At 72.9% G+C, this 49,142-nt stretch carries 46 protein-coding genes and 1 pseudogene; 9 read left to right on the top strand and 38 right to left on the bottom strand.

The features are described 5' to 3' along the window. From G4G93_RS36295 to G4G93_RS31855, 21 genes are all read right to left on the bottom strand, one after another. Positions 1-1,203, bottom strand: a 1,203-nt coding sequence (locus tag G4G93_RS36295) for a DUF2793 domain-containing protein (protein ID WP_246737152.1), incomplete at its 3' end; no start/stop codon positions are given. After that, complete coding sequence (locus G4G93_RS31950; protein ID WP_165091220.1) at positions 1,196-5,137, bottom strand: glycoside hydrolase/phage tail family protein; 3,942 nt, start codon at positions 5,135-5,137, stop codon at positions 1,196-1,198. The genes G4G93_RS31950 and G4G93_RS36295, both read right to left, overlap by 8 nt. Next, a complete protein-coding gene (locus G4G93_RS31945; protein WP_165091217.1) occupies positions 5,134-5,610 on the bottom strand; it encodes a DUF6950 family protein in 477 nt (158 codons plus the stop codon). The genes G4G93_RS31950 and G4G93_RS31945 overlap by 4 nt, the downstream gene beginning before the upstream one ends. Next, the gene (locus G4G93_RS31940; protein ID WP_165091214.1) at positions 5,588-6,475 is read right to left on the bottom strand and encodes a DUF2163 domain-containing protein; all 888 of its coding nucleotides are present in this window, start codon (positions 6,473-6,475) and stop codon (positions 5,588-5,590) included. Before G4G93_RS31940 ends, G4G93_RS31945 begins: the two co-directional genes overlap by 23 nt. A 4-nt stretch (positions 6,476-6,479) precedes the next feature. Beyond that, complete coding sequence (locus tag G4G93_RS31935; protein WP_165091212.1) at positions 6,480-7,115, bottom strand: DUF2460 domain-containing protein; 636 nt, start codon at positions 7,113-7,115, stop codon at positions 6,480-6,482. A gap of 48 nt (positions 7,116-7,163) precedes the next feature. Further along, positions 7,164-8,516, bottom strand: a complete 1,353-nt coding sequence (locus tag G4G93_RS31930) for a hypothetical protein (RefSeq protein WP_246737151.1) — start codon at positions 8,514-8,516, stop codon at positions 7,164-7,166. Then, entirely contained in the window at positions 8,513-9,088 is a 576-nt protein-coding gene (locus G4G93_RS31925) for a gene transfer agent family protein (RefSeq protein WP_165091209.1), read from the bottom strand. Before G4G93_RS31925 ends, G4G93_RS31930 begins: the two co-directional genes overlap by 4 nt. Positions 9,089-9,095: 7 nt before the next feature. Further along, complete coding sequence (locus G4G93_RS31920; protein WP_165091207.1) at positions 9,096-9,542, bottom strand: phage tail tube protein; 447 nt, start codon at positions 9,540-9,542, stop codon at positions 9,096-9,098. Positions 9,543-9,566: 24 nt separating this feature from the next. Next, positions 9,567-9,986, bottom strand: coding sequence for a DUF3168 domain-containing protein (locus G4G93_RS31915; protein WP_165091204.1), 420 nt, complete (start codon positions 9,984-9,986; stop codon positions 9,567-9,569). Then, positions 9,986-10,270, bottom strand: a complete 285-nt coding sequence (locus G4G93_RS31910; RefSeq protein WP_165091202.1) for a hypothetical protein — start codon at positions 10,268-10,270, stop codon at positions 9,986-9,988. The genes G4G93_RS31915 and G4G93_RS31910 overlap by 1 nt, the downstream gene beginning before the upstream one ends. Beyond that, a complete protein-coding gene (locus tag G4G93_RS31905) occupies positions 10,267-10,581 on the bottom strand; it encodes a hypothetical protein (protein ID WP_165091199.1) in 315 nt (104 codons plus the stop codon). Before G4G93_RS31905 ends, G4G93_RS31910 begins: the two co-directional genes overlap by 4 nt. Continuing rightward, a complete protein-coding gene (locus G4G93_RS31900; RefSeq protein WP_165091196.1) occupies positions 10,581-10,952 on the bottom strand; it encodes a DUF4054 domain-containing protein in 372 nt (123 codons plus the stop codon). Before G4G93_RS31900 ends, G4G93_RS31905 begins: the two co-directional genes overlap by 1 nt. Position 10,953: 1 nt before the next feature. After that, positions 10,954-11,214 (bottom strand): hypothetical protein, encoded by a 261-nt coding sequence (locus G4G93_RS31895; protein ID WP_165091126.1) that lies wholly within the window; start codon positions 11,212-11,214, stop codon positions 10,954-10,956. A gap of 15 nt (positions 11,215-11,229) precedes the next feature. Next, complete coding sequence (locus tag G4G93_RS31890) at positions 11,230-12,177, bottom strand: DUF2184 domain-containing protein (protein WP_165091194.1); 948 nt, start codon at positions 12,175-12,177, stop codon at positions 11,230-11,232. Positions 12,178-12,202: 25 nt separating this feature from the next. Then, positions 12,203-12,646 (bottom strand): capsid cement protein, encoded by a 444-nt coding sequence (locus G4G93_RS31885; protein WP_165091191.1) that lies wholly within the window; start codon positions 12,644-12,646, stop codon positions 12,203-12,205. Next, positions 12,646-13,647 carry a DUF2213 domain-containing protein gene (locus tag G4G93_RS31880; protein ID WP_165091189.1) on the bottom strand — a complete coding sequence of 334 codons (1,002 nt, stop codon included), beginning with the start codon at positions 13,645-13,647 and terminating at the stop codon, positions 12,646-12,648. Before G4G93_RS31880 ends, G4G93_RS31885 begins: the two co-directional genes overlap by 1 nt. Positions 13,648-13,821: 174 nt before the next feature. Then, complete coding sequence (locus tag G4G93_RS31875) at positions 13,822-15,087, bottom strand: DUF1073 domain-containing protein (RefSeq protein ID WP_165091186.1); 1,266 nt, start codon at positions 15,085-15,087, stop codon at positions 13,822-13,824. Further along, complete coding sequence (terL, locus tag G4G93_RS31870; RefSeq protein WP_165091183.1) at positions 15,087-16,454, bottom strand: phage terminase large subunit; 1,368 nt, start codon at positions 16,452-16,454, stop codon at positions 15,087-15,089. The genes G4G93_RS31875 and terL overlap by 1 nt, the downstream gene beginning before the upstream one ends. 22 nt (positions 16,455-16,476) lie before the next feature. Continuing rightward, the gene (locus tag G4G93_RS36290; protein WP_165091181.1) at positions 16,477-17,049 is read right to left on the bottom strand and encodes a hypothetical protein; all 573 of its coding nucleotides are present in this window, start codon (positions 17,047-17,049) and stop codon (positions 16,477-16,479) included. Positions 17,050-17,310: 261 nt separating this feature from the next. Further along, positions 17,311-17,982 carry a transcription termination/antitermination protein NusG gene (locus G4G93_RS31860; protein WP_165091178.1) on the bottom strand — a complete coding sequence of 224 codons (672 nt, stop codon included), beginning with the start codon at positions 17,980-17,982 and terminating at the stop codon, positions 17,311-17,313. A gap of 46 nt (positions 17,983-18,028) precedes the next feature. Then, positions 18,029-18,313, bottom strand: coding sequence for a hypothetical protein (locus G4G93_RS31855; protein WP_165091123.1), 285 nt, complete (start codon positions 18,311-18,313; stop codon positions 18,029-18,031). 259 nt (positions 18,314-18,572) lie between these two features. Between G4G93_RS31855 and G4G93_RS31850 the strand changes: the two genes are divergently transcribed. Next, positions 18,573-19,289, top strand: coding sequence for an XRE family transcriptional regulator (locus G4G93_RS31850; protein WP_312892311.1), 717 nt, complete (start codon positions 18,573-18,575; stop codon positions 19,287-19,289). A gap of 39 nt (positions 19,290-19,328) precedes the next feature. Here the strand turns inward: G4G93_RS31850 and G4G93_RS31845 are convergent, their stop codons facing one another. From G4G93_RS31845 to G4G93_RS31835, 3 genes are all read right to left on the bottom strand, one after another. Beyond that, positions 19,329-19,721, bottom strand: coding sequence for a hypothetical protein (locus G4G93_RS31845; RefSeq protein ID WP_165091175.1), 393 nt, complete (start codon positions 19,719-19,721; stop codon positions 19,329-19,331). Positions 19,722-19,965: 244 nt separating this feature from the next. Beyond that, the gene (locus G4G93_RS31840) at positions 19,966-20,910 is read right to left on the bottom strand and encodes an aldo/keto reductase (protein WP_246737150.1); all 945 of its coding nucleotides are present in this window, start codon (positions 20,908-20,910) and stop codon (positions 19,966-19,968) included. An 11-nt stretch (positions 20,911-20,921) separates the two neighbouring features. Next, entirely contained in the window at positions 20,922-21,821 is a 900-nt protein-coding gene (locus G4G93_RS31835; RefSeq protein ID WP_165091173.1) for a helix-turn-helix domain-containing protein, read from the bottom strand. 147 nt (positions 21,822-21,968) lie between these two features. Between G4G93_RS31835 and pobA the strand changes: the two genes are divergently transcribed. After that, entirely contained in the window at positions 21,969-23,180 is a 1,212-nt protein-coding gene (gene pobA, locus G4G93_RS31830) for a 4-hydroxybenzoate 3-monooxygenase (protein WP_165091171.1), read from the top strand. A 9-nt stretch (positions 23,181-23,189) separates the two neighbouring features. Here the strand turns inward: pobA and G4G93_RS31825 are convergent, their stop codons facing one another. After that, positions 23,190-23,633 carry a PACE efflux transporter gene (locus G4G93_RS31825; RefSeq protein ID WP_165091168.1) on the bottom strand — a complete coding sequence of 148 codons (444 nt, stop codon included), beginning with the start codon at positions 23,631-23,633 and terminating at the stop codon, positions 23,190-23,192. 100 nt (positions 23,634-23,733) lie between these two features. Here G4G93_RS31825 and G4G93_RS31820 point away from each other — a divergent pair, with 100 nt between their 5' ends. Then, entirely contained in the window at positions 23,734-24,642 is a 909-nt protein-coding gene (locus G4G93_RS31820; protein ID WP_165091166.1) for a LysR family transcriptional regulator, read from the top strand. A gap of 238 nt (positions 24,643-24,880) precedes the next feature. Here the strand turns inward: G4G93_RS31820 and G4G93_RS31815 are convergent, their stop codons facing one another. The 7 genes from G4G93_RS31815 to G4G93_RS31785 all read right to left on the bottom strand — a co-directional run bounded on the left by G4G93_RS31815 (position 24,881) and on the right by G4G93_RS31785 (position 32,224). Further along, a complete protein-coding gene (locus tag G4G93_RS31815; protein ID WP_165091163.1) occupies positions 24,881-25,936 on the bottom strand; it encodes a YcjF family protein in 1,056 nt (351 codons plus the stop codon). Positions 25,937-25,944: 8 nt separating this feature from the next. Then, a complete protein-coding gene (locus G4G93_RS31810; protein ID WP_165091161.1) occupies positions 25,945-27,408 on the bottom strand; it encodes a YcjX family protein in 1,464 nt (487 codons plus the stop codon). Between the two features lie 95 nt (positions 27,409-27,503). Beyond that, positions 27,504-28,709 (bottom strand): hypothetical protein, encoded by a 1,206-nt coding sequence (locus tag G4G93_RS31805; RefSeq protein WP_165091159.1) that lies wholly within the window; start codon positions 28,707-28,709, stop codon positions 27,504-27,506. A gap of 192 nt (positions 28,710-28,901) precedes the next feature. After that, complete coding sequence (locus G4G93_RS31800; RefSeq protein ID WP_165091156.1) at positions 28,902-29,420, bottom strand: SixA phosphatase family protein; 519 nt, start codon at positions 29,418-29,420, stop codon at positions 28,902-28,904. A gap of 4 nt (positions 29,421-29,424) precedes the next feature. Then, positions 29,425-30,270 carry a MoxR family ATPase gene (locus G4G93_RS31795; RefSeq protein ID WP_165091154.1) on the bottom strand — a complete coding sequence of 282 codons (846 nt, stop codon included), beginning with the start codon at positions 30,268-30,270 and terminating at the stop codon, positions 29,425-29,427. Between the two features lie 77 nt (positions 30,271-30,347). Then, positions 30,348-31,001 (bottom strand): hypothetical protein, encoded by a 654-nt coding sequence (locus G4G93_RS31790; RefSeq protein ID WP_165091151.1) that lies wholly within the window; start codon positions 30,999-31,001, stop codon positions 30,348-30,350. Continuing rightward, positions 30,998-32,224: an ATPase gene (locus G4G93_RS31785; protein ID WP_206290140.1), complete on the bottom strand. Its 1,227-nt coding sequence runs from the start codon at positions 32,222-32,224 to the stop codon at positions 30,998-31,000. Before G4G93_RS31785 ends, G4G93_RS31790 begins: the two co-directional genes overlap by 4 nt. A 256-nt stretch (positions 32,225-32,480) precedes the next feature. On the opposite strand from G4G93_RS31785, the gene G4G93_RS31780 reads away from it, so the two are divergent. The 3 genes from G4G93_RS31780 to G4G93_RS31770 all read left to right on the top strand — a co-directional run bounded on the left by G4G93_RS31780 (position 32,481) and on the right by G4G93_RS31770 (position 36,878). Then, complete coding sequence (locus G4G93_RS31780; RefSeq protein ID WP_165091147.1) at positions 32,481-33,815, top strand: cystathionine gamma-synthase family protein; 1,335 nt, start codon at positions 32,481-32,483, stop codon at positions 33,813-33,815. A 155-nt stretch (positions 33,816-33,970) separates the two neighbouring features. Next, complete coding sequence (locus G4G93_RS31775) at positions 33,971-35,761, top strand: cation:proton antiporter (protein WP_165091144.1); 1,791 nt, start codon at positions 33,971-33,973, stop codon at positions 35,759-35,761. A 13-nt stretch (positions 35,762-35,774) separates the two neighbouring features. Further along, the gene (locus G4G93_RS31770) at positions 35,775-36,878 is read left to right on the top strand and encodes an ATP-dependent RecD-like DNA helicase (RefSeq protein ID WP_165091142.1); all 1,104 of its coding nucleotides are present in this window, start codon (positions 35,775-35,777) and stop codon (positions 36,876-36,878) included. On the opposite strand, the pseudogene G4G93_RS31765 reads toward G4G93_RS31770, so the two are convergent. Then, positions 36,879-37,055, bottom strand: a pseudogene (locus tag G4G93_RS31765) (AAA family ATPase); the annotation flags it as partial. Positions 37,056-37,313: 258 nt separating this feature from the next. Next, on the bottom strand, positions 37,314-37,547 hold the full coding sequence (locus G4G93_RS31760; protein WP_165091139.1) for a hypothetical protein: 234 nt from the start codon (positions 37,545-37,547) through the stop codon (positions 37,314-37,316). 232 nt (positions 37,548-37,779) lie between these two features. Here G4G93_RS31760 and hslV point away from each other — a divergent pair, with 232 nt between their 5' ends. Both hslV and hslU read left to right on the top strand, forming a co-directional pair. Continuing rightward, on the top strand, positions 37,780-38,310 hold the full coding sequence (hslV, locus tag G4G93_RS31755; RefSeq protein WP_048431164.1) for an ATP-dependent protease subunit HslV: 531 nt from the start codon (positions 37,780-37,782) through the stop codon (positions 38,308-38,310). A 61-nt stretch (positions 38,311-38,371) separates the two neighbouring features. Next, positions 38,372-39,685 (top strand): ATP-dependent protease ATPase subunit HslU, encoded by a 1,314-nt coding sequence (gene hslU, locus G4G93_RS31750; protein ID WP_165091137.1) that lies wholly within the window; start codon positions 38,372-38,374, stop codon positions 39,683-39,685. A gap of 201 nt (positions 39,686-39,886) precedes the next feature. Here the strand turns inward: hslU and G4G93_RS31745 are convergent, their stop codons facing one another. The 4 genes from G4G93_RS31745 to G4G93_RS31725 all read right to left on the bottom strand — a co-directional run bounded on the left by G4G93_RS31745 (position 39,887) and on the right by G4G93_RS31725 (position 44,642). Next, a complete protein-coding gene (locus tag G4G93_RS31745; RefSeq protein ID WP_165091134.1) occupies positions 39,887-40,948 on the bottom strand; it encodes an MBL fold metallo-hydrolase in 1,062 nt (353 codons plus the stop codon). A gap of 358 nt (positions 40,949-41,306) precedes the next feature. Then, a complete protein-coding gene (locus G4G93_RS31740; RefSeq protein ID WP_165091223.1) occupies positions 41,307-41,684 on the bottom strand; it encodes a PilZ domain-containing protein in 378 nt (125 codons plus the stop codon). A 123-nt stretch (positions 41,685-41,807) separates the two neighbouring features. Continuing rightward, positions 41,808-42,035 carry a hypothetical protein gene (locus G4G93_RS31735; protein ID WP_165091131.1) on the bottom strand — a complete coding sequence of 76 codons (228 nt, stop codon included), beginning with the start codon at positions 42,033-42,035 and terminating at the stop codon, positions 41,808-41,810. Positions 42,036-42,599: 564 nt separating this feature from the next. Continuing rightward, positions 42,600-44,642 carry an NAD(+) synthase gene (locus G4G93_RS31725; RefSeq protein WP_165091129.1) on the bottom strand — a complete coding sequence of 681 codons (2,043 nt, stop codon included), beginning with the start codon at positions 44,640-44,642 and terminating at the stop codon, positions 42,600-42,602. A gap of 261 nt (positions 44,643-44,903) precedes the next feature. On the opposite strand from G4G93_RS31725, the gene G4G93_RS36845 reads away from it, so the two are divergent. Next, positions 44,904-49,142, top strand: a 4,239-nt coding sequence (locus tag G4G93_RS36845) for a DNA translocase FtsK (protein ID WP_409513833.1), incomplete at its 3' end; no start/stop codon positions are given.

The raw sequence follows: 49,142 nt of genomic DNA, 5'->3' as shown, positions 1-49,142 counted from the left end.
GACAAATCCCGTACCGGTGATCTTGCCCGCGGCACTCAGGTTGCCGTTGCCGTCCAGTTGCATCCGCTGGGTCGAACCCGCGTACCAGCGATAGAACGTGCCGGAATGCGGAATGCTGTGCCACATCGCACCGATTTCGATGCCGACGGCGAAGTCGGCTTCGGTCGCGCTGACATTCGGGTACAGGACGAGCTTGGTTCCGGCGGAGCGGCTGCCCGTGCTCGGCGCCGCCACCCCGGCGCTGGCAAACTGAAGGGTGTTGCCGGTGCCGTTGTTCAGCGTCAGGCCGCCGCCGACGTTCAGGCCGTTCGACACCGTCACCTGTCCGGAGGTCGCTACGGCGAGCGCGGACCGGCCGAGCGCGGTGCTGTAGAGGCTGAAATCCCTGCCGCCGGTGGCAAGGCTGTCCTGGTTGATCTGCCAGCCCGACCCCAGGGCGATGGTGGCTCGCCGCGACCCGCTCGCATGGGCGCTTTCCCGGACGACGAGACCCGCGCCGGTTTGCAGACCCGGGTTGCCGCACGTAACCGCCTGGGCGACCGACACCGCGCCGGTCGCGGCCTCGACCCGCAGCGCCTCGCGCCAGGTGCCGCCGTCGGCCGAGACCTTGAGGCGCAGGTCGTCGTCGCCGGTCAAGCCGATCTCGGCCCGGCCGGAGAAGCCGGACTGCAACAGCAGCGACAGGGTGTTGCCGGCGTCCTGCTTGTTCAGGGTGTAGCGCAGATCCCCGGTCCCGCCCTCGCCGGTGGTCAGCGCCGTCCAGAGCGCCTTGTTCAGCTTGGCCGCGAAGGGGTTCGCGGCGTCGGCGGTGGTGCCGATGCCGAGCCGGGCGAGGTTCTGGAGCGCCGTCAGGGTGGAGCGGTACGAGGCCCAGGCCGCACCTGTATAGGTGTAGAGGTCCGCCTCGTCCGCCACGACGGCGAGCCAGCCGGGGCGCGGCACGAAGGAGCGCCACGCCCCGTCCTGGTAGCGCACCACCCGGCCGGCCCAGCCCGCCCACGCCCCGGTGGGGGCGGCGGCAGCGATCAGGTAGCGGTCGCCCTCGGCCGGGCTGGCGGGGGGCGCCGTCAGGTCCTTGTCGAGGACGGCGAGTTGCACCAGCGTGTCGAGGCCCATGAGGGCTTCGTTGTGGGTGACGTGCTTTTGCGCCTGTGCCGCCTGGAGCAGCGGCAGGGCAAGGTGGGCGGTGGTGGCGTCAGGCATGCAGGGTCGCCCTCAGGGCCGCGCCGCGGCCGTAGGTTGCCGAGACTTGGTGGATGGCGACGGACAGGCGCGTGACCGGCCCGCCGAAATCGGCCGCCTGGTGGGCGGCTGTGTAGGTGACGGCCGGCGCCGACAGGTCGAACGTGCGCAGGACGGTGGAGCCGGCAGCGGACCCGGAGAGCAGGTCGAGGGCGTAGGCTTCGGCTTCTTCCCCTAAGGGCACCTCGACCTGTTCCCACGGGTCGCCGTCGATCCGGGTGCGCCGGACCCACGACAGCACCAGGTCGCCGGACGCCGCCCGCACCATCCGGGCCTGCGCCGGCGCGTAGGGCCGCAGGCCCACGCCCCGGAACGCCAGGGTGGCGCCGGCGAAGCTCGGATCATCCTGCGGCCGGCCGAGCGGTCCCCAGCGCCAGGCGAGCGGCAGGGTGCGCAGGGACAGCGGCATCCCGGACTGCACCAGGGCCTCCGTCAGCACCACGAACGGGGCGCCGGCCGGTGTCGGCGCACCCAAGGCGAAGTCGGTCCCGAGCTGGCCGCGCAGCAGGAGGCTGAGGCGGTAGCGCCCGGGCGCGAGCAAGGTGGCTTGCGCCCATTGCAGCACCTCCCACTCGCCCGACAGCGTCAGCAGGGCCGCCACGTTGGCCCCGTTGAGCACGTCGATCTCGGGGGCCGAGACCAGCTCGACCCCGCGCGGCACCTCCACGTAGACGCTGTTCACCCGGTCCCACCGCCCGCACGGGCCCGGGTAGAGGTCGGCCGTCAGCCGCCCGATGATCGACCGGGCGCCCACCGTGGCGTCGTCCGCGAACGCCCCGCCGGCGGTCGAGCGCAGGACCGCCACCGGCGACCACGGCGCCGTGTAGGCGGCGAGGTAGGGCGCATGGGGCACCGCGTCCGGGCGCAGGAGCGGCAGGTCGAGGAACTGGAACAGCGCAACACCCACCGTCGCCGGCGGCTCGGCCGGGCGCGGCGTCGCGGTGCCGTCCCGGTAGGCGAACACGGAAGGATCGGTGCGGATGCCGCTCGCCGGCCGGCCCCCTTCCAGGCCGAGGCGGGTCAGCCGGTAGTCGGTGCCGCTCCCGGCGAGGGAGAGGGTGACGACATCGCCGGCATCGAGCGCCAGGCAGGACGGCGGCAGGGTGGCGCCGACCTGCTCGCGCTCGACCACGCCCTGATAGAGCAAGGCCTGCGCGATCCCCCGCGCCGCCCCCTCGTCGAGGCAGAGCGGGACCGCCACCCGCTGCACCGCGTTGGCCCGGCCGTTGGTGCGGCGCGCCTCGACCGAAGCCGACTGGTAGCCGCGCTGCGGATCGATGTAGGTCAGCGCCACCACCCCCGGCAGCGCCGTCTCCTCGCCCCGGGTGCGCCGGTAATCGCCGCCGCTGCCGCCCCGCGCCACCAGGTCGTCGGCGGTGAGGGACGCCGCCGGGGCTCGCGCCAGCGGCGCGAAGACCAGGCGCCCGGCCGACTCCGCCGCGTCGAAGAAGAAGCACGTGCGCAGCGGTTCGAGGCTGGCGCGCGGCGTCTGGACTTCGGTGACGGCGTAGCCCTCCACCAGGCCATGGAGCTGGCCGACATCGATCGGCACGCCGAGGCCGCCGCACAGCTCGGCCACCACGTCGGCGATCGGCGCCAGGCCGAGGCGCCCGTTGATCCAGTGGCCGAGCCGGTAGTTCGGCCCGTCGCTCCACACCGCCGCCTGGCGCGGGAAGTCCGGATAGGGCCGGGCATCCCACGTCCAGACGAACAGCCGCTCGGGATCGACCATCCGGCCGCCATAGACCGACGAGACCGGGTTGCCGGTGTCCCCCTGCCAGTAGGCCAAGGTGGCTTCGAGGTAGGCCCGCTGCGCCGCAGGATCGCGCCGGCCGTTGGAGTAGAACGGCAGGACGCTTTCCGAGGACTTCGGGTCCACGAAGACGTTGGGTTGGTTCATGCCCTTGTCGATCGCGGCGCAGCCGAGTTCGATGAAGCGGACCGGTTTGCTCTGCGGCACCCACCCCGTGGCGGTCGCCTGGCGCACCCCGCCCGGCCGGTCGCGATGCGGGTTCGACCACCAGGCGCGCAGGTCCTTGAGGCGGAACACCCAGTGCTCGCCATAGGCCGTATCGGCGATCGGCACCCGGTTCTGGGCGTCGCGATCGGCAGGCGTCGGATAGTACCAGTCGAACAGCTCGCCGGCCGCGACGTTGCCGGCGAGATACCCCGGGTCATAGGGAGAGGGTGCGCCCGATGTGAACGTGCCGGCCTTGGCGTCGAGATGGTCGAACCCGTCGCGCCAATCGGCGAGCGGCATGTAATTGTCGATCCCGACGAAATCGATAGTCGGGCTCGACCACAGCGGATCCAGGTGGAAATACACGTCGTTCGAGCCGTCGGCCGGACGATGGTTGGCGTATTCCGTCCAGTCGGCCGAGTAGCCGAGCTTCGTGCCGCTCCCCAGGATCGCGCGCGCGTCGGCCGCCAGGCTGATGAGCTGCGCCACCGCTGGATACGTCGAGGCGCTAGAGCGCACGGTGGTGAGCCCGATCATCTCGGAGCCGATCAGGAAGGTATCGACCCCGCCCGCCGCCGCGGCCAGGCGCGCGCAATGCAGGATGAAGCGGCGGAAGGAGAACTCCGCCTTGGCACACGTCACCGTCCGGCCGTTCCACGCCAGGTCCGCCGGCGCCACGGTGCCGAAGAACGCCGCGACCTGATCCGCCGCGGCGGAAGTCTTGTCGGGGCTGCTCGGCCGGCCGGGGGCCGGGTGGCAGGTCACGCGCCCGCGCCAGGGGAACGCCGCCTGCTCCGCCGCCCCGTAGGGATCGGGCAGGCCGTTGCCGGCCGGGATGTCCATCATCACGAACGGGTAGAGCGTGACGCTGTAGCCCCGCTCCTTGAGCGCCCCGATGAGCTGCACCACCGACAGGTCGGACGGCGCGCCGCCGAGGAGCGGCGCCCCGGAGACGCCGCCGCTGACGATGGCAGCCGCCGCCCGGTCGACCCCGCCGGCGAGCCATTCCGGCTTGGTGGTCTTGGCTGCCGTCTCGGCCTTCGGGACGATGCGGCAGGCCGACAGCCGCAGGTCGGTGCCGTGCCAGGCGACCACCAGCGAGACGTGCCGGCAGGACGGCGCCTCGACCGCGAGCTGATCCAGGGCTTTCAGCGCATCGACCCCGCCCGACACCGTGTTCTGTCCGGCGATCCCGCCGAAGGTCGAGGCGTTGACCGGCACCGTGGCATAGGTGAACTCGCCCATGCTCGGGATCATCGTGACCGCCGTCACCAGCTCCTCGAGGCGCGGCCGGCCGGAGGCGTTGGGCGGGCGCCGGATCACCTCGGCCGTGATGACCGGGACCCGGTTGCCGAAGCCGGCCAGCGGCAGATCCTCGAACACGATGTAGGCGAGGCCGCGATAGGCCGGGGCGCTGTCGGCGCCCTCGACCGCGGCAATCTTCGGGTCGGGCCCCTGCGCTTCGTCGCCGAGATAGACCCGGGCACCGTAGGCCGCGAGGTTGATCGGCTTGCCGTCCGCGTAGACCTGCCCCACGGCGACGATCGGACCTTCGCACAGGGCAATCGCCACGCTGACGCTGTAGGCATAGGTGACGTTGAAGGCCTTCTGTCCGCCGCCGCCCTTGCCGCCGGAGGACTTTACCTTCTCGACCGTCTGCACCTCCTTGAGCTTGGTCGCCCAGATGATCTGTCCGCCGATGCGGACGCGACCGAACACGCGCGCGATGGCGGCGCCTTCGGTCGAGGCGGTGACGTGGAGGTCCGACAGGCGCGGGCCGAGATTGACCTGTGTCTTCGGCTTGGACCCGAACATGGCGCGGTCGAGGGCGCTGCCGCTCGCGGCGCCGACGATCTGGCCGATCGCACCGCCGATCGGGCCGCCGAGGGCCGTGCCGACCGCCTGGCCGACATAGGACAGGACGAGCGTGCTCATCGCGGGGACTCCGGCAGGGGCTCGGGCAAGGGTTCGGGAAAGCGGAAGGCGTAGGCGATGCGCCGGGCCCAGCCCGGCGGGATCCAGGTTTCGACCACCGCGTGACCGTCATAGGCGTGGATCATCACGGACGGGGCGACCAGGATCCCGCAATGCTTGGCCGGGAGACGGTCGCGCCAGCGGAACAGCAGCACGTCGCCGGGCTCGGCTGCGGCCGGAGCGAGCGGCACCAGGTGGCGGGCGGCGGCATCCCGCAGCGTCTCGGCGCCCCGGTCCTCGGCCCAGCTCGGCGTGTAGGGCGGCGGCGCCTCCGGCTCGGCGCCGTACAGCGCGGCGTAGACGCCCCGCAGCAGGCCGAGGCAATCGGCGCCGGCGCCCCGCACGCTGGCCTGGTGGTGGTAGGGCGTGCCGAGCCAGGTCCGCGCCAGCGCGACGACGCGCGCGCGGGTGTCAGCCGAGGCGGCCTCCGTCATTGTCTGCCCCCTGTACGGCATAGGCCACGGCGTAATCGTTGCCCGGCAGGTCCGGGAAGCCGCGGAAGTTGACGACGTTGGCGAACTTGTCCCGGCAGCTCGCCAAGGACTTGTCGCAGCCTGCGACGACCTGGAATGCGTCGCCGGCGGCGATCGGCGCCGGCATCGGCTCCCACAGGTCGAGGGAGGCGAGCTGGCCGAGGCGGGTATGCGCCCGCACCTCGACCACGGCGCCGGCATTCGCTCCGGAGGTCCAGACCAGCCGGCCGGCCTCGAACCACCGGGAGACGTACCCGGCGAGGCCGGAGGCGGTGAGCTTACGGGCGCTCCCCGCCGTCGCGACCGCGCCGGCGCCGCGGATCGCGGCGGCGGTGGCGTCGATCCGGCAACGGCCGTCCCCGAGGAGGGCATCGCAGGTGCGTTGGTAGACCCGGCCGCGGGGTTGGTTGAGCCGATCGGCGAGGCCTCGCACCTCCGCCGTAAAGGCGGTGGGCCCGCGCGAGACTTCACCCACGGTCCCGGAGAGGACGAGGACCCGGTCGGCCGGGCTCGACCAATCGACGCGCCAGACCGCGACCGTGGCGCCGTCGAACAGGCCGCGCGCCAGCTCGGCTTCCGCCAGGCGCCCGCTGGTCAGCGCCCCGACGATCTCGAGGGAGTCGGCGGTGAGGCCGGTGCCCTGTTCGAGCGCCGTGCCGGTGGCGCCGCTCTCGGCCGAGCAGGTCACGCCGTCGACGGTCAGGTCCTCGTCGTGATCGGTGAAGCCGAGGCGCAGCCCGTCGGCGCGGGTGACGATCCAGCACTGGCACAGGGTGGTGACCCCGCTCGCGAGGCTCGCGGCGAGGGAGGGCGGGAGCGTCTTCATGGGATCAGCGGCGGATCTCGAGGATCGGGATGTCGGCCACCACGCCGGCGCGCAGGGCCTGATGGTCGATCTCGATGCGGTCGGTGGCGAAGCGCACCGGCACGTCGAACAGGAAGCCGGCGGTGACCACCGCCCCGGAGGCGGGGGCGGCCTTGAGGGTGACGAGGCCGGTGGTGGCATCGAGCACGAAGGCGGAAGGAGCGAGGGCCACGCCGCCGACCGCGACGGCGACCGAGCCGGCGACCGGCTTGGTGATCGGGCGGGCGTAGGGGGCGAAGGCGGCGCCGTAGGTCTTGGTGAGCGGGAACACCCGGGTGGTGCCGTCGCCGGTGCCGAGGCGCTGGTCGGTGGGGGCGATCGTCTGGCCGGCGGCGGCGGAGCTGTGATCGAAGGTGTCGCGCCAGCGAAAACCGTAGAGCGGCCCGCGCCGCTCCTCGAAGAAGGCGATGAGCAAGGCGACGTCCTCGGCCGAGCGCAGGGCGGGTCCGGCATCGTAGCGGCGGCGGGAGTGGCGCCAGAGGCTGTTGCGCTCCTCGTCGCCGGAGCCGAGGGTAACGATCTCGGTGCGCCGCTCGGGCCCGCCGCGGGAGCCGTAGGACAGGGCGAGGGGGAAGCGCACCTCGTGGAAGGGGCTCGGCATGGCTCACGGGCTCCGGTTGCACTGGCCCGGGTCTCCCGAGCCCCGTTCTCACAGGCCTCTCAGGCCGCGCTGCACCGCCCGGGCGAGGGCGGCGCTGACCTGCGCCTCCGAGCGGTGGAAGCTCGGTGCGTCCGCGGTGGCGATCGACACCGAGACCCGGACGGTCGGTGCGGCGGGTTGCGGCGCAACGCCGTGCGCCGCCGGCAGGATGCGGCCGGGCTGGAGCGGCACGAAGGTCTCGCGCCCGCTCTCGCCGACCGTGTAGGCGACGCCCGGGGTGACGGGGCCGCCGGCGGCGCGGCCGGTCGGGTTCTGGCTCAGGCCGAGCGACCCGAGGGCGTCGCCGATCAGGTCGCTCCCGGGACTGCCGCGGCCGAACAGGCCGTCGAAGGCCCGGTCGAGGCCCCGGCTCGCGAGCGTGGTGGCGAGTCGGGCCACGACCGTGGTCAGGCGCTCGCCGTGCAGGATCGCGCCCTTGAAGCTGTCGGCGAGCGCCGCGCCGAGTTCCCGCGAGGCGGATTGCGCGGCGCGCTGCGCGGCCTCCGCCCGCTCCACCTGCGCGGTCGCCGCGCCGTAGGCCTCCGCCACCCGGTCGACCTCCTCGCGAAGGGCCGGCGTCACCGCGAGGTCGGCCTTCTTGGCCGCCTCCAGCAGGCAGAACGCCGCCTCGGCCTTCGCGGCGGCGCCCTCATCCCGGCCGACCGCGTCGGCCTCGATCGTCAGGAGCCCGGTACGCCGGGCGAGCCGGGCGACCTCGTCGCGGAACGCGTCGTCCTCCGGCTCGGCGGCTCTGGAGGACGCGGCCGCCACCCGGGCGCGCGGGCGCGCGGGCTCGGCGGCGGGGGCTGTCGGTGCGAGGCTGCCGCGGGGCGCGGCGTCGCTGATCGCGAAGGCGTCGGCGATGCGGGCGCGGATCGCCGCGCCTCCTCGTGCGCTCTCCTGGGAGGCCGCCCTCACCCGCCGGCCGAGATCGGCGACGAGGTCGGCGGCGGCTGGGATCCTGTCCGCGATCCCCCCGACCGCGCTCGCCACCGCCTCGAACCCCGCCACCGCCTCGCGCGAGGCGGAGCCGGCTTCGCCGAGCCGGGTGGTCAGGCTCCCGACCGCGTCGTCGACCCGCCGCAAGGCGCCGCCGTCGCCGGCCGGGATCGCGCTCGCCTGCTCCATCGCGCGCTGGAGCCGCCCGAGGGCCTCCGGCGCCGCCATGCGGGCAAGCTCGTCGCGCACCTCGGCGCCGGCCCGCGCCATCGCGGCGGCGATCCGCCCGCCCCCGGCCTCGACCGCGCGCTCGGCCTCGGCCATCGCCCGCTCGGCGAGCGGCCCGGCCCGGGCGAGCTCGCGCGCATAGGCGTCGACATTGGCCTCCAGGGAGACCACCAGGCGCTCGATCTCGGTCGTCATGCGGCGGATCCGTCATCCGGGAGGCCCGGGAGGCCTTGCAGCCAGGCCCAGAGCGCGTCCTCCTCCTGCGGCGTCGGGGCATCGGCGGCTTGCGCGTCGCGGGCGCGGTTGAAGCCGTCGATGTAGGCGGCGAGCTGCCACAGGCTCATCGCCCGCAGGTCGGCGGCGGGCAGGCCCATGGCGGCGGCAGCGCCGTAGAAGGCCGCGAAGGCGATCCGCCCGCCGGGTCCGGCGGCGCCGGCCGGGCGGCCGACCCGCTCGTCCTCCGTGCCTTCGAGCCCGGCCGCCAGCACCAGGGCGGCCTTGGCGATCAGCGGGATGCAGGGCAGCCCGTCGAGGCTCCGGGCGATGGCGTGGGCCTGCGGCACCGGGGTGCCGCCGCCGATCAGGCCGAGGCGCAGCACGTCGCGCACGTCGCGGAAGCGGTAGCGCCGGCCGGCATGGAACCCGTGGAGGAGGTCGGCGGGCCCCGCCCCCGTCGCCTCCTGCAGCGCCTCGAGGTCGCCGATGGCGAGGCGGAAGCGGTGGGTCGCCCCGTCCAGGTCGAGGTCGATATGGCCGTCGCGGCTCATCGGGACCTCACGAGGCCGCCGTGAAGGCCACGGCTCCGGTCGATTGCAGCGCCACCGAGACGGTGCAGCGCTCGCCACGGACGGCCCCGACCTCGAAGCTCGTGAGGTGGAACAGCCCCTCCCAGGCGCCGCCGCCGTCGCTGCCTGCGCCGCTCACCTCGACCCGGGCGCGCACCGGCGCGTCGGATTCGAAGGCGGCGCGCCAGCGGGCGATGCTCTGGCGCGCCATCACGCCCTTGCCGGAGACCGCGACCGATTTCGACACCGCGAACCGGTCGACGAAGGGCGCGGCGTCCTCGTTGGCGCAGTCCGGTACGACCGAGCTGTTGGTCTCCTTGGTGAATTGCGCCGCGCGCTCGGTGAGGCCGCATGGCGCCTCGAAGGTCCCGGCCTTTGACAGGCTCTCGAGCTTCACGGCGATGGCCGAGAACGGCAGGGTGGTGGGCTGGGCCATGGCATGCGTTCCTGAGGACGGAGATCAGATCGTTTCGGCAGCCACCGCCCCGAAGCGGGCGACGCCGTGCCATGAGCCGGGCCCGAGGGGCTCCGGCAGCACCAGGCTGCGCTCGTGCGACAGCCACAAAAGCTCGCCCCGGGGCAGCGCCAGGTCGGCCTCGTCGAGGGCGGCGGAGACCGCGGCGAGGAGGTCCTGCACCGGCCTCAGGTCCCGGGCTCCGCGCAGGAAGGCGTGAACGGTGAGGCGGCAGGTACAGCCGCGCCAGCCTTGCGCCTCGTAGGGGCCGACCTCCGGCGGATCGACCCGCAGGAACGGCCATTCCTCGCGGGCGCTCGCCGCCTCGCGCACCCGGTCGCCGACGAGCGGGCGCAGGGCCGGATCGGCGAGGAGGCGGGTGCGCACGGCCTGGAGGAGGTGGGGCGACAGGTCGATGCCGGCCATCACCCCCTCCCCGTGAGGAGCGCGACGGCCGGCCCGATCACCGGCCGGGCGGCCCGCGCCGCCGTGCCGAATTCCCGGGCGGCCAGGCCCGGCGCCTCGATCGTGACGGCGGCGCCATCGGGGGTCTCCGCCGCCTCGACGCGCCCGTCGGGCAGGTCGTTCGCGATCTCGGCGGCGAGGAGGGCCGCCGCCTCCCGCGCCCGGCCCCGCGCGGCGTCGCCGCCGGTCCGGGCGAGGTGCGCGAGCCGGGCCTGGAGCGGGCCGGTCTCGGTTCTGCGCGTCACAAGGGCCTCCCCTGGATGAGGGCGTGGCTGCCGGCGGGATCGGTCTCCACCGCGACGATGCGGTGGCGGGTCCCCGCCAGGGTGATCTCGTCGTCGGGGGTCGGGGGGAGGCCCGGCGTCAGCACGGTCATCCGCACCAGGCGGCCCGGCAGGCCGGGCTCCTCGGTCGATTCCCGGGCGCCGTCGCGCCGGGCCCGGACGGGCATGTCCGACGCGACGCCGTCCGGCCCGATCCGGTGCAGGACCGCTTCGTCGAACAGGGGGGCGAGGACGCCCCCGAGATGGCGGCCGAGGCCGTCGAGGAGGCCCATCACACCACCGCTACGCCGACGCTGTTGCGGCGCATCACCTCGTGGAAGCGCCGCCCGTAGGAGGTGAGCCCCAGGGTGCCGGGCAGCGCCTCCGCGGGCGGATCCCGACGCTCGAGGTGGAGCGTGCCGCTGCGAAAGCCCTTGAGGTCGAGGGCGCCCGCCCGGGCGAGCTCCGCCTCGGGGCCGCCCTGCCCGTCGAGCGTGAGGCTGTGGGCGGCGTGGAGCATCCGCCCGAGGGTCGCGTCCGCCTCGGGCCAGGAGGCGCCGATCCGGGGGGCGGCCTCCGCGAGCGCCCCCGCGATCGCGGCGTCGGGGACGGAGGCGAAGGCCGGGAAGCGGGCCCGGAAGGCGGCGGGCGTGGGGTCGGCCATCTCACGCCTCCCAGCCGAAGGGCGACCGCTCCCGGCCGCGCCGGCGCTCGGGCCGGGGATCCTGCCGGGGCGGCGGATCCGCAGCGGGCTCCGCCGCCGCGATCCGCACGTCGCCCGCCGCCTCCCAGGCGGCGAGGCAGGGGTCGGGCCGGTCGGGCAGCGCGAGCACCGCGCTCTCGCCGGGTACGAGGAGCCGGGGTGCCCGCGCCCCCTTCGGCCAGACCAGCCGGGGGCCGGCGGCGTGGTTCGTCACCCGCATCATGCCTGAGCCTCCCCTCTAGATGCCGTCGAGGTAGCGGCAGGCGGCGGGGCGGCGGATGTCGAGGCCGCCGAGCCGGAAGGCGCCCGGCACCTCGAAGCGCCACGGGCCGGTCTGCCAGGCCGGGAAGAACCGGAACGGCATCGGCAGCCACAGCTTCAGCACCGAGGGGTCGCGGCGATAGGCGACCATCCGGGCGGTGCCGCCGGTGCCGGCAGTTTCGAGCGCCCGCACGCCGTAGACCGTGAGGTCCTGGCCGGTCTCCAGGGTGTAGACGTTGTGGCGCCGGATCCAGTCGAGCAGGGTGAGCGGGCTGATCCCGTCGAGGCGGCGCAGGCCGATGCCGAGCATCTGCTCGTAGGGCAGCAGCAGTGTGTCGGCCATCTCGACGGTGTTCGAGCCGGTGAAGATGCCGATCAGCTGGCCGTTGACGTCGGCGAGGATCTGTTCGGGCGTCTTCTGCGCCCAGGCGGTGCTGCCGTTCGTGCCCGTCGCGGCGGCGCTGCCGACCGTGACGCCCGGATGGTTGAGGAGGCCGGAGAACCCCTTGGCGGGATCGCCGAACAGCGCGACCTGGTCGATGAACTCCTCCGAGGCGAGCCGCGCCGCATCGGCCTTGTCGGCGTCGAGGGTCATGCCGAGGAGCTGGGCCTTGCCGAGTTCCTCCAGGTCGTAGCCGTAGCCGATGCCCGCCATGGCGACGGCGGTCTCGTGCTGGCGGCGCAGCATCTCGACCTTCGGCACGTCGGCGGCGGCGCCGTGGACCCAGGTCGCCTGCCCGACCCGGTCGACCGAGAAATAGGTCACGGTCGGCACCCATTCGGGCGCCGCGGTGTCGACCGGCACGAGGCGCGGATAGCGGATCGCCGGGTACTGGGCGCGATAGACGGTAGGCTCGATGAAGGCCTGCTGGCTGACCAGGAAGGCGAGCGCCCGGGGGGCATCGGTGAGGAGGGTGCGGGTCATGCGAAGGCTCTCTTCCGGGTTCTCGTCAGTTCAGGCGCAGGCGGACGAGGCCGCCGGCGGGGGCCGAGGTGTCGAACAGGGCTCCGGGGATGGGGGTGTTGCCGGAGGCGGTCGACGTGACGGCGCCGGCGGCGGTGACGTAAGCCGGGCTGCCGGCGCCCGCGGCCGAGGCCGTGACGACCCAGACCGCGCCGGACGTCATCACCGGGACGGTCTCGCCCTTGGCGAAGAGGTCGGTGCCGCCCGCATTCGGCCGGGCGTTGCGGTCGGCCAGCACGATGCCGCGGAACACCGCGCCCGCGGCGGCGATGCCGTCGTCGCGGGTGCCCTGGAAGGCGGCGCGGCCGAAGCCGATCCCCTCCGTGGTCTCGACGGTGCGGCTGAGGATCGTGGCCGGGTTCTGGTCGGCGGCCATGCCCTCGTAGGCGGCGGCCGGGCGGCCGGGATAGCTGGTCTGGACGGGGGGCATCAGCGGGCTCCTGCGGGTTTCCAGGCGTTGCGGAGGGTCTCGACCATGGCGGCATGGGCCGCCTCGGGCGTCGGGGCGTCGGCCCGGTGGCGCAGGGCGTCGCGCAGCGGGTCCGGGGTGGTCCGTGGGGCGGCCGCACACGGGCCGGCGGCGACGACCCGGAAGGCGCCTTCGATCGCGGCCGGGCTCAGGGCGGCGGCCTCCGCCTCGCCGAGCGCCCGCGCCACGGCGGCGCGCCGGATCGCCTCGGGGGTGAGACCGCCGGGATCGAACGCATCGCCGAGGATGCGGCGGGCCTCCGTCACCAGCGCGCCGCGCTCGGCCGCCAGCGCGTCGAGGGCCGCTTCGTCCGGCACCCGGGCGCGGAGCGCCGCGACTTCGCCGTCGCGCCGCGCCAGCGCCGTCTCGGCGGCCTCCGCCCTCGCTTCGGCTTCCGCGAGGCGACGCGTCAGGTCGGCGTCGCCGATCCGGCAATCCGGTCCCGCGCGCCCCTGCGCCACGATGGCGACGTGGTCGACGACGATCCTGGTCTGGCGGGCGTCGTAGGGACTGCCGTCCGGGGCGGTGCCGGGGGTCCAGTCGAGGTCGCACGTGTACCCGACCGAGACCTCGCGCCGCCCGCCCTGCACCGCCGCGATGGCCGAGGAATCGGCGAGCAGCATCGGGATGCGGACGAACTCGCCGTCCCGCACCACCTCGTCGCCGACATGGCCCCGCGCCACCCCGCGCCAGGTCCGCGGCGTCACCGCCTCGGCGGGATGATCGAGGGTGACGGGCTTGTGGCCGAAGCTGCGCAGGGATTCGGGCCGGAAGATCTCGTCCGGGTCGCGGTAGATCCGAACCTGCGCGAGGTCCGGCCGGGCGACCTCGTCGCCGCGATAGACCTGCACGTTGCCGGCCCGCGCCGCACGGGCCTGCACCACCAGGGCGCCGTTGCCGAGCGGGCGCGCGCCCGCGATCTCGGCCGCGGGGCCGAGGCTGAACCGGTCGAAGATGTGCATGGGGGATGGTCTCGCGTGGGAGGTGGGAATCCTCGCTCCCGCTCGGGCCGGTCAGGTAACGGGCCGGGACGTGCACATCTCTCCTCGCCCCGCCCGCGGGGAGAGAAGAATGACCCGCGCCTCGTTCGACGACGTGACCGTGTCGGCCCGCTCGGGAGTGGGGTGGAACTCGGTTCAGTCCCCCGCCCGGCCGAAGGCCGCGGCGATGCCGGGGAAGAGGTCGGCACTGGAGAGCCAGCCCTCGACGCCGCGGGACAGAGCATCCGCCGGCACGACGCCCTCGCGGGCGAGCGCCGCCGCGGTCTCGGCCTTGAGCCGGCCGATCTCCGCCTTCTCGCGCTCGCTCGCTTGCGCCAGGGGCCGCCAGGCGTAGCGCAGGGCGGGGTCGGACCGGCCGAGCGCGTCGCGGACCAGGAGCCGGTCGAGGCGGGCGATGGCCGGGGTGAGCTCGACGGTCTGACGGGCCGCGACGTGGTCGTGGTAGTTGCGGATGTCGGATTCGCCGGTGGCGTTGAGGCCGGCGGGCGACTGGCCGAGAAGGCGCGTCACCGGGATGTCGGCCGCGCCCGCCGCCACCTGGAGGAAGAGCCGCGCCACCTCCGGCAGGCCGGAGAAGTCGAGCTGCTTCTGCTGGTAGCGCTCGCCTTCCGGCGATCGGCCGTCGCCTTCGAGGAGCAGCATCCCGAACAGGCCCTTCATCCGGGCCGCGTAGGCGAAGCGCTCGGTGAGCTGGCGGGTGCCGTCCTCGGTCGAGAGGTGCTGCGACAGGCCCGGCACCGAGATCACGTCCTGCTTGGCCTCGGGCAGCATCGCGGCGATGTGGGCGGACGCCGCCGTCGCCTGGTCGATCGCCTCGAGCAGCGCCTGGAGCACGCTGTCGCCCCAGCCGTCACCGACCGCGTCGTCCGGCAGGGCCGCGCCGAGGAGGCGCACCACCCGCGAGGGATGGATCGCCTGCCCGCCGGTGATGGTGTAGACCTTGGGCTCGCCGAACCAGGGCGACAGCGGGTCGGGATCGATCGGGCCGGCCTGGATCCGGCCGCGGGGCAGGACGTGGAGGTAGCGCAATCCCCCCTGCCCGAGCGTCTCGGGATCGAGCGGCAGGCTCGGGTCCGGGGCGCCGTCGCCGATCAGCAGCGCCGCGCCGCCATGCAGGCGCGCGAGCCGCAAGGCGCGCAGCAGGCGGTCGCGCAAGGACAGGCGCTCCTCGCTGGCCGCGAGCGCCGCCGCGACCTCCGGCGGCGCCTGCCAGGCGCGCCACTCGCGCAGCATGTCGAAGGGCACGATGTCGACGACCTTGCGGGCGAGCCAGTTGTCCCGGTAGGCGGCGTCGAGTTCGGCGCGGGCGCGGGGCACGTGGACGTGCAGGTTGCCGGTGCTCTTGTCCCGCGGGCCGCCGAGGCCGGAGACGAGGTTGGCGAGGCGGTCGGCGAGCCACATCACAGGACTCCGAGCAGGCCGTATCCCGGCCGGGCGAGCGCCGCGAAGGCGCGCGAGAGGGCGTCGACCTGGTCGAGGAAGGCGCCGTTGGGGAAGGCGCAGAGCTCGTCGAGGAAGGCCCCGTTCCAGGGGCCGGCGACGAGGTGCAGGTTGCCGGCCTCGGCCTGGGCCGAGACCGGGGCGGCGCGGGTCGCCTTGTCGCCGCTCTCGGGGCTGGCCCGCGCGTCGTAGCCGGCGAGGCGCGAGACGAGGTACTGCGCCTGCGCCTTGCCGGCCTGGCCCGGATCCTGCGGCAGCGAGATCCGGCAGGACGGCCCGTCCTCGGCGGCCGTCGCCAGGATCAGGCGCTCGACGCCGCCGGCCGAGAGCCGGTCGCGGCGCACGTCGACGACGTAGAGATGCCCGTCGGGGGCGCGGGCGAGCTTGACGCCGACGGTGTAGTCGGGCTGGCGCCCGGCCCTGGGCACGCTCGCGGCGAGGTCCCAGGCCCGGACATGGACGCAGCCGGCCGGTACCGCCCGCACGAGGGTGAACCAGCCCCGCTTGAACAGCCCGCCGTCCCGGGGGGCCGGCCGCTGCTGGTACTGGCCGGCCGCCGCGTACTCGCCCATCGCGGCCTTGTCGCGCTCGACCGCTGCCTTCGGGAAGCGGGCTGGAAACAGCAGCTCGCCCGGCTCGCGGCGCGGATCGGTGAAGCCGATCCGGGTGGCGCAGGCGCGCTCCGGCTCGAACTCCATCGGCAGCATCAGGTGCTCGTAGCCGAGGTTCTTGGCCAGGATCACCCCCGACAGGTCGCGCTCGTGCAGCCTCTGCATGACCACCACGATCGCCGAGCGGACGGGGTCGTTGAGGCGGGTCGGTACCGCCTCCAGGAACCACTGCGCGATCCCCTCGCGCACCCGCTCGGAATTGGCGCCCTCGACCGAGATCGGGTCGTCGAGGATCACCCGGTCGCCGCGCGAGCCGGTGATCGAGCCGGCCGAGACCGCCTCGCGCAAGCCGGTCGCCGTGGTCTCGAAACGGCCCTTGCGGTTCTGGTCGCGGGTGAGGCGCACCCGTTCGCCCCACAGGGCCCGGTACCAGGGGGAGGTGATCAGGCGCCGGGTGCGCAGGTTGTCGCGAAGGGCCAGCCGCTCGGTGTGCGAGACCGCGACGGTGCGCAAGGACGGGCGGTTCTTCGGCCCCCATTCCCAGGCCGGCCAGAACACCCCGGCGAGCAGGCTCTTCATCGTGCCGGGCGGCACGTTGATGAGCAGGCGGGTGATCTCGCCGGCGGTGACGGCCTCGAGGTGGGCGCTGACCGCGTCGATGTGCCAGCCATGCACGTAGGGGGCGCCCGGCTCGATGACCGGCCAGGCCCGGCGCACGAAGCCCGCCAGGCTCTCCTCGCTATCGAGCCGGTCGAGGGCCCGCAGCAGGGCCGGCGGGTCGGTCAGCCAGACGCTCGGCGATCGAGCGGAGCTGGGCCCGCTGGGCCTCGTCGAGGAGGCGGAAGGCGGCCTCGGGATCCGGGAAGGCGGTCTCGTCACGCTGCTGGCCCTGTCCCTTGTCCTGTCCCTTGCCGTCGAGGTCCCAGGCCTGGCGCTCGAGCGCGATCCACAACCGTGCCGCGGCGGCGAGGTCGCGCAACGCCGCGATGCGCTTCTGCAGGATGGCCGCGCGGGCGAGCCCGCCCTCCTCGGTGCCGTCGTCGGGCCGCGGATCCCCGGCGGACGCCGTCTGGAGGTCGTCGAGGAGCTGCAGTGTGAGCGCCGCGCCCTGCGCCACCACGATGCGGTGGCCGTCGAGGACGTCGCCGGCGGGAGGGCCGTCGGGAGCATCGCGCGCCCATCTTTCCGCCCGCGCCCGGCGCCGGAGCGTCGCCGGGCTGATGCCGAACCGGCGCGCGATGGCGGGCCCGGCCCCCGGCTCCGCCCGATAGGCCGCCGCGATGCCAGCCCAGTCGATGACTCGCCGTGTCATGTCGCCTTGTCGGGAAGGAGCGAGCCGGCTCGTGTCCGCGGGCCGCCAACCGACGGCTGGAGGCCCGCGGACACGAGCCGCCTTTCGCCTCGGTGATGCCGTGGGCCGGGTCCGGGGACACATCCCCGCATGGCGGGGCAGTCGAGCAGCCACCTCCCTCATGGGGCAGGCCGCAGACCCGGAGAACCTGGAAACCCTTGTACCCGCCCCGCCGATGTTCGTCAAATGTTCTCTTCGGCGGGGCGCGATTTTTCGGCTCGGTCAGTCCCGCTCGATCTGGTCCTCGTCGAGCGTCACCGGGGTCTCGCGGCCGAACAGCGAGAGGGCGACCCGGTAGCGCCGGCGGGCCGGATCGACCCCCTCGACCGTCCCGGACAGGGTCGCGAGCGGGCCGCCGGTCACCCGTACGCCGTCGCCGAGGGCGAACAGGACCGCCCTCACCGCCTCCGCGTCGTGGCTCTCGCGACCGCCATGCCCGGTGATCGCGTCGGCGAAGCCCTGGAGCACGCCGGCCGCGATGACGACGGCGCGGCCGTCGCGGAACAGGATCCGGTCGATGCCGGGATGTGCCTCGACCCGGGCGAGGTCGGCGTCGTCGCGTAGGCCCACGAAGATCGTGCGGTGCAGGAGCGACACCCGGGCGGTACGGCGCCGGCCGGCCGGGGAGGTCAGCTCGACCTCCTCCCGCGGGTCGAAGGCCGCGATGCCGGCGGCCTCCAGGTCGCGGGCGGCGCGGGCGGCCCAGCGCGCCTTGGTCTCGGCGACCATCCAGACCCGGTCGGCCGCCAGCACGACCCGCACTGGCCGGACCCGCCGGCGGCGCCGGCGGCGGATCTCGGCGGCCCGGTCGGCCGGCGGACGATCATGCGCCAGGGCGCGATGGGCCAGGGCCTCGCGGCGACGGCGGGCGATGCGGCGCTTGCCGTTGCTCACGCCGCCCTCCCCGCCGGACGGCGGGCCCGGGTCGGCCCTTGCCGGCTCAGCCCTCGCCGGGACGATCCGGCAGGGTCTCCTCCGGGCGCGGCGCGCCGGCCCGCTCGCGTGCGGCCTCCCGCGCCAGCGATTCGGTCGTCCGGATGATCCGGGAGCGCACCATCAGGAACAGGCCGACCCCCGCCGCGAGGGTCCAAAGCACGATCAGGGCTACCTTCATCCGCCCCTCCTGCACCGGCGCGGCGCGGCGCGCGACGGCTTCCCCATCCTGCCCCGCCCCGTTGCGGCGATTCGCCGCCCGGCCGGCGCGGGTGCCGCAGCCCCGGATCACCCGGTTCCGCTCCGGCGTTGCGCAACCGGGGACCTCCCGCGTCGGGTGGGCCGCGCCGGGCTGCGAGGAAACGGTGGACCATGGGGGACTCCCGCAACGAGGGATACGGCGCAAGGCTGCCCTTCGAGGCTGCCCCTGCGGTAGGATGCAGGATGGGCATGCGCGAACAGCGAGTGTTCGCCACGGTCCTTGCGACCGCAGTAGCTACATGATGTAATGACTTTGCTCAATACCTCAAGTGTCAAGGACGTTCGCTGAGGTGATCCAGTCGGGAGAGAACCGGGTTCGGGCCGCGCAGGGCGAGCGGCTGCGGCAGGCGCGCCTCGCCGCCGGCTACCGCTCGGCGCGGGACGCCGCGCTGCAGAACGCTTGGCCGGAGAGCACCTACCGGGCGCACGAGGCCGGCAGCCGGACCATCGGCCAGGACGATGCCGAGCGCTACGCGGAGCGCTTCCGCCGCGACGGCGTCGAAGTCACCGCCAAGGGGCTGCTGTTCGGCGACGACGACGCGCCGGAGCCGCCCGCGGAGGGCGGTTCGCTCGCCGGTGCGGTCGTGGGCGTGAAGGGGTTGATCAGCGCCGGCGGCTTGATCGAGACCGGGGACGAGCAGATCGGTGCGGGCGGCGACCTCTTCCGCATCACCGTGCCGTTCGGGGTGCCGCCCGGCACCATCGCGTTCCGGGTCGCCGGCCTGTCGATGTATCCGAAATACGAGCCCGACGACGTGGTGCTCTGCGCCGAGGCCGGGGAGGGCCCGGACCGCCTGCTCGACCTCTACGCCGCGGTCACGACGGTGGAGGGGCACCGCTTCCTGAAGAAGATCCTGCGCGGCTCGCAGCGGGGCACCTACCACCTCGAGAGCCACAACGCCCCGCTGATGCCCGACCGGCGCCTCGTCTGGGCCTCGGGCATCATCAGCACCGTGCATGCCCAGCACTGGAGCCGGTTCTGCGCCGGCGCGACGGCCGGACGGTAGCAGCGGGATCGCTGCGCGATGCAGCGATCCGGATCGGAATCAGTCGGCCTGCGCGACCCGGGTCGAGCGGCGCTGGGCGGTCCAGCGGCCGGAGCACAGCGACGACACGTTCCAGGTGCCGGAGCCCGAATTGGCCTGGAGCCGGCCGGAGGCGGCGCCGCTCGCCGAGCCGTGGCGGACGGTGAGGCCGACATTGCCGTCCTGCCCGATGCGCCCGCTCACCGTCGCGCCGCCCTCGGCCGTGGAGGCCACCCGCACGTCGCCGCCGTTGATCGCCAGCGAGACGTTGTAGCGGCTGTCGCACAGGCCCGAATCGGTGACGAGCTGCACCGACCAAGTGCCGTTGAAGCCCCGACCCTCCGCCGCCGCCGGCTGCAGGCTGGCCGGCAGGGCGGCGCACAGGACGAGAGCGGCGACGGACGACTTGAGCATGAGACCCCCGGGACATTCCGATCTTGGCAAATCGCTGGATGCGATCCGCAACCCTTCGCGGCGCGACCGGTCGCGGTCGTGCGCTGGATGGGAACGGTATGGATGAGGGATCATTAACGCAGGCAGAACGGCAGCAATATGGCGGTGAGACCCATCTCTCAGCCGGATCGACCGCAAGATCTGCCAAGTTTCGCTCTTGCCGTACTGCCGAGCTACTTGAGTGGATGCTGCGTTCAGCTCAAGTTCATGCGGGAAGCGTCGCCGCCATGCGCCGTCGGAGCGCCTCGTCGGGCAGTGCACCGGTGCCGGCGCGCAGGTTGGCCGCCATGTGGCCGGGATCGGCGGTCCCGGGGATCGCGCAGGTCACGGCCGGGTGGCCGACCACGAACTTCAGCAGGATCTCGGCCCAGGAGCCGCAGCCGAGGTCGGCCGCGTAGTCGGGCAGCGGCTTGCCGGCGAGACGGCGCAGCAGGCCGCCGCCGCCGAAGGGCCGGTTGACCAGCACCGCCACCCCCTTCTCGGCGGCGAGCGGCAGGAGGCGATCCTCCGCCGCCCGGTCGTCGAGGGCGTAGTTGATCTGGAGGACGTCCAGCCGCTCGGCCCGCAACACCGCCTCGACGGCGTCGTAGGCGCTCTCGGTGTAGTGCGAGATGCCGATGTAGCGGATGCGCCCCTCCTCCTTCCAGGCCCGCAGGGTCGGCAGGTGGGTGCGCCAGTCGAGCAGGTTGTGGATCTGCATCAGGTCGAGGCGCTCGGTGCGCAGGAGCCGGAGCGAGCGCCGCATCTGGGCGATCCCCGCCTCGCGCCCGCTGGTCCAGACCTTGGTGGCGAGGAAGGTCGTCTCGCGCGCGCCGGCCTCCGCCACGAGGTCGCCGGTGACGCCCTCGGCCCGCCCGTACATCGGCGAGGAATCGATCACCCGGCCGCCCCGGGCGAGCAGGGTCGCCACCACCTCGCGCAACGGCGCCCGCTCGGCGGGAGACGCGCCGACGTCGAAGCCGCGCCAGGTGCCGAGCCCGATCGCCGGCAGGGTCTCGCCGCTCGCCGGGATCGGCCGCCGGTGCAGGCCCGCATCTGCCGGCGTCCCGTGCCGCTGCGCTCCTTGCGCCGCCGCTCCGCCGCCCAGGGAGGCCGCCAGCGCGCCGCCGAGGAAGCCCATCCGGGTCAGCCCGTCCCGTTCCGTTCTCATCGCATCTCCCCTCATGGCGTCACTCCCCGGTCCGCGCCGCGCCTGTCGCGGAACGCCCGAGGGCATTCCCCGGTGCCCTTGGCGAAGAAGCGCGAGAAATAGGCCGGATCGGAGAAGCCGAGGCCGTAGGCGATCTCGGCGATGCCGAGGTCGGAATAGAGCAGGCTGCGCTTGGCCTCGAGCAGGCGGCGCTCGCGGATGATCCGGCCCGGGCTCATGCCCGCCACCGCCCGGCAGGCGGCCCGCAGCCGCGCCTCGGTCACCCCGAGATCGTCGGCATAGGCCGAGAGCGGGCGCTCGCGGCGGTGATGCGCCTCGACGAGGTCGCGGAAGCGCGCCGCGAGCAGGGCCTGCGGGCCCGGCGGGGCCGGGGGCGCCCTCAGGGCCGCGAGCCGCCTGAGGCCGGCGACGAGGAGCAGCATCAGGTGGGCCTCGACGGCGCCGCGCCGCCCCGGCGCCGCCCAGGCGAGCTCCCGGGCGAGCTCGGCCACCGCTTCCTCGACCGCGCCCGGCTCCGGCAGCGCGAGCGCCGCCGGGCCGGCGAACAGGCCGTCCAAGTCCGGCTCGCGCCCGCACAGGTCGCGCAGGTAGCGCGCCGAGAGGGTCAGCACCGACCCGACCGTGCCGTCGGCGAAGCGGAAGCCGTGGGCGGTGCCGGCCGGCACCACCAGCAGGCACGGCGCCGCGAAGCCGAGGCGCTCGGCCTCCGCCCGCATCTCCCCCGCCCCTTCGGCGATCAGCAGCACCTGATGCAGGCCGGAATGGACGTGCGGCCGGATGGTCCAGCGGTTCGGCCGGCTGCGATCGTCCAAGGCCTCGATGTGCAGGAAGCGGTCGTCCGCGTCCCGCGGCGCCTCGCCGTAAAGGAAGAAGTGCGGCACCGCAGGAAGTTGGGACGGGTCGAGGCGCATCGCGGACCTGGTCCTCCGGAACGGACGGGACGAACGGAAAGTCCAATTTTTCCCTTGCGCCGTCCATCGTCAACCGGCGTCGCGCCGGTCACCTTCGGGTCATGGAGCAGCCATCGCCGAGACGGTGGCGCCACGGGAGACGACGCCATGCCGAGCCAGGTCCGCATTCAGGTCGCCATCATCGGCGCCGGCCCGGCCGGCCTGTTCCTCGCCCACCTGCTGGCCCGGGCCGGGGTGGATGCGGTGGTGCTGGAGCGCCGCACCCGCGACTACGTCGAGGGCCGGGTGCGGGCGGGCGTGCTCGAACATGGCACCGTCGCGCTGATGGAAGACCTCGGCCTCGACGCGCGGCTCAAGGCCGAGGGCCTGGTCCATACCGGCACCAACCTCGCCTATGACGGCGAGATCTTCCGCATCGACATGGCGGCGCTCACCGGCGGCTCCGCCGTCACGGTCTACGGACAGCAGGAGGTGATGCGCGACCTGTTCGATGCCGCCGAGCCCCGCGGCGTCCGCATCGTGTTCGAGGCCGAGGACCTGCGGCTCGACGGCCTCGCCGGCGACCGCCCGAGCGTCACCTTCACCAAGGACGGCCAGTCGCACAGCCTCGCCTGCGACTTCGTCGCGGCCTGCGACGGCTTCCACGGCGTCGGGCGCGCGGCGATCCCGGCCGACGTGCTGAAGGTCTACGAGCGGGTCTATCCGTTCGGCTGGCTCGGCATCCTGGCCGAGGTGCCGCCGGTCAACCACGAGCTGATCTACGCCAACCACGCCCGGGGCTTCGCCCTCGCCAGCATGCGCTCGCCGACCCGCAGCCGCTACTACGTCCAGGTCGGCCTCGACGAGCGGATCGAGGACTGGTCGGACGAGCGGTTCTGGGACGAGGTCGAGACCCGCCTGGGGCCCACGGCATCCGCCGGGCTGGTGCGCGGCCCCTCCTTCGAGAAGAGCATCGCGCCGCTGCGCAGCTTCGTCGCCGAGCCGATGCGCTACGGCCGCCTGTTCCTGGCCGGCGACGCCGCCCACATCGTCCCGCCGACCGGGGCCAAGGGCATGAACCTCGCGGTCTCCGACGTCGCGATGCTCGCCGAGGCGCTGGACCTGCACTACGCCGAGCGCGATGCGTCCGGCCTCGACGGCTACTCGGCCCGGGCGCTCGCCCGGGTGTGGAAGGCCGAGCGCTTCAGCTGGTGGTTCACCGGCCTCACCCACCGCTTCCCCGACATGGACGACTTCGCCCGCCGGATGCAGGTGGCGGAGCTGGCCTATATCCGCGGCTCGAAGGCGGCGCAGACGGCGATCGCCGAGAATTACGTCGGGCTGCCGATGGGGTTCGGGGGCGAAGCCGCGGGCCGGTGACGGGCGGCGTCAGCGCGACGGCTCTGCCGCGACCTCGCCCCAGCTCTTCAGCGGGAAGGCCCGGTCGTAGCCTAAGTTGAAGACGAAGGCGTAGGCCACGTAGAACAGGGCGATCGCGATATCCATCACGAAGGCCTCGAGGAGGCCGATTCCGAGATACCAGGCGATCGGCGGCAGCAGGATCACCAGCAATCCCGCCTCGAACAGCACCGCGTGCGCCAGCCGCAGCGGCAGGGTCTTGCGGGTGGTGCCGATGAACCGTTGCATCGCGCGGTCGAAGCCCAGGTTGTAGACGTAGTTCCACACCGTTGCCGCGATGGCACTGCCGACGCCGATCACGCCCATCTCGGAGGCGTGCAGCCCGAACAGGGCGGTCCCGAGCGGGATGATGAGCGCGAGGCCGATGGCCTCGAACAGGAGGGCGTGGCGGATGCGGTCGCGTGTGCTGCGCATGAGGGGCTTTTGACCTCGACTCGGACAAACCGATTGGTTCGCGGCGTTCTATCGGCGATGCTGCCTCCGGCAAGTTAGGACGTATCGGAGGATCAGATAGGTGGCGGTCTCGCTCGATCAGCTCCAGGCGTTCGTGGCGGCGGCCGAGGCCGGGTCGTTCTCCGGCGCAGGCAGAGCCTTGCGCAAGGCGCAGTCCGCCGTCAGCACGCAGGTGGCGAATCTCGAGACCGATCTGGGACTGGAGCTGTTCAGCCGGGCCGGCCGCAACCCGGTCCTCACCCCGGCGGGCGAGCGGCTGCTCCTGGAGGCGCGGGTGGTGCTCGACCGGCGCGAGCACCTGATCGGCGTGGCGCGCAGCCTGGAGCAGCGGGTCGAGAACCGGCTGGTGGTCGCGATCGACGAGCTCTATCCCGAGCACGCGCTGGGCGCCCTCTTCGCCGGGTTCGCTCGGGCCTTCCCCCATGTCGAACTGGAGCTGCTCTTCCCGCTGATGGAGGATGTCAGCCGCATGGTACAGTCGGGCGCCGCCGATCTCGGGGTGATGTGGCGCCAGGAAGTTTTGCCGACGGAACTCGGCTTCCAGACCATCGGCTGGGTCCCGCTCAAGCTCGTCTGCGGACGCGACCATCCCCTCGCCAAGGCCCGGGTGGAATGGGAGGAGCTGAAGCGCCACCGCCAGATCCTCGTCGCCGCCCGCAGCGACGGCCCCGAGAAGCGCCGCCTGCGGGTCGCCGCCGAGGTGTGGTGGGTCGAGAGCCACTGGGTGATCCTGGAGATGGTCAAGCACGGGATCGGCTGGGCCTTCGTCACCGACCACGTCATCGCCGCCTCGCTCACCGCGCCGTACCTCGTCACGCCGGATCTTCAGTTCGACCAGGGCGACTGGCCGATCGCCCTGGAACTGGTCTGGCACAAGCAGCGGCCGTGCGGGCCGGCGGCGGCTTGGCTGCGGGAGCGGTTCGCGGCGGAGAGGGTCGGCGGCCCGGCGGGACGGGAGCAGGCGGGCTGAGCGAGCTGCCGGGGTGGCGTCAATCTTCCCCTTTCCCGGACGACTGGAGCGTCAGCGGAAGGAAATCCGGGATCCGGCGCGAAAAGACGCGTCGCGCCCGTATATCAGCAACGTTGAAACATACCGAGCCGCTGCGCGGCACGTCTTGTGCTGGATCCCGGATCTCCGTCCGCTTCGCTGCAGTCGTCCGGGAAATGGCGAGGGTAACGGCGAAACGCGTGGCTTGCTGAATGCGACTCTACCGCGACCCGTCCCGCCCCTCCGCATCGCCGTTCCCGCGCAGCAACTCCCCCGCGACATCCCCCAGCCGCGGTGCCGGCTCCCGGGTGAACGGCAGCGGCCGGCACACCGCCAGAGCCGCCAGCCCGAACCGCGCCGTCATCAGCCCGTTCAGGACGCCCTCCCCGAGCTTCGCCGAGATCCGCGCGGCGACGCCCAGACCCAGCACCTGCTGCACCAGGCTGTCGCCGACCGCGACGCTGCCGGTAACGGCGAGGTGCGCGAGCGCCGCCCGGGCGAGGCGCAGGAAGCCGAACAGGCCGGGCCGCCCGCCATAGATGGTGGCGATGCGGCGCAGGAGGCGCACCGCCGCGAAAATCACGAAGCCGACATCGACGATCGCCCGCGGGCTCAGCGCCGTCACCGCCGAGACCTGCTTGGCGGTCTCGGCCACGGCGGCCTTGGCGGCGCGGTCGAGGGAGGCCAGCAGCTCGGCCTCGGCGATGCCGATCCGGTCCTCGACGTCGAGGATCTGGTCGTCGAGGGCGGCCAGCCGCGCGCGCGGGGCCGCGGCCGCCGGGCGCCCGGCGTAGAGGCCGGAGAGCTGTCGCACCACCGCCTTGGCGGCGCTGTGGTCGCGGGAGCGGAGCGCGTCGAGGGCCTCCTCGCGCAGGGCCTCGATGCGGCGCTCGCGCAGGACCCCGGCCACCTCGCGCCAGACGATCGCCGAAAGCGCCACCACGGCGAGCGCCAGCAGCACCAGGGCCACGATGCCGAGCCAGGGCGCGGCGGAAAACAGGTCGGCGATCAGGCGCTCGACCGCGAGGCCGATGCCGAGGGAGGCCAGCCCCCCGAGGGCCGAGAGCAGCAACGTCGCCCACGGCGCGCGCGAGCGCGGCGCCACCGGCACGGCGACGCCGTCGGCGGCCTCGACGATCTCGAACGGTTCCTCCACCACCCGCACGCCGTCGGCGAGCGCCGTCTCGGTGCCGGGCGGCGGCGGGGCGGTCGTCGTCTCGGTGCCGGCGGGGGGCAGGCGGAAGGCGCGGGGCTTTTGGGGGGGAGGATTCGTCATCAGGACCCTCAGGCGAGGCGGTCGCCGATCAGGAAATTCAGGGCGCGGTCGAGGCGGATCTGCGGCAGGCGGCCCGGGCGGCCCAGCGCATCGCGCGACACGAGCGGCGGGCGGAAGCGCGGGAAGCGCAAGGATCCCGGCGGCACCGCCCCTTCGAGCACGGCCTCGGGCCGCTCGGGCAGCTCGCCGGGGAAGATCGCGGCTTCCGTCTCGCCGTCGAAGGTCTCGCCGTCGATGCTCTCGCCCGCCTCCGGCGTCCCGGCCACCGCCCGGAAGGCGTGCGGCCCGTCATGCACCACCGTCTCGCGGGTCGAGCGTACCGAGGCGAGCGCCTGGGTGCTGACATGGGCGCCGGCGGCCTCGGTGCGCCTGAGGGAACGGGCGACGAGGAGGCGCAGCAGCGCGTCGAGCCGGTCGTGGCTCGTGTGGTGGAGGTGGTCGGCCTTGGTGGCGGCGAACAGGATCCTGTCGGCGCGCGGCGCGAAGAGCCGCGACAGGATGGTGTTGCGCCCGACCCGCAGGCTCATCAGCACCCGGTCGAGGGCCTCCTCCAGCTCGGCCAGGGCCGCCGGCCCGGCATCGATCGCCGCCAGCACGTCGACGAGGACGATCTGCCGGTCGATGCGCTGGAAGTGGTCGCGGAAGAACGGCGTCACGACGCGGGACTTGTAGGCCTCGAAGCGGCGCTGCATCAGGCCGCCCAGGCTGTCGGGGCTCACCGGCCCGTTCAGGATCAGCGGCGCGAAGGTCAGCGCCGGCGAACCGGCGAGGTCGCCCGGCATCAGGAAGCGGCCGGGCGGCGTCGTCGCCACCGCCTCGGGCCCGGCCCGCACGGCGGCGAGATAGGTGGTGAAGGCCTCGCTCGCCCGCTCGGCCACGATCTCGTCGAGGGGCTGGTTCGGGTCGAGCGCCCGCAGCGAGGCGAGCCAGGGCGCCGCCATCGCGGCCCGGCCGGGGCGTTCGGCGGCCACGATCGTCTCGCGCGACCAGCCCTCGTAGGTCTGCTCGATCAGCGCCAGATCCAGGAGCCACTCGCCCGGGTAGTCGACGATGTCGACCATCAGGCTCGCCGGCCCGGTGCGCCAGGCGCTCTTGCGCTCGTAATCGATCTCGAGGCGCAGCTGGCTGATCCGGTCGGTCGAGCGCGGCCAGCGCCGCGCCTCCGTCAGCGCCGCGAGATGGTCCTCGTAGGGGAAGCGCGGCACCGCGTCGTCGGGCTGCGGCACCAGCCGGGCCCGGCGCAGGCGGCCCTCCTGCGAGGCGCGGAGCGCCGGCAGCGGGTGCAGGCCGGTGAGCTGGTGCACCAGCGCGGTCGTGAACACCGTCTTCCCCGAGCGGGCGAGGCCGGTGACGCCGAGCCGCACCGTCGGCTGGACCAGGAGGTCGTTCGAGGCCTCGGCGAGCGAGCGCGTGGCCTCGGTGACGGTCTTGGCGAGTGAGCCGGCACGCGCGGCGAGATCGGTCAGGGGCACGCGGTACGCTCTGGCTTCATCGTGATCCGGGAGGTGGCGCGGCCTTACGGGTTCCGCAAGGGCTCGAGGCGCGACGTGCTCGAGGCGCGACGTGCTCAAGGCGCGGCGTCGGCCTGCTGCCGGGCCGCCCCGCGCTCGGCCTCGGCCCGGGCGATCGCCGCGGCGACGAGGGCCGGGCTCGCCCGCAACGCCCCGAGCTCGACCGACGACATCGCCAGCAGCACCGGGGCGAGGCGGGCGGTGGCGTGCCCGTCGGGCGTGAACAGGCCGAGATCGTCCCCGGGCTTCACGCCGACGCTGCCGGCGATGCGGGCGGCATAGTTCTGGATGCGGATCTCGTCCGAGCCGCACAGGGGCGCGGGCGGCCGCAAGGCCGGCGGCAGGGCCGAGACCGGGGCGGCGGCCAGCGTCGGCAGGGCGGCGGCTTCCGCGGCGAGGCGGGCGCCATCGAGGATCCGGCCCGGCTCGATCGCGGCGGCGGGGCGCGCCGTCTCGCCGATGCCGGTGGCGATGGTGGGGAGCGGGGCCGCCTTGACGGCGCGGGCCGGCTGGCGCGGCCGCCCCTGCACCCGGGCGAGCGCCGACCAGGGCTGGACCCGCAGGGCGTTGCCGGCCACGGGGCGGGAGGCAACCGGGCGGGAGACAACCGGGCGCGCAGGCGCCCGCGCGACCCGCCGGGGGGCGCCGCCGCGGCCGTGGCTGGCGAGGAACCGTGCCCTGAGGGTCCGGCCGAGGCCCTGCGGCGCCAGGGCCGCGAGCGCCGGCGAGGCGGCTCGTACCGGTGCGGCCCGGCCGGCCGGAGCCGCCGCCCGCGCGGCGACCGGGCCTGCGCATTCCGCCGGCGCCCAGCGCCGGACGATCGCGAGCGCCGAGCGGCGCCCGTACTCGCCGTAATAGCGCCGGAGCAGCGAGACCGCGGCGTCCGCCCCCTGCCCGGCCGTGGCGAAGCCGGTATGGCCCTCCTGGTCGCCGCCGATCTCGCCGTCCCAGCGCGCCCGCTTGATGCACCAGTAATTGTTGAGCTTGACGCAGCGCGCCACGAAGGCCGGATCGCCCGGCGCCGCCCAGGCGGTCCAGGCGAGCGAGAGCGGCAGGAGCCCGTCGCGGGTCTCAGCACGCCAGTTCGACACCGCCCGGGCCTCGGGCCGGTAGACCGGGGTCTCGCGCAGCGGCGCCGCCAGGGCGGAGGCGGCGGCAAGCCCCTCGCCGATCCGCGCGGCGCCGTCCCTGACCAGGGCGGCACCCGCATCGGTCGCTGGTCCGGCCGCGAGGCTCAAGGCGAGGAAGGCGGTGAGGATCACGGGGCCCGGGATGCGTTGCTGAGGCTAAGCCTGTCTTAAGCGATTTACCGTCCGCTGCGTTCCAACGCGCGAGGTACGGGTCTCCCCATTCCCCGCACGATCCCATGCCCGCCGGGCGAGGAGAGGCCCGCGCCCTTCCCGCGTCCCGGACGGCCCTGCCTCGATCACGACGGCGACTTCACCGCCCGTCGCTCACTCGTCCTCGCCGTACCCTAAGCTCTTCGGGGTCACGAACCGCTCGATCGTCCCCGCCCCGGCCTCGACCTGGGCCCAGGACCCCGCCGGCAGGTCGATCACCGCGACCGCCGCCGTCGGGTATTTCTTGGTCAGCGCCCGCCGCGCCTCCCCGGGCTCGGACAGCAGCCGGGCGAGGTCCTGGAAGCCCGGATTGTGCCCGATCATCAGGATCGTGGCGGCCTCGTCCGGGATGGCGTGCACCACGTCGAGGAGGCGCGAGACCGGGGCCTCGTAGATCTGCGGCACGGTCTCGTCCGGCGCAGACCCGAGGGCCGGCCTGACCAGGTCCCAGGTCTCCCGCGTGCGCCGGGCCGGTGAGACCAGCACCCGGTCGGGGATCAGCCCCTCCGCCGCCAGGTAGGCGGCCATCTTGGGCGCGGCGTCCCGGCCGCGGGCGGCGAGCGGCCGGTCGACGTCCGACGTGCCGTCCGGCCAGTCGGACTTGGCGTGGCGGAGCAGGATCAGGCGGCGCATCGCTCTAGCGTCCCTCGCGGCGGCTCAGGAAGGCGAGCTTCTCGAAGAGCCCGACATCCTGCTCGTTCTTCAGGAGCGCCCCGTGCAGCGGCGGGATCAGCTTGCGGGGGTCGCGCTCGCGCAACTGCTCCGGCCCGATCTCCTCGGCCATCAGCAGCTTGAGCCAGTCCAGCAGTTCCGAGGTCGAGGGCTTCTTCTTGAGGCCCGGGGCCTCCCGCACCTCGAAGAAGATCCTCAGGGCCTCCTCGACGAGGCGCTGCTTGATGCCCGGGTAATGCACGTCGACGATCGCCTTGAGCGTGTCGGCGTCCGGGAACTTGATGTAGTGGAAGAAGCAGCGGCGCAGGAAGGCGTCCGGCAGTTCCTTCTCGTTGTTCGACGTGATGATGACGATCGGCCGGCGCGCCGCCCGCACGGTCTCGCCGGTCTCGTAGACGTGGAACTCCATCCGGTCGAGTTCGAGCAGCAGGTCGTTCGGGAACTCGATGTCGGCCTTGTCGATCTCGTCGATCAGGAGAACCGGCCGCTCGGGTGCCGTGAAGGCGTCCCACAGCTTGCCGCGGCGGATGTAGTTGGCGATGTCCGACACCCGCGGGTCGCCGAGCTGCGAGTCGCGCAGGCGCGAGACCGCGTCGTACTCGTAGAGGCCCTGCTGCGCCTTGGTGGTCGACTTGATGTGCCAGGTCAGCAGCGGGGCCTTCAGGCCCCGGGCGATCTCCTCCGCCAGCACGGTCTTGCCGGTGCCCGGCTCGCCCTTGACGAGGAGCGGCCGCTCCAGGGTGATGGCGGCGTTGACCGCGACGGTGAGGTCGCCGGTGGCGACGTAGCTCTCGGTTCCGGTAAAGCGCATCGGGCTCGCGTCACGTCCTTCGAGGGGATTTCCCCGAACCTATGCGGCGAAGGCGGCGCTGGCGAGCCCCGCCCCTCTCACAGCTTCGACGGATCGAACCACACGCAGCTGCGGGCGATCACCGCGAAGTTGATCTCCGACCGGGCCGGCTGGGGCAGGAGTTCGCCGTCGATCGCCACGGTGGTCTGGTTCGAGGTGGCGCCGTCGCCGAAGGTCTGGGGCCGGGTCACGTAGCAATACTGCTTCTCGGGCTTCTGCTCGTCGCCCTTGAAGTTCCAGCCGGTGACGATCGTGCCATCGAGATAGGGCACGGTCTTGAACACCGTGAAGCTCGTGCGCACGGCGGCGTTGGCGGGTGCCTCGGTCTTGCCCTGGTTGCCGGTGAGCGAGGCCACGTCCGGGCGCCCCTTCGCCGCCGGCAGCCCCCCTTCGATCTTGAGGGTGTTGTCGGTCAGCCGGACCTCTCCGCTCGTCTTGAGCGTGGTGGTCTCGAGGGCCTGGGTCAGGGCCTTGGCGAGCTTGTCGGACGCGTTGCCGACCTCGTTCATCGTGGCGTAGCCGTAGAAGGCGGCACCCAGCCCGGCGCCGGCCAGCCCCACGAAGGCCCCCAGCCCGATCGCCCGGAACAGGAAGGCGCGGGCGTTGGAGATCCGGGCCTCGGCCCGCAGGCGCCCGTTGACGTGCTGGGCGAGCGCGACGTTCTCCGGCGTGCCCGGTGCGTGGTAGCTCACGGTCTCGGCCTCTCGATGCGGTCGTCGTCGCGCGCCGGCGGCGCCGGGGGCGTGCCGGCCTGGGGCACGGTCGGCGAGCGGCGCTGGTCGAGGGGGATCGCGGCGCCCGACGCCACCGCTTCCCGCACCGCCCGCTCCGCGTCGTTCATCACCGTCCGGCTCTCGGCCAGCTGGTTGAGGAGCAGCGGCACGCCCTCGGCCTGCATCACCGCGTCGAGGTCGTCCTCGTCGCGGTAGGTCCGGCGCACCTGCACGGCGCAGAGCGCGAGCAGCGTCGAGGCGAAGGCGGCGCACAGGGCCGGCGCGAAGACGAAGATGCGCAGGAAGGCGTGGACCTGCTGGTCGGTCACGTCGACCGGATCGGCGCCGTAGACCATGGCGGTGAAGGAGTGGAGCTGCGAGCGCCGCACCGCGTCGCGATAGGCCCCTTCGGCTTCCGTCACCCGGCGGTCGGCGGCGGCGCGGTCGAGCTGGGCCCGGGCGGTGCGGGCCTCCGCCAGGTTCCTGGCCACCGCCGCCCGCTCGTCGCCGGCGGATTTCAGGCTGCCCGCGATGGTGGCGGTGCGCGGATCGGTGACGCAGCGCAGGTAGTTGTAGCGCTTGCCGCGGCTGTTGGTGCCCGACAGGCGCTCGCAGCGCTGGCCCGGCAGGCCGGCGAGCTGCGCCGAGGCCTCGGTGGTGCGCTTCTCGAGCGCCGCGGCCTCCGCCGCGTACTGCGCCACCCGGGCGTCGGCCTGGGCGATGCGGTTGTCGATCGTGCCGCGGTCGGCCTCCGCTTCCTTCAGGACGGTACGGGCCTTCGAGGCCTCGGCGAGGCGGGGATGGAACATCATCTCGCCGAGCTGCGACACCGACTTGGTGGTCACGCCCGCCGCCATCACGATGCCGATCACCGCGAGGCTCTTGATCAGCCAGTCGCGCTGGACCCGGATCAGGATGCCGAGCGGCACCCGGCACAGCTCGATCGCCGCGTAGACGATCGGCGCCAGCAGCATGAACCAGAAGCTCTGGTCGTTGGGGTTCGCATAGGTCTCGGCGAAGAACCACGCTCCGGCGAGCGAGGTGCAGATCACCAGCGCCTCGACCAGGTAGGCGATGGCGACGTAGCCCCAGCGGATGCGGTAGCCCTTGCGGATCGCCCGATCCTGCTTCCAGGCGTCGGTCTCGTCGGTCCAGGCGCGCTTCTCGCGCACCACGACCCGATCGGGAGGCTGTCGGCCCATCACCACTCCTCGCACCACACCTCGCAGGGCCGCCCGGGGTCGCGGCTGCGTACACGGATTCTCAATCCTTCGTCCTAGGCGGGTTTTGCGCCGAAAATGCGCCCTGGGCGAGTGGACCCTGCCGCGGCGCAGCGTCCGGGCGGCGGTTTACGCACCGCAAAACGTCGCGAGCCGGGCTAGAATTAGGTCGTGGCGCGGTCGTCGCGCCGATTCCGACGCCGTGCGACGGCGTCGCCAGACCGGAGCGAGGCCCCGCATGTCGGACGACCGCGACCGCAAGGACCCCTATCACAAGGACCGCTACCACAAGGATCATTTGGGCAATCGCCGCCTGAACCCCGAGACCCTGATGCTCGGCTACGGCTACGATCCCGCCCTGTCGGAGGGGGCGGTGAAGCCGCCGGTCTTCCTCACCTCGACCTTCGTGTTCACCTCCGCCGAGCACGGCAAGGCGTTCTTCGACTACGTCTCGGGGCGGCGCGAGCCGCCGGCCGGCGAGGCGGCCGGCCTGGTCTATTCGCGCTTCAACCATCCCAACAGCGAGATCGTCGAGGACCGCCTGGCGGTGTTCGAGGAGGCGGAGGCGGCCCTCCTGTTCTCCTCCGGCATGTCGGCGATCGCCACCGTGATCCTGGCGCATGCCCGGCCCGGCGACGTGGTGCTGCACTCGCAACCGCTCTACGGCGGCACCGAGACGCTGATCGCCAGGACGCTCGCGGGCTTCGGCATCGGCGCCGTCGGCTTCCAGGACGGCACCGACGCGGGCAGCGTCGCCGCGGCGGCCGAGGCCGCGGAGGCGCTGGCCAGGGAAAGCGGCGGCCGCGTCAGCGTCGTGATGGTCGAGACGCCGTCCAATCCCTTGAACACGCTCGTCGATCTCGGGCTGGTACGCCAGGCGGCCGACCGGATCGGGGCCAGCCAGGGCGGACAGGCGCCGGTGGTGGTCTGCGACAACACGCTGCTCGGCCCCCTCTTCCAGCACCCGTTGCGCTTTGGCGCCGACATCTCGGTCTACTCGCTGACGAAATACGTCGGCGGCCATTCCGACCTCATCGCCGGGGCGGCGCTCGGCGCAGCGGCCCGGATGAAGCCGGTGCGGCTGCTGCGCTCGGCGATCGGCACCCAGCTCGATCCGCATTCGTGCTGGATGCTCGGGCGCTCGCTCGAAACCCTGACGCTGCGGATGGAGAAGGCCAACCGCAACGGCGAGATCATCGCGGAGCGGCTGCGCGCCCACCCGAAGGTGACGAAGCTCCACCATCTCGGCCATCTCGAACCCGGCTCCGGTGCGGCCCGGGTCTATGCGGCGCAATGCGCCGCGCCGGGCTCGACCTTCTCGTTCGACGTCGCGGGGGCCGAGCCGGAGGCGTTCCGGGTGCTCAATGCGCTCCAGCTGTTCAAGCTCGCGGTGAGCTTGGGGGGCACCGAATCGCTCGCGAGCCACCCGGCCTCGACCACCCATTCGGGCGTACCGAAGGCGGTGCGCGACCGCCTCGGCGTCACCGATGCGACGATCCGGGTCTCGATCGGCATCGAGCATCCGGAGGATCTGGCGGCGGACCTGGAGATGGCTCTCGCAACTCTGGATTGAAAATTCCGGCCGGCGATCGCGAAAGCGCCGGCCGCGGCACCCTTTTGGCTTGCTCCGGCGGGCCCCCTCCGCATGATGGCGGCCCGAGCCCCCGGCTGCGACTCGCGGCGGGGCTATTCCCCCATCCGCGAACCGATAAGGCCCTGCCGCTCCCGATGACCGAGCACGCCGCGTCCGGCTCCTACAAGGAGGTCATCCTGTTCCTGGTCACCGCCGGGATCGTGGTGCCGTTGTTCCATCGCCTGCGCGTCAGCCCGGTCCTCGGCTTCATCGGGGCCGGCGCGCTGCTCGGGCCGTCGGGCCTCGGGCGGCTCACCGAGACGGTGCCCTGGCTCGGCGCGGTAACGATCTCGAGCCGCACCGAGATCGCCCATCTCGCCGAGCTCGGCGTGGTGTTCCTGATGTTCATGATCGGGGTCGAGCTGTCGTGGGAGCGCCTGCGCATCCTGCGTCGCCTGGTCTTCGGCCTCGGCTCGCTGCAGGTGGTGGTGTCGAGCCTGCTCGTCGGGGCGGTGCTGATGGCGCTCGACGTCCCGCCCATCGCGGCGATCCTGGTCGGGCTGGCGCTCGCCCTCTCCTCCACCGCCATCGTGCTGCCGGTGCTGGCCGAGCAGAAGCGGCTCAACACCCCGGCCGGCCGGGCGAGCTTCGCAGTGCTGCTGTTCCAGGACCTCGCCGTCGCGCCCGTGCTGTTCGCCATCGCGGTGCTCGGCCGCAAGGACAGCGACGCGGTGACCGGGCTGGCGCTGGCGCTCGGCCAGGCGGCGGTCGCCCTGGCCCTGCTGGTCGGCGCCGGGCGGCTGGGCCTGAGGCCGCTGTTCCAGCTCGTGGCCCGCACCCGCAGCCCCGAATTGTTCATGGCGGCCTGCCTCCTCGTCATCGCGGCCACCGCCCTCCTCGCGGCGGCGAGCGGGTTGTCGATGACGCTCGGCGCCTTCGTGGCCGGGCTGCTCCTCGCCGAGACCGAGTATCGCCGGGCGATCGAGGCGACGATCGACCCGTTCAAGGGCCTGCTTCTGGGCGTGTTCTTCGTCTCGGTCGGCATGGGGATCGACCCGGCGGTGCTGATGAAGACGCCGCTCACCATCCTGGGGCTGGCCCTCGGCCTCCTCGTCCTGAAGGGCGGGGTGATCGTGGCGATCGCCACCGCCCTGCGGCTGCCCCGGGCGGTGGCGCTCGAATCGGCGCTCCTGCTCGGCCCCGGGGGCGAGTTCGCCTTCGTGCTCGTCGGCAGCGCGCTGGCCGCCGGCCTCGTGCCCGATGATCTCGGCCAGGCGGCGCTCGTCGTCACCACCGCCACGATGGTGATGATTCCCGGCCTCGCGGCGCTCGCCCGCCGCCTCGGCCGGCGGATCGACCGGACGGCTTTGGGCCGGGCCCGGGCCGAGCCGCCGCCGCCGGAGCGCCAGCCCGGCCGGGTGATCGTCGCGGGCTACGGCCGGGTCGGCCAGCTCGTCGCCGAGATGCTGGCCCGCCACAAGGTGCCCTACATCGCCCTCGACATGGATGCCGCCCGCGTCGCCGACCAGCGCCGCCTCGGCAACCCGGTCTATTTCGGCGATTCGGCCAATTCGGAGCTCCTGCGCCGCTGCGGCATCGACACCGCCCGCGCCCTGGTGGTGACCCTCGACCAGCCCCGCGCCGTCGAGGCGGTGGTGGCGGCGGCCCGCGCCGAGCGGCCGGACCTGACCATCGTGGCCCGGGCGCGGGATGCCCGCCACGCCACCGCCCTCTACGAGATGGGCGTCGACGACGCGGTGCCGGAGACGATCGAGGCCTCGCTCCAGCTCTCCGAAGCCGTGCTCGTCGATGTCGGGGTGCCGATGGGGCTGGTCATCGCCTCGATCCACGAGCGCCGCGACGAGTTCCGCGCCACCCTGCGCCGCAAGGAGGCGCCGCCGGTCGCGCCCTTCCAGGCCCGCCGCACCGTAGGAAAGCCCCAGTGATTGCGAGAGAAGCGTGAGCGAGCTCGGGCCCCAGCAGGAAGCGGCGCTCAAGGCGGTGTCGGACTGGCTGAAGCGCGGCAGCCCGCAGGTCTTCCGCCTGTTCGGCTTCGCCGGCACCGGCAAGACCACGCTGGCCCGGCGCCTCGCCGAGGATGTCGAGGGCGGGGTGCTGTTCTGCGCCTATACCGGCAAGGCGGCCTCGGTGATGCGCGCCCGCGGCTGCCCCGACGCGTCCACCATCCACAGCCTGATCTACCGCACCCGCGAGGATACCGAGGGCGGGCCCGCCTTCACCCTCAACCGCACCGGGCCGGTGAGCAAGGCGGCCCTCGTCGTCATCGACGAGTGCTCGATGGTCGACGGTGACCTGGGCAACGACCTCCTGTCCTTCGGCACGCCGGTCCTGGTGCTGGGCGATCCGGCCCAGCTGCCGCCGGTGAAGGGCGGCGGCTTCTTCACCGAGGCCGAGCCCGACGTGATGCTGACGGAGGTCCACCGCCAGGCCGCCGACAACCCGATCGTGCGCCTCGCCATGACCGTCCGCGAGGGCGGACGGCTGGACTACGGCGCCTATGGCGAGAGCCGGGTGATCCCGCGGCGCGACATCGACCCGCAATCGGTGCTCGCCGCCGATCAGGTGCTGGTCGGGATGAACCGCACCCGGCGGCTCTACAACGGCCGCATCCGCGAGCTGATCGGGCACGCCGATCCGATGCCGGCGGTGGGCGAGAAGCTGGTCTGCCTGCGCAACGACCGCACCAAGGGCCTGCTCAACGGCTCGACCTGGACCGTCCAGGCCCTGCGCGCCGCCCCCCGCCCCGACCTCGTGCGCCTCGACGTGGTGCCGGAGGACGATCCGGCGCTCCGCCGCAAGCCGCAGGACATCCGGGTCCTGCGCTCGGTCATCGCCGGCAGCGAGGAGGAGGTGCCGGCGATCCTGCGGCGCGAGACCGAGGAATTCACCTACGGCTACGCGCTCACCGTCCACAAGGCGCAGGGCTCGCAATGGGACAAGGTCGTGCTGTTCGACGAATCCTACGCCTTCCGCGAGCACCGGGCGCGTTGGCTCTACACGGCGCTGACCCGGGCGGCGCAGGCGATCACCGTGGTGGTGTAGGGGGCCGGCGTCGTTCCGTCCCCTCGCTGGGACCGGACAGCGCGCCGGCACGCCCGCATCCCGGATCGCCTGCTCGATGACGTCGACGCGCAGATGAGTCGCCGCGAGGGCGCGGGCGACGGCGCGGGAGATCGTCGTCTTTCCGGTCCCGGGCAGGCCGGCGAACACGATCAGCATGGAGCGGCCTCTCGGCGATCAAGATCAAGTCGATCGACGGAGGCGGATGAACAAGGCCGGAAGCCCGCCCGGCCTCGATCTGCTGCACGGTGCGTCGGTCCTCCAGCCGACTCCACTCCCCGGCAGCCCGCCGCTCCTCGATCTCCCGTGTCTTTCGATCGTAGAGATCCGACGCGACCTTGAGGGCGGGCAGGCCGCCGGTGATCAGCGTGGCGCTCACGCCGAGGATCTACCATGCGTAAGCGGTCGTCATCGGTGTCAGTCCTCTGCTCCGAGGAAGCGAAGCGCGGCTTGGCCGGCGAGGTGGAAGCATTCGCCTGCGATGAGGAGAAGTCCCCCTCCATGGGCGAAGACATCGTACCGGCCATGCGTGACCGGGATCACGAAAGCGGCCCCGAAGACCGCGATAGCCAATGAGTTGAACAAGGAAGCGAGCAGCTTGGCTCCTTCGTCGAACCGTTTTGCGCGGTGCTTCGGGTCACCCTTGGGCATTGCGGGCCGCCTCTGGGCATTGGATGCCCGGCGGGACCAATGAGGGGCCGATTCGTTCCACCATGGCCCGTCACCCTACGTCAGATACAGGCCTTTCGCCAGGATCCCCGCTCCGCATCCCGCCCCGCTGGACGAACGGCCCCGCAACCCCCACCTACGCCGCAGCACGACGCGAGACAGCCTGCCTGGAGAGACATCCTTGGCCAACGACGACGCGGGGGGCGCCCCCCGCATGCATGCGACGACGATCCTGATGGTGCGCAAGGGCGGCCGGGTGGTGATCGGGGGCGACGGGCAGGTCAGCCTCGGCCAGACCATCGTGAAGGGCAATGCCCGCAAGGTACGCCGCCTCGCCAAGGGCTCGGTGATCGGGGGCTTTGCCGGCGCCACCGCCGACGCCTTCACGCTGTTCGAGCGGCTGGAGGCCAAGCTGGAGCAGTATCCGGGCCAGCTCACCCGGGCCTGCGTCGAGCTGACCAAGGATTGGCGCACCGACCGCTACCTGCGCCGCCTCGAGGCGATGATGCTGGTCGCCGACAAGGATGTGAGCCTGCTGCTGTCCGGGGCCGGCGACGTGCTGGAGCCCGAGGGCGGCGTGATGGCGATCGGGTCCGGCGGCAATTATGCCCTCGCCGCCGCCCGGGCGTTGGAGGAGCAGGATCTCGACGCCGAGGCGATCGTGCGCCGCGCCATGCGGATCGCCGCCGAGATCTGCGTCTACACCAACGGCAGCCTGGTGATCGAGAGCCTGGACGCCGCCTGACGGGCGGCCACCTCGCCCTCACCCCACTCGCACAGGGCCGTGGGCCCGCCCGAAGAGCCTCATGACCACCTTCTCCCCCCGCGAAATCGTCTCCGAGCTCGATCGCTACATCGTCGGCCAGGGCGACGCGAAGCGCGCGGTCGCGATCGCGCTGCGCAACCGCTGGCGCCGCCAGCAGCTCCAGGGTCCGCTCCGCGAGGAGGTGGCCCCGAAGAACATCCTGATGATCGGCCCGACCGGCTGCGGCAAGACCGAGATCTCGCGCCGCCTCGCCCGGCTCGCCGGGGCGCCGTTCCTGAAGGTCGAGGCGACGAAGTTCACGGAAGTGGGCTATGTCGGCCGTGACGTCGAGCAGATCGTGCGCGACCTCGTCGAGATCGGCATCGGCCTCAAGCGCGACGAGAAGCGCCGCGGCGTCCAGGCCAAGGCGGAGGCCGCGGCCGAGAACCGGGTGCTCGACGCCCTCGTCGGCGCGACCGCGAGCCAGGCGACCCGCGACGCCTTCCGGCGCCGCCTGCGCGCCGGCGAACTCGACGACAAGGAGGTCGAGCTGGAACTGGCGTCCGGCGCCCCCCAGGGCATGCCGATGTTCGAGATCCCGGGCATGCCCGGGGCCGCCATGGGGGCGATCAACCTCGGCGACATGCTTGGCAAGGCGCTCGGCGGCCAGAAGGGCAAGCCGCGGCGGATGACCGTGCGCGACGCCTACGCGCCCCTCATCAGCGAGGAATCCGACAAGCTCCTCGACCAGGACAGCGTGGTGCAGGAGGCCCTGCGCGACGTGCAGGACAACGGCATCGTCTTCCTCGACGAGATCGACAAGATCTGCGCGCGCGAGGGCCGCTCCGGCGCCGACGTCTCGCGCGAGGGCGTGCAGCGCGACCTGCTGCCGTTGATCGAGGGCACCACGGTCGCCACCAAGCACGGGCCGGTGAAGACCGACCACATCCTGTTCATCGCCAGCGGCGCCTTCCACGTCTCGAAGCCCTCCGACCTGCTGCCGGAGCTGCAGGGCCGCCTGCCGATCCGGGTCGAGCTGAGCCCGCTCACCGTCGACGATTTCCGCCGCATCCTGACCGAGACGGAAGCGAGCCTGACCAAGCAGGCGGTGGCCCTGATGGCGACGGAAGGCGTGACGATCGACTTCACCGACGACGCCATCGATGCGCTGGCCAAGGTCGCCGTCGACGTGAATTCCTCGGTCGAGAATATCGGCGCGCGCCGGCTCCAGACGGTGCTGGAACGGGTCCTCGACGACGTGTCGTTCACGGCCCCCGACCGCTCGGGCGAGACGGTGACGATCGATGCGTCTTACGTCCGCGACCGGGTCGAGAGCCTGGCGCAGAACGCGGATCTGAGCCGTTTCATCCTGTAATCATCCGCGATCGGAGCCGTTCGGCGTCTCCGACATGCAGGATCATCCCGGGGCTCGCCGCAGGTGGGAGCCCGGGATTGACCCTGCATGTCGGAGACGAGGGCCGAGGAGAGCCGTCCGCTTCGTCCTGAACCGTCCTGCGGCTCCGGTACGACCCCGGAGGGTGTCAGGTCCGCCTGGGACCAGAAACCAAGGCTCCGCCTACCCACCCCACACCTGCCCCGGCCTGAGCGCGAGGAACCGTTCCGCCGGCACTTCCGATGCCGCGAGCGCCCGACCCAGCGCCTCCGCCGGCTCGCCCGCGCCCTCGTGGGTGAGACGGAACGTGCCCCAATGGTGGCCCAGACCCTGCCCGGCCCCGACATCGAGGAAGGCGCGCACCGCCTCGTCCGGGTTCATGTGCTGGGGCTGCATGAACCAGCGCGGCTCGTAAGCGCCGATCGGCAGAGTGGCGAGGCGGGGGGCGCCGAAGCGCGCGCGCACGTCCCGGAAGATCGCCCCGTCGCCGTAGCCGGTATCGCCGACATGGTAGAGCACCCCCTGCGGGGTGGTGAGCACGAAGGCGCACCACAGCGCCATGCGCCGGTCGTTCACGCCCCGGGCCGACCAGTGATGGGCCGGCACGAGATGCACGACGATCCCGCCGCCGAGATCGACCGCGCCGCCCCAGTCCCGGGTCTCGACCGGGATCGTGGCGTCGTAGCTGCGCAGGATCGCGTCGTTGCCGAGCGGTGCGACGAAGGTCGGCGCGTGCTCGGCCCAGAGCCGGGCCAGGATCGGCCCGTCGAGATGGTCGTAGTGGTTGTGGGTGACGAGCACCGCGTCGATGGGCGGCAAGGCGCCGAAGGCGATGCCCGGCGGGTTCACGCGCTTGGGGCCGCTGAAGCCCACCGGGCTCGCGCGCCGGGCGTAGACCGGGTCGATCAGGATGTTGCGTCCGGCGACCTGGATCAGCAGGCTCGCATGCCCGATATGGACGACCCGCAAGCCCTCGACCCGCTCCGGCGGCGCATCCTGCGGGAACGGGCTCGGAAAGCGCGCCGGCCAGGCCTCCCGGCCGCCGCTCAGCTGCCAGCGCGCCACCTCGCCCACGCCCTTGTCCTGAGGCTGCCCCGGCGAGAAGAACCGCAACCCGTCGAAATGGTCGCTGACCGGGCCGCGGTAGTAGGGGTTGCGGCTGCGCTTGTGCGCCGCGTAGCCGACGCCGCCGAGCGTCATCACGGTCATGGCGCTGGCGAGCTTGAGGAAGCCACGGTTCTTCATGCGGGGGAGATGATCGGGAGAAGGCCGAGGTCAAGGTGCGGACGTGCGGACCCTTCGCCGCGCCCAGACCGCATTGCACAATGCCGCCGGGTGGTTACATTCGGGTCATCGGCAACAACAGAAAGGAGGTGATCCAGTGTCTCATTGTCATCAGCCGCGGTCGTCTGCGCGCCGGACCTGGATCGTCGCCTCCGGCTTCACGGCCTGAGCGTACGACGAGCAATCCAGGATCGGTAGATCCTGACGGATCACTCGGTGATCCTGAATGATCGGTCGGACCGCGGTCCGGCAATGGAAGGGCTGCCCCGGCGACGGGGCGGCCCTTCGTCCGTTGAGGGCGCCCCTGCCGGGCGCCGCATCACGGCATCCGGTCGAGCAGCATCGCCTCCGCGTCCTTCAGCTGGCGCCGCAGGGAGGCGTTCTCGGTCTCCAACTCCTGGATGCGGGCGAGGAGGGCGTCCGGATCGGGGTCCTGCGCGCGGGCGGCCTCGTCCGTGAAGGTCACGCCGATGCTGTCTTCCCGGCGCCAGCGCAGGACAGCCTTGTGGGTGCGGTCCTTGGCCGGGATGAGGAGATCGAAGCCCTCGGGCAGCGTCGCGGTCTGGCTGAGCATCAGGCGGGCGCCGGATCCGGAGAGGTCCCGCACCAGGCAATCCATGCTGGAATTGCCGTTGTTGAAAACGATGCGCCCCTTCAGGAACGTCCGCAGGCGGGTCTCCCTGCGCAATTCGGACATGTCGGACATCGGCCCAGCCCCGTTCGACCTCGCGGGTTTCGGATGCCGGCATGGTGCCCCGGCGATCTTTAAGGAATGCTCGCCGCGATGCCCGACTCTCTCGTCCTCTCCCGCGGATAACGGTCAGCCCTGCGCCTGCGACAGGCTCTGAAACAGGTAGAAGCCGTTGAAGCGGACCGCGGTCGCCGCGGCGGCGCCGTCGAAGCCGACCGGGCGGGGCGTGCTGCCGTCGAGCTTGCCGCCGAAGGCCCAGCGCGCCTCGGTCACGAAGACCGGCACGGCGTAATCCTCCGGCACCGCGCAGACCAGCCCGTCGAGGCTTTTCAGGCAGAACAGGTTGTAGCTTCGCATCGGATCGCCTCCGCTCGCAGGTGCTGCCATGGCGTCCATTCGCTAGCGGCTGATTTGGCCGAGACTATGTCAGGCGTCGCCGCGCGGCGCCACCGCAATCTCGGCCATGACGTTAGGTGCGACGCGGCCAAATCACGAAAATGTGTGCATCGGGAGCCTCGGAACGGTACAAGAAACGGTTGCGCTACACGACTGCAACACGGGATCGCCCGGCCTCATCGCTGATTCGACTCGGACAAACTCCAATTGTCGAGAATCTGGTCAGTCGCCGCGATTTCGAGTTGCTGGCCGAAGCGTTGCCGGTAGAGCGTCATCATGGCGTCCTACAGCTCGTCCGACGACGAGCAGACCGCGTCCGTGGCGAGCACGATCATGCACCGCAGCGTCGTCCAGCGGGCCGTTCGGCAGGGCGTCGGTCTCGATGGGCGTGGCGGCCATGCGGGTCGGGCTCCCGTGCGGGGGCGCATCGGCAGCCCCGGGGCCCGACCAACGCATACGCCCCTGAGGGGTTTCTGGGCTCAGCCTTTCGACATCATTCCTGCGGGACTTCATTCCTGCGGGACTTCATTCCTGCGGGACTTGGCGCTCCAGCTCGTCGAGCCAGATCCTGGCATTGCCGTCGGAGGGCGCGCGCCAGTCGCCGCGGGGCGAGAGGGCGCCGCCGGCCGCCACCTTCGGGCCGTTCGGCAGGGCCGAGCGCTTGAACTGGCTGAAGCCGAAGAACCGCCGCACGAACACCCCGAGCCAGGAGCGGATTTCCGGCAGAGCGTAAGTCCCCCGTTTCGCCTCCGGGAAGCCGGGCGGCCAGGGCCCGCGGGCGGAATCCTCCCAGGCCATCAGGGCCAGGAAGGCGATCTTCGACGGGCGGTAGCCGTAGCGCAGCGTGTAGAACAGGTTGAAGTCCTGCAGCGCGTAGGGGCCGATCTTCGATTCGGTGCTCTGGATCGTCTCGCCCTCCCGCGCCGGCACCAGCTCGGGCGAGATCTCGGTCTCGAGGATAGCCTCCAGGGTGCGGCCGACCTCGGCGTCGAACTGGCCGGACGCGATCACCCAGCGGATCAGGTGCTGGATCAGGGTCTTGGGCACCCCGGCATTGACCGCGTAATGGGACATCTGGTCCCCGACGCCGTAGGTGCACCAGCCGAGCGCCAACTCCGACAGATCGCCGGTGCCGATCACGATCGCATCGTGCTGGTTGGCGAGACGGAACAGGTAATCGGTGCGCAAGCCCGCCTGCACGTTCTCGAAGGTGACGTCGTAGACCTCCTCGCCGCGCCCGAACGGGTGGTGCATGTCGGCGAGCATCTGCCGGGCGGCCGGCCGGATGTCGAGCTCGGCGGCCCGGGTGCCGAGCGAGGCCATCAGCCGGTGGGCGTTGGCCTTGGTCTCGTCCGAGGTGGCGAAGCCCGGCATCGTGTAGGTGAGGATGTCCGAGCGCGGCAGGCCGAGCTGGTCGAAGGCGCGGGCCGCCACGATCAGCGCGTGGGTCGAATCGAGCCCGCCCGAGATGCCGATCACCACCCGCTTCGTGCCGATCGCCTGCAGGCGCTGGGCGAGGCCGGCGACCTGGATGTTGTAGCCCTCGTAGCAATCCTGGGCGAGGCGGGCGGGATCCGCCGGCACGAAGGGGAAGCGCTCGACGGTGCGGTGGAAGCCGAGATCCGCCTCCGGAGGAGCCACCCGGAACGGCACCCGGCGGTAGGCCGGCGCGCCCGGCAGCACGGCCGCCCGGTTGTCGTCGAAGCTGCCCATCTGCGCCCGCTCCTGGCGCAGGCGGTCGAGGTCGATGTCGGCCAGCGTCACCTGCGGCTCGGCGGGAAAGCGCACACCTTCGGCGATCAGCTCGCCGTCCTCGAAGATCGCGGTCTGGCCGTCCCAGGCGAGGTCGGTGGTCGATTCGCCCGGGCCCGCCGCGGCGTAGATGTAGGCCGAAAGGCAGCGCGACGAGGTCGAGCGGCACAGGAGCGTCCGGCTCTCCGCCCGCCCGATGGTGATCGGGCTGCCCGAGAGGTTGGCGAGCACGGTCGCGCCGGCGAGCGCGGCGAGCGCGGCGGGCTGCACCGGGATCCACATGTCCTCGCAGATCTCGACGCCGAGGACGAGGCCCGGCAGGTCTTGCGCCGAAAACAGCAGGTCGGTCCCGAACGGCGCGTCCGTCCCGCCGATGCGGATCGTCTCGCCCGTGATCCCGGCGCCGGGGGCGAAGTGGCGCTTCTCGTAGAACTCGCGGTAGTTCGGCAGGTAGCTCTTCGGCACCACCCCGAGCAGCTGTCCGCGGTGGATCACGGCGGCGGTGTTGTAGATCCGGTTGCGGTGGCGCAGCGGCGCGCCGACGACGAGAACCGGCATCAGCCCGCGGCTCGCCTCGACGAGGGCGAGGAGCGCGGCCTCGACCCGCTCCAGCAGCGTTTCCTGCAGCAGCAGGTCCTCGAGGGCGTAACCCGACAGGCAGAGTTCCGGGAACACCGCCACGGCGACGCCGTCCGAATCGCACCGCTCGGCGAGTCGCCGGATCTCGGCCGCGTTGGCGTCCGGGTCGGCGATGTGGCCGCGGCCGACACAGGCCGCGACGCGGGCGAAGCCGTGCCGGTACAGGGATCGAAACATCGCGCGACAGGCCCCTTCTCGCCGGAAATGCCCCACGTCCTTACCGCGCCCGCCACGCGCGCGGTACCGGCTCCAGGACATGTCCCACCACGGGTCCCATCCCGTGCCGGCCCCGTCGCCGTGCCTAATCGGGCGTTAACGATGCCGTGGCTAACTGGCTCCACGCGACGCGGCCGCGGGCCGCCCACACACACTTTCGGCATCATGAGACAATCGGGACGGCCACCCTTCTCCGACTCCTCGCCGCGTGCGCCCCAGCGAGTGCGCGACCACCTGCGCACGCCCGAGCGGCGGGAGCGCCCTCTCGGCCTCCTGGCCCAGACCGTGATGAGCCTGCGGGCGATCCTGTCCCGCCGCCTCGCCCCCCCGGCGCCCCCGCCGGCCCCGCGGGACTACACCCTGAGCCGCCGCGCCACCCCGAGCTGGATGGCCGACGCCCTGGTGCGGCCCGACGCACACGAGCCTCAGCCGGAACCCGTCCTGCCGCCGGAGCCGTGGAGCCAGAGCCCGTTCGTGCCGAGCCAGGCCCAGGACCCGTCGTTCGGCCGATCCGCAGGCCAGGCGCCGCGCCCGGTACCGGCGGCCCCGCATGCCTTCGCCGCCCCGGTGGAGCCCTTCGTCATCCCGGCGGAGCCCTTCGCCGCCCCGGCCTGGGAGCCGCCTCCCGCCCCCGTCCCCCCTGCGTCGTCCTGGCGTGAGCCCCCGGCGCGCGCCGCCGCCCCGCGTCCGGCCGTGCCCCGCGAGGATGACGGACGCGGACAGGCATCCGCGGTGCCGGGCTTCGCCGACGCGCGAGCAGCCCGGCCGCCGACGACCGAAGCGTTCGTGCCTCCCGTCGAGCCGTTCCGCGCGCCTCATGCCGATCTCGCGCCCGATCTCTTGCCTCATCTCGCCCCCCTTGCCGAGCCCGATCTCGTCGCGCCGCCGATCATGGTGGTGGCGCCCGAGCCGCCGGCGCCACGCCGCGCTTCGACCTGGGCGCCGGACCCCGCTCTCGTGCCCGAGGGCGGCTGGACCATGCCGATCCCGCCCGCCGGCCCCGCCCGCGCCGTGTTGACCCGCGCCCGCCGCCGGGACGCGGATCAGGTCCAGGCGCCGGAGGCGCGTTCCTATCCATCGTCGCCGGAGGCGCGTGCCTATCCGTTGTCGCCGGAGGCGCGTTCCTACGCGCCATCGTCCGAGATCCCGGCCCGTGCCGCGGCGCCGGCCCGGCCTGCCGAGTCCGGGGTGCGCTTCACCCGCACGCCCGATCACGTGCTGCAGGCGCGCCAGCGCCGTCGCGAGCAGGCCCTGCGCGAGAAGGAGGAGGCCCGTCTCGCCGCGGAGGCCGCGGCTGCGGCCGCTGCCGCCGCCGAGATGGCGGCGGCCGAGGCGGTGCGCCTCGAGGCCGAAGCCGCCCGGGCCGAAGCCGAGGCGGCCGCGGCCGCCGCCGCGGTGCCGTTGTGGCGCCAGCCCTTCGTCCTGCCGCCGGGTGTGCGCTTCACCCGCACGCCGGACCATCTCCTGCGCCATCCGCAGGAGGAGGCCGGATCCCAGGGCGAGGCCGCCTCTCGGGAGGAGGCTGCAGCCCGACAGGATGGCGCGTCCCAAGAGCCTGTGTCCCAAGAGACAGCGTCCCAAGAGACAACGTCCCAAGAGGAGGTGGCGACCGGGACCGACACCCTCGCGACCGCCGCCACGGAGGCGACTCCCGCATCCGCAGAGCCCGTCATGGCCGATGCGGTCCTGCCCGATCTCGCCCTGGCTGGCCCGGTCTCCGCCGACGCTCCGGCCGATATCGCCGCGATGTCCGGGCCGTTCGCCGAGGGTGTCGCCGTACCGGCGGAGCCGGCCGCGAGCGTCGCCGCCGAGTCCGCGGCGCCGGTTGTCTCGGAATCCGAGGCCGTCGCTCCCGAGCCCGCCGATCCGGTCTCCGAGGCCGCGGCAGTGCATGTCGCGGACGCCCCGCCCGTGCCCGACCTGTCGGCGTCCGAGCCTGCCCCCGTCGCGGAGGTTCCGGTCGCGCCGGCGCAGGTCTTCGACGTGCCGAACAGTGCCATCCTGGTGCCGGTCGACGTCTCGCACCTGCGCTCCCTGCCGCCGCGCCCGGTCTATGCCCTCGACCGGCTGCTGCAGCACGACTGGACCCGCCCGCTCTCGACCGCCGCGGAGCAGGACAATCGGCTGCCGCCCGAGTCGATCGTCGAGGAGCCTGCCGTAGCCGAGCCCGACGTCGCGGCGTCGCCCGACGAGGTGCCCGCCGTCGCGGAGTCGGCTGCAGAGACCCATCCTATCGCGGTTCAGGATCACGCCCCGACGGCCGGGCCCGTCATGGACGAACCCGTCATGGACGAACCCGTCATGGACGCGCCCGTCGTCGTGGAAGCGTTCGTCATGCCTGAACCGGCCACCGAGGCGCCGGTCGACGTCCTAACCGAGGCCGACGCCCCGGTGACCGCGAATGCGGCGGACCACTACGCCGCGGCGGACCGGTCCTTCGCGGCCGAGCTGCCGCCCGCCACGATCCTGCTGCCGGCGCCTGCCCCGATGCTGGCCCTCACCTACGCCCCGCGGCCGGACGTCGCGAGCGCGCCGGACACGGTCGGCGTGCCGGATCGGGCGACCCCGCCGGACGCGACGGTCGCTCTCGTGGCGGCGGTCCCCGAACTCCTTCCTGAGCCCCTCCTCACCCCCCTGGCCGCCGCCCTGCCCGTCGACGACGCGCCGGTCGGCGTGTCCGAGCCCGCCTTCGTGCCCCTGGCCTTCGCGCCGGTGCGGTGGTCGTTCATCGCCGCGGACGCCCTGCCGGTCGCGACGGCCGAAAAGCCGGCGGTGCGGCCGGATGCACCCTGGACCCTGCCGGCCGTGTCCGTCGTCGCGCCCGCACCGGTCGAGGATCGCCCCGCGGCCGAGCCGGTCGCCCAGTCCGCGACCTCGGCGCCCGAGCCGTCGCAGACCTCGGTGCCGCCGTCGCAGGCTTCGGTGCCGGCGTCGCAGCCCTTCGTCTACGTGCCGACCGGCCGCCTCAGCGCGCAGCTGCCGGCTCCGACGCTGCCCTCCCCCCCGCGCCCGCCGCGCATCATCCTGCCGGTTGCGTCGCAACCGGTGCCGTCCGCCGAGCATCCGGCGTCGCTCGCCGCGCTGCCGACGGAGACCGGCGCTCCGGTTCCCGAGTCCCACGCCGTCCCGGCGGCGGCTTGGTCGTCCCCCGCATCCGAGATGCCGGCCGCGGAGCCGCACGGCCTGGTCATCGGCACGACGGGGCTCGCGATCGATCTCGGCCTCGATGCCGACGACGATGACGGGGAGGACGAGGACGACATCCTGGCGCCGGTCGCCACCATCCCGCTGCGCCAGGCCGCCCGCGCGGTCGAGGTGCCCTACGAGCTGCCCTCGGTCGACCTCCTGGCCGAGCCGCGGGAATCGGACGGCAGCAACCTCGATCCCGAGATGCTGGAGGACAACGCCCTCCAGCTCCAGCAGGTGATCCAGGATTTCGGTGTGCGCGGCGAGATCCTGGCGGTCCGGCCGGGCCCGGTTGTCACGCTCTACGAGATGGAGCCGGCGCCGGGCACCAAGTCGAGCCGCGTCATCTCGCTCGCCGACGACATCGCCCGCTCGATGTCGGCCATCTCGGCCCGCGTCGCGGTCGTGCAGGGCCGCAACGCCATCGGCATCGAGTTGCCGAACCTGAAGCGCGAGACGGTGTACCTGCGCGAGCTCCTGACCTCGCCGGTCTTCACCGAGACCAAGCAGAAGCTCGCGCTCTGCTTAGGGAAAAATATCGGCGGCGAGGCGATCATCGCCGATCTGGCCCGCATGCCCCACCTGCTGGTCGCCGGCACCACCGGCTCGGGCAAGTCGGTCGCCATCAACACCATGATCCTGTCGCTCCTCTACCGGATGAAGCCGGAGGAGTGCCGCCTCATCATGGTCGATCCCAAGATGCTGGAACTCTCCGTCTACGACGGCATCCCGCACCTGCTCTCGCCGGTCGTCACCGATCCCAAGAAGGCGGTCATCGCCCTCAAATGGGCGGTGCGCGAGATGGAGGAGCGCTACAAGAAGATGGCGCGCCTCGGGGTTCGCAACATCGACGGCTTCAATGCCCGGGTGGCGGAGGCGCGGGCGCGGGGCGAGGTGATCACCCGCACGGTCCAGACCGGCTTCGACCGCGAGACCGGCGAGGCGGTCTACGAGGACGAGGTCATGGATCTCTCCGCCCTGCCCTACATCGTGATCGTGGTCGACGAGATGGCCGACCTGATGATGGTGGCGGGCAAGGACATCGAGGGGGCGATCCAGCGCCTCGCCCAGATGGCGCGTGCGGCCGGCCTGCACCTGATCATGGCGACGCAGCGCCCGTCGGTGGACGTGATCACCGGCACGATCAAGGCGAATTTCCCGACCCGGATCTCGTTCCAGGTGACCTCGAAGATCGACTCGCGGACCATTCTCGGCGAGATGGGCGCCGAGCAGCTCCTGGGCCAGGGCGACATGCTGTTCATGGCCGGCGGCGGC

Source organism: Methylobacterium sp. DB0501 (assembly GCF_011043735.1).
GTDB classification, from domain to species: Bacteria; Pseudomonadota; Alphaproteobacteria; order Rhizobiales; family Beijerinckiaceae; genus Methylobacterium; species Methylobacterium alsaeris.
The sequence above is the reverse complement of the archived record's forward strand: the minus strand, read 5'-3'. Positions and strand labels throughout refer to the sequence as shown.

What these genes read in the sequence shown, in the direction of transcription:
- G4G93_RS31725 (WP_165091129.1), bottom strand. Translation starts at nt 44,642, where the DNA reads ATGTTTCGATCCCTGTACCGGCACGGCTTCGCCCGCGTCGCGGCCTGT.
- G4G93_RS31935 (WP_165091212.1), bottom strand. Translation starts at nt 7,115, where the DNA reads ATGCCGAGCCCCTTCCACGAGGTGCGCTTCCCCCTCGCCCTGTCCTAC.
- G4G93_RS31925 (WP_165091209.1), bottom strand. Translation starts at nt 9,088, where the DNA reads ATGAGCCGCGACGGCCATATCGACCTCGACCTGGACGGGGCGACCCAC.
- G4G93_RS31885 (WP_165091191.1), bottom strand. Translation starts at nt 12,646, where the DNA reads ATGCCCCCCGTCCAGACCAGCTATCCCGGCCGCCCGGCCGCCGCCTAC.
- G4G93_RS31930 (WP_246737151.1), bottom strand. Translation starts at nt 8,516, where the DNA reads ATGACGACCGAGATCGAGCGCCTGGTGGTCTCCCTGGAGGCCAATGTC.
- G4G93_RS31800 (WP_165091156.1), bottom strand. Translation starts at nt 29,420, where the DNA reads ATGCGCCGCCTGATCCTGCTCCGCCACGCCAAGTCCGACTGGCCGGAC.
- G4G93_RS31745 (WP_165091134.1), bottom strand. Translation starts at nt 40,948, where the DNA reads ATGAAGAACCGTGGCTTCCTCAAGCTCGCCAGCGCCATGACCGTGATG.
- G4G93_RS31875 (WP_165091186.1), bottom strand. Translation starts at nt 15,087, where the DNA reads ATGTGGCTCGCCGACCGCCTCGCCAACCTCGTCTCCGGCCTCGGCGGC.
- G4G93_RS31945 (WP_165091217.1), bottom strand. Translation starts at nt 5,610, where the DNA reads ATGACGGAGGCCGCCTCGGCTGACACCCGCGCGCGCGTCGTCGCGCTG.
- G4G93_RS31815 (WP_165091163.1), bottom strand. Translation starts at nt 25,936, where the DNA reads ATGACGAATCCTCCCCCCCAAAAGCCCCGCGCCTTCCGCCTGCCCCCC.
- G4G93_RS31905 (WP_165091199.1), bottom strand. Translation starts at nt 10,581, where the DNA reads ATGGGCCTCCTCGACGGCCTCGGCCGCCATCTCGGGGGCGTCCTCGCC.
- G4G93_RS31785 (WP_206290140.1), bottom strand. Translation starts at nt 32,224, where the DNA reads ATGGGCCGACAGCCTCCCGATCGGGTCGTGGTGCGCGAGAAGCGCGCC.
- G4G93_RS31950 (WP_165091220.1), bottom strand. Translation starts at nt 5,137, where the DNA reads ATGAGCACGCTCGTCCTGTCCTATGTCGGCCAGGCGGTCGGCACGGCC.
- hslU (WP_165091137.1), top strand. Translation starts at nt 38,372, where the DNA reads ATGACCACCTTCTCCCCCCGCGAAATCGTCTCCGAGCTCGATCGCTAC.
- G4G93_RS31835 (WP_165091173.1), bottom strand. Translation starts at nt 21,821, where the DNA reads ATGCGCCTCGACCCGTCCCAACTTCCTGCGGTGCCGCACTTCTTCCTT.
- G4G93_RS31915 (WP_165091204.1), bottom strand. Translation starts at nt 9,986, where the DNA reads ATGGCCGGCATCGACCTGTCGCCCCACCTCCTCCAGGCCGTGCGCACC.
- G4G93_RS31900 (WP_165091196.1), bottom strand. Translation starts at nt 10,952, where the DNA reads ATGGCCGACCCCACGCCCGCCGCCTTCCGGGCCCGCTTCCCGGCCTTC.
- hslV (WP_048431164.1), top strand. Translation starts at nt 37,780, where the DNA reads ATGCATGCGACGACGATCCTGATGGTGCGCAAGGGCGGCCGGGTGGTG.
- G4G93_RS31880 (WP_165091189.1), bottom strand. Translation starts at nt 13,647, where the DNA reads ATGCACATCTTCGACCGGTTCAGCCTCGGCCCCGCGGCCGAGATCGCG.
- pobA (WP_165091171.1), top strand. Translation starts at nt 21,969, where the DNA reads ATGCCGAGCCAGGTCCGCATTCAGGTCGCCATCATCGGCGCCGGCCCG.
- G4G93_RS31920 (WP_165091207.1), bottom strand. Translation starts at nt 9,542, where the DNA reads ATGGCCCAGCCCACCACCCTGCCGTTCTCGGCCATCGCCGTGAAGCTC.
- G4G93_RS31775 (WP_165091144.1), top strand. Translation starts at nt 33,971, where the DNA reads ATGACCGAGCACGCCGCGTCCGGCTCCTACAAGGAGGTCATCCTGTTC.
- G4G93_RS31940 (WP_165091214.1), bottom strand. Translation starts at nt 6,475, where the DNA reads ATGAAGACGCTCCCGCCCTCCCTCGCCGCGAGCCTCGCGAGCGGGGTC.
- G4G93_RS31780 (WP_165091147.1), top strand. Translation starts at nt 32,481, where the DNA reads ATGTCGGACGACCGCGACCGCAAGGACCCCTATCACAAGGACCGCTAC.
- G4G93_RS31760 (WP_165091139.1), bottom strand. Translation starts at nt 37,547, where the DNA reads ATGCCCAAGGGTGACCCGAAGCACCGCGCAAAACGGTTCGACGAAGGA.
- G4G93_RS31845 (WP_165091175.1), bottom strand. Translation starts at nt 19,721, where the DNA reads ATGCTCAAGTCGTCCGTCGCCGCTCTCGTCCTGTGCGCCGCCCTGCCG.
- G4G93_RS31840 (WP_246737150.1), bottom strand. Translation starts at nt 20,910, where the DNA reads ATGAGAACGGAACGGGACGGGCTGACCCGGATGGGCTTCCTCGGCGGC.
- G4G93_RS31740 (WP_165091223.1), bottom strand. Translation starts at nt 41,684, where the DNA reads ATGTCCGAATTGCGCAGGGAGACCCGCCTGCGGACGTTCCTGAAGGGG.
- G4G93_RS31795 (WP_165091154.1), bottom strand. Translation starts at nt 30,270, where the DNA reads ATGCGCTTTACCGGAACCGAGAGCTACGTCGCCACCGGCGACCTCACC.
- G4G93_RS31895 (WP_165091126.1), bottom strand. Translation starts at nt 11,214, where the DNA reads ATGATGCGGGTGACGAACCACGCCGCCGGCCCCCGGCTGGTCTGGCCG.
- G4G93_RS36290 (WP_165091181.1), bottom strand. Translation starts at nt 17,049, where the DNA reads ATGACACGGCGAGTCATCGACTGGGCTGGCATCGCGGCGGCCTATCGG.
- G4G93_RS31825 (WP_165091168.1), bottom strand. Translation starts at nt 23,633, where the DNA reads ATGCGCAGCACACGCGACCGCATCCGCCACGCCCTCCTGTTCGAGGCC.
- G4G93_RS31890 (WP_165091194.1), bottom strand. Translation starts at nt 12,177, where the DNA reads ATGACCCGCACCCTCCTCACCGATGCCCCCCGGGCGCTCGCCTTCCTG.
- G4G93_RS31735 (WP_165091131.1), bottom strand. Translation starts at nt 42,035, where the DNA reads ATGCGAAGCTACAACCTGTTCTGCCTGAAAAGCCTCGACGGGCTGGTC.